The sequence below is a fragment of the Clostridium sp. Marseille-QA1073 genome (genome assembly GCF_054863625.1).
Window position 1 is genome coordinate 1 of sequence record NZ_JBSVQM010000016.1, and the last position, 57,671, is coordinate 57,671.

The window sequence follows — 57,671 nt, forward strand, 5'->3', positions numbered from 1 at the left end:
GGCAATAAGTCATCTGAAATAAAATTGCTAAATAAGAAAATTAAAATTTTTTATATAAATTTGTACAAAATTATTGACTAGAAAATAACTTAATGATAATATTAAAAAATACTTAGCCAGCTAAATAGTTAGGAGGAAATAAATGAATTTTCATGAATCTGATTCACTATATCATGTTTTTTACCAAGTGATAAGATTGCATTACTACCGTACTCATACGCAACTTGATAAAATAGGTCTTTATCCTGGGCAGCCACCTATGTTGCATGTTCTATATATAAAAGATGGGCAAAGCCAAAAAGAACTAGCTAGTAAGCTTGAAATAAAGCCTGCTACAATTACGGTAATGTTAAATAGAATGGAAAAGTCAAAGCTTGTAGAGAGGCACCAAGATCCTGAAGACCAACGGATATCAAGAGTATATCTCACTGAGTATGGTAGAGAAGTTTGCCAAGAGATGAATAAAATTGTAAAAAATATAGAATCGGAATGTTTTAGTAATTTTACAATGGAAGAGCAAGTTTTACTTCGTAGGTTATTGATGCAAATGCGTGATAATCTTTTAAAGGTATGTGACAAAAAGGTAGATATGTAATATTAAACTAAATAGAATTTTATTTCAGATGCCTAAAGTCAATAAGTTTTTTATTAAAGATATTTATTAACTTAATTTTACATGAAAAGTTTAATAGCTTTAACTGACTGGAGATGATTATTAATGATTAAGTTGTTTAAGTTTTTAAAACCATATGCAGCTTCTGTAGCTGCAATTTTAATACTTGTATTTTTTCAATCCCTTTCTGAACTATATTTACCAACTTTAATGTCAAATATAGTTGATACTGGGATAGTGAATGGAGATACAAACTATATTTTGAAAATTGGTGGATTTATGCTTCTTGTAGCGGCAGGAGGTACTATTTGTACAATTTTAGCTAGCTTTTTATCCTCAAAAGTTGCAACAGGATTTAGTAAAGATCTTCGTAAAAATGTTTTTTCAAGAGTTGAAAGTTATTCATTACAAGAATTCGATAAAATAGGAGCATCTTCTCTTATTACAAGAACTACAAATGATATTACACAAATTCAACAAGTATTAGTAATGATGCTTCGTATGATGATTAGTGCTCCAATGATGTGTATTGGTGGTATTATAATGGCAGTATCGAAAGATGCAAAGTTATCACTAATTATTATTGTTGTAATGCCTATACTTGCTATGGCTATAGGTATTATTGGGAAAAAAGGTATGCCATTATTTAAGATGATGCAATTAAAGATTGATAAATTAAACCTTGTATTACGTGAAAATCTTACAGGAATTAGAGTAATACGTGCATTTAATAGGATTGATCATGAAAAAAAGCGTTTTGATAAAGCAAATTTAGATCTTACTAATACAGCTATAAAGGTTAATAAAATAATGGCTGCATTAATGCCAATAATGATGGTAGTACTTAACTTTACAACAATTGCAGTTGTTTGGTTTGGAGGTATTCGTATTGACAATGGAAGTATGCAGGTTGGAGATCTAATGGCATTTATTCAATATGTAATGCAAATAATGTTCTCATTAATTATGGTTTCTATGATGTTTATATTAATTCCTCGTGCATCAGCTTCAGCGGTGAGAATTAATGAAGTGCTTGATACTGTTTCAGAAATAAATGACGGAAATAATACTAAAAGTTCTAATAAAAAAGGCTATATTGAGTTTAAAGATGTTACTTTTAATTATCCTGGTGCAGAGAAGCCAGCTTTAAGTAATATTTCTTTTAGTGCAAAGCCTGGTGAAACCACTGCAATTATAGGGGGAACTGGTTCTGGTAAATCTACACTTATAAGCCTTATACCACGTTTCTATGATGTTAGTAGTGGAAGTATTTTAGTTAATGGTATAGATATTAGAGAAATGACTCAAGAAGATCTTAGACTGAAGGTAGGTTTTGTACCTCAAAAGGCAGTCTTATTTAGTGGTACAATAGCTGATAATATAAGATATGGTAAGGATGATGCTTCTGATAAAGAAGTTAAGCATGCAGCAGAAATTGCTCAGGCTTCAGATTTTATTTTTAATATGAAAGATGGATTTGAATCAGTTATATCTCAAGGTGGAACTAATGTTTCAGGAGGGCAAAAACAACGTCTTTCAATAGCTCGTGCATTGGTGAGAAGACCAGAGATATATGTTTTTGATGATAGTTTTTCTGCTTTAGATTTTAAGACAGATGCAAAATTACGTGCAGCACTTAAAAACGAAACAGGGAAATCAACAGTGATTATAGTTGCACAAAGAGTAAGTACAGTTATGGATGCAGATAGAATTATAGTTTTAGATGATGGACAAATTGCAGGAATAGGAAATCATAAAGAACTTTTAAATAATTGTGATGTATATCGTGAAATTGTATCTTCACAGCTGTCAGAGGAGGAATTAGCATGAGCGAAAAAGGTATAGAGCGTAAACCAAACAATGGAGCAAAAGTAGGTCATGGTGGACCTCGTATGGGAATGGCTGTAGAAAAAGCAAAGGATTTTAAAGGGACACTAAAAAGATTAATAGGATATTTAGCACCTCATAAACTTCAAATTTGTGCAGTATTTTTAATGGCTATTCTAAGTACGGTTTTTAGTATTGTAACACCTAAAATAATGGGAAAAGCTACGACAACTCTATTTGAAGGTCTTATGGCTAAGTTTATGGCTATAAAGATGAATCAACCTGTGCCTAGTGTTGATTTTGATTATATAGGACGTATAATTCTTATTTTAATAGCATTTTATATAATTAGTGCAGCTTTTAACTATGTTCAGCAGTTAATTATGGCTGGTGTCGCACAGAAGACAGTTTATAATATGCGTAATGATATTAATAATAAACTTTCACATCTACCACTTAAATTTTTTGATTCTCATACCCATGGGGAAATATTGAGCCGTGTTACCAACGACGTTGATAATATTAGTAGTACACTACAACAGAGTATTACACAACTTATAACATCTATGCTTACACTTATAGGTATTATTGTTATGATGCTTACTATAAGTCCAGTATTGACACTTATTTGCATTATAACTTTGCCATTATATATATTTGTAACAAAAGTTGTGGCATCAAAATCACAAAAGCATTTTGCTCAGCAGCAAAAGTCACTTGGTGAGTTAAATGGTCATGTTGAGGAGATGTATACTGGTCATAAAATTATTAAGGCATTTGGACATGAAGAAAAGTCAATAAATGAATTTAATGAAATTAATGAAAAATTATATGATGCAGGTTGGAAAGCTCAATTTATTTCTGGTATTATCATGCCATTAATGACTTTCATTAGTAATCTAGGATATGTACTTATATGTGTTGTAGGTGGTATTTTTGTTACTAAGGAAAGAATTAAAATTGGTGATATACAAGCTTTTATTCAATATTCAAAACAATTTACTCAACCAATAGTTCAAACAGCAAATATAGCAAATATTCTTCAATCAACTGTTGCATCTGCTGAACGTGTTTTTGAACTTCTTGATGAAATTGAAGAAATTAAAGATAGTGAATACAACAATGTTATAGAATCTCCTAAAGGTGAAGTTAAATTTGAACACGTTAAGTTTGGATATAAAGAGGATGCTACTCTTATTGAAGACATGAATATTGATGTTAAGCAAGGTCAAACTATTGCTATTGTAGGTCCAACTGGTGCAGGAAAAACTACACTTGTTAACCTATTAATGCGTTTTTATGAGATAAACGATGGTAAAATTACCATAGATGGTGTTAATATTCAAGATTTAAATCGTGGAGATTTACGCAGCATGTTTGGAATGGTACTTCAAGATACATGGCTATATAATGGTACTATAAGAGAAAACATAGGCTATGGACGTAGTGGAGCTACTGATGAAGAGATTATTAAGGCGGCAAAGGCAGCTCATGCTGACCACTTTATTCGAACTCTTCCAGATGGATATGATACAATACTAAATGAAGAGGCTTCTAATATTTCTCAAGGACAAAAACAATTACTTACAATTGCTCGTGCCATACTTGCTGACCCTGCAATACTAATTTTAGATGAGGCAACAAGTAGTGTAGATACAAGAACAGAGTCTTATATACAAAAAGCAATGACAGAACTTATGAAGGGAAGAACAAGCTTTGTTATAGCACATAGATTATCAACGATCCGTGATGCAGACTTAATACTTGTTATGAACAATGGTAGTGTAATTGAAAAAGGTAATCATAATGAACTTTTATTAGAAGGTGGATTCTATGCAGATCTTTATAATAGCCAATTTACCAGTGGAAATTTAGAAGAACAAGCTATGTAAATAAAATATAAATTTAATATATATGAAACTTAATAAAAAAAGCTGTGAACAAAGATAAAATGTTCATAGCTTTTTTATAAAATTTTTAAACATATATATTTCGATATTATTTATAATTAAAATTTAGCTATCATTATAAGACATTCTATTTTTCCTCTTACTGTACCAAGACTTACTCCAATACAACTATTATTATTTGTTGCCATTTGAGATTCCAAATAGTAATCATTACTATTTTTTAAAATGCTATCTATTTCAAGTTCGCGGGCATTATTAAACATTACATCAATGCAATTTCTAGCATAAGTAGACATTTGAGAAATTAGTTCTTTATTATTAATATAATCAAGCATATTTTTAAATAAAGCTTCTGAATTAGTTTCATCCAGAGAATTTAATAATTGAAAATAATTTCCTAATGTTAGTGATCTATTTAAATTACCTTCTGTAAAGTCATAATCAAAAATAATACTTATATTACAAAATATATCTGATGGATCTACGCTTTTATATACCATTAAAGTATATAATTCTTTATCTTTTTCTTTAAAGATTAGTATACTATCTGGTTCTGAACCTACTACTATTTTTTTTAGCAATTCCTCTTCTTTTTTATTATTAACTTTCTTAAAGAATTGGTCTAATGTTATATCCTTTAGATTTTTATCACTTGTAGCATTAATAACTTTATTCACTTTTATAGATTTTATGTCTTTGGGTTTATTTGCTGTTGGTTTTACAACCGCTGCTTCGACATTAACTCCTAAAGATAAACAAAGAATCATAATTAGAGAAAACGACAATAGAATCTTTTTCATTTTCATTTTTATATCCCCCTCGTAGTGTATATTATAGCTATACTATAACATTGCATTAATACCATTCTCAATGGATGTATAGTATAATTATTGGAAAATAAATAAAATATTTTACATTTAAGTAGTTTTTTATTTTAATTTAAAAATATGTAAAATAATGTTGATGAACATATTTTTTTGGTGATAGGAAGAAAAATAGGTAGATAAACCTCACTTAAATTAACTTAGTAATAGTCATCAAATTTTTGACCTATATGTATCTTTAGAGATTAAACTATAAGAAAGTAAATTTTAAGAAAGGGTAAAAGCGTTAAAAACGTAGAGTGTAAACATGAGGGTAGATAGATTATTATCAATTTTATTAATAATTTCTAATAAGGGTATGGTTACAGGAAAGGAACTTGCAGAACATTTTGAAGTATCCATAAGAACTATATATAGAGATATAGAAAAAATAAGTGAAGCAGGTGTTCCAATAGCTTCTATTGGGGGAAAAAATGGTGGCTTTTATATAATGGAAAATTATAATTTAGATAATCTTTTTTTAAATAAAAAAGAAGTTCAACCATTAATGTCAATAATGAATAATTTAAAGCTTTTGTTTGGTAATAACGAGCAATTTAATAATATTATTTTAAAATTTGAAAATGTATATAAAAAAGAAATATTTGAGTATGATAAATTAAGTATAAATATGTCTCATTTTAGTATGGAGGATGAACTTAAAGAATATTTATTTTTAATTAATAAAGCAATTGAAGAGAGCAGATTATTAGAATTTTATTATATAAATAGAAGGATGGAGTATTATGAAAGAATAGCTGAACCTATTCAAATAAAGTTCGATCAAGGTTCATGGTATTTAATAGCTTTTTGTAGAATAAAAAATTCCCATAGAATGTTTAAATTAGTTAGAATAAGAAATCTTAAACTAGGTAGTAATTTCATAAAAAAAGATATTTCTAAAGAAGAAATAGAAAAAATATTTGATGAGGGATATAGTAATAAAAGTATTAAAGTCAAGTTAAAATTTACTTGTAAAATTGGAGAACAATTGAAAGAATATTTTTCTAAAGACAAAATTAAAATTTTAGAAGATGGAGAGTTCATTGTTGAAGATTTTTTCCCATATGAAGAAGGGCTAATAAAATTTATTTTAGGCTTTGGTAAAGAATGTGAAGTGATAGAGCCTAAATATCTAAAAGAGGAAACTAGAGAATATCTAAAAGAATTATTAGAGAAATATAATGACTGACATATAGGTGTCAGTCATTATATATATATTTATATATTTATTTATTTGATAAATTAAATGTAGTAAATGAAGATGTTATGACTGATGACAATATCATAACTTCAACTGGACAAGCATTTATGGAGTTTGCTTTCGAGATAGCTAAAAAGATGAACATTTATGATAATGAGGATGACATGTTAACTGCATATAGATGGTTGAAAAATATCAAATAAATAAAATTAACAATAATAATTTATTGCAATATTGTTTTAAAAACATTATATAAGAGAGCTATTCAATAGCTCTCTTAAAATCTTTATCAAAGACATGCTTTATAAATATGAGCGCATTTTTAGCTTAAATAAAAGATTTTGAACTATCTATATGTTTTTTATCAATATATTTGTAGGCACGCTCACCATCATCACCAACATAAAGAACTGGATCTAGTTCTTTATAATCTAAATATCCTTCTTCATTTAAAAGCTCTGACGAAACATATCTACCTTTAATCTGAGCTAATATATTAGTAATACCATAATAATAATCCTTTTCTATTACATCTGTTAATGTACACTCAATAGATATTGGACATTCTTCAATCATAGGTGCATTTATAATATCTGATTTTGTTGGGGTTAAGTTTACAAAACCAAATTTTTTGCAATTATGTCCTGAGGAATATCCACAGAAATCTATTTCTTTCATCAAGCTTCTATCTGGTATGTTTATAACAAAATCTTTAACTTTTTTTATTTGGTTTATAGCATATCCCTTAGTGCCAAAACCTAGACAAATCATATCTCTTAAAGTATAGGATGATGAAAGTGTGGTTACATTAGGAACGCCATTTTCATCATAAAAGCTTACGAAAAAAACAGGAAATCCATAATAGAGTTTTTTATAGTTTACTCTTTGCTTTTCCATATCATTATTCTCCTATTAAATAAATTAATATAATATTTTGAGATCATTAGGTAAGTTAGTTTATAGTTAATTATATAGTAATTCATTTAATATTCTGTGATAATTATCACGGTTAAAATAGAATAAGTATATTGCTTATAAATTTAATTATAAAGTTAAATACATTTCATATTGATTAATATTATCTTTTTTAAAGTTCATATGTTTTAAAAATCCTTGTAAAAGGTTGTTATTAGGAAATGCAACAGCAATTTTTGATATAGCCAATTCTTCACAAGCTTTCTTTAAAAGAAATGTGGCAATTCCCTTTCCTCTAAACTCACTTTTAATCCATAAAAAACTAAGTTTTCCATTGGAACTAATGCAAAGAGAGCCAATTAATTCATCACCATAGTATGAGCCGTAATAGAATGTATTGTCACATTTCTTCACATAGTCTATATCATTTTGCCAGTTAATATGAATGTCTTTTGTTTTATCTATGACTTTCTCGAATTCAGATAAATCAATTTTTCTAATATGAACATTTGTAATATCATATTTTTTTAACTTTGATGTATCATCAAGCGAATAGTAGGAAAGGTCATAAATTTTTTCATAACCAAGTTTTTTATAAAAATTAACAGCTATATCATTACCAACTATAACTTCAAGAAATAGTTGTTTACATTGATTTTTTATTCCTTCTTCTTTATGGAGTTCAAAAAGTTTATTACTAATTCCTTTACCTCTATACTCTGGATGAACGCCTAAGGTTCCGCATCTTATTGTTTTTATTCCTTCATATACTTTAATTCCTCCAAGTATAACACCAACAGCCTTGTTTTCATCAAGTGCTACAAATGAATGCTCTAAACAGTTTCCTTCTGGTCCTAAAAATCTAGTTATAAAGTCATCTTTAGACATATTAATTTTTATAATATAGTCAGAAAAACCAATTTGGAAAGCTTCATAGATTGAATTTATATCTACCTCTGAACATCTTTTATAAGTTACCATTTACCATAACCCCCTCTATATTTTTAAGTTTAAATTTTTATTTTTAAAATGAGATTTACAATAAATATGAAAAATAAAGCTATATTTTACATATTTTATTATCATTATAATAAAAAAACATAAAAACATCTATAATTAAATTATAATGTTTTTATGTTTTTAAGTTTTATTCAAATTTCATTAATTGTGCGAGTTCCACATCAAAGTTGATCATTTCATGTTTAGGATCTTTATTGAACTCTAATAATCCTATAGTCTTTTCTTCACGATCAATTGTTTTCCAAATTGAATCGTCAACAATTGCAAACATATCAACATATACACGACCATCACCAATAATAATATTTCCTTCATGTTTAACATTTAATTTTTTATCGTTGATCATTAAGTTTTCAACATTATTTTTTGCAAATAATATACCAGTATCACTTGTAACTGTTGGTAAAGATTTTAATGTTTCTGTATTATCATTTTTATCAACTTTTTTAAATATACCTCGCTTAATAAATGCCTCAGCAGTAGTTTTATTTAGCACCATTAATTTTTTATCATCTATCTCTGCTACTTTAATTTCATAAGATGTTTCTGATTTTAATTCTTCCTTATACTTTTCAATGGTATTTTCAATTTGTTGTTGACTTCCATATAACGCTACACCATTTGCCTTACTTAAAATTTTATCAGTTAGTGAGCAGCCTGTTAATAAAGACATTGAAAGTAATGATATAGATAATAATTTAATAAATCTTTTCATTTTTATTTCTCCTTACTATTAATTAGAATATTATTTAAACATAAAGTTTACCAAAAGATATATTTAACATGATAAACTTTGTTTATGATTTGATTTTAAGACAATGGGTGCATAGCTGCTATTTATTTTCCTTACAATAACATTACATCTATGTAATAAAAGATGTATATTCAAAAACGAATTATTGTTAAGAAATTGGGATAAACTTTATTATTAATTAAAAGTATAATATTTCAAATGAAAATCTAATAAATTAGTTGGTATTTTCTAAGTGTATTCTAATAAAAGATAATTAGAATATATAAAGAAGCAAGATTAGAATTGAGCATTAAGTTATATAAGAGAAATAATAAGTATAATTTATTTAATACTTTGAAATTTTATCTTATGTATATTTTTAATATAGATATGTTAAATAATTATATAGAAAAGCTTGGAATAGACTTGTACTAAATAATTATTCTTTGAAGGTACCATAATTGGTATAAGTAATTCAAATGGAACTAAAAAGAGGTGGCTATATGAGATCAGAGTTTATATATGAGAACAAATCTTATAAAATTTCAAAAAGCAATAATATGAATTATGGACTTACGGATAAAGAAGTAAAGGATAGAGTTAAAAAAGGTAAAGTAAATGTTATTCCTAAAACGCCATCCCGTACAATTGGACAGATAATTAGGGCAAATTTATTTACTAGTTTTAATGCTTTAAATGCAGTTTTAGCCATAATTGTTATTATAGCCGGATCACCTAAGAATGCTCTTTTTGCAGGCGTTATCATAACTAATACAATGATTGGTGTTATTCAAGAAGTTCGTGCTAAGGCTATAATAGAAAATCTTTCTCTTTTAAATATGACTAATGTTAAAGTTATGAGAGATGGAGTAGAAAAAGAAATTTCTATGGAAGATTTAGTTATTGATGATGTTATGGTTTTAAATCCAGGAGCAAAAATAGTAGCTGATGCAGAAATATTACATGGAAGTGAAATTGAAGTAGATGAGTCTTTACTTACTGGAGAATCAGATCCTGTATTAAAAAAGTCTTCTTCAAAAATTTTATCAGGAAGTTTTGTAGTAGCAGGGAATGGCTATGCTAAGGTGACAAGTGTTGGTGCTGATACATATTCAGCCAAACTTGCGGAAGAGGCAAAAAGATATAAGCTTATTAATTCGGAACTTCAAACAGCAGTAAATAAAATATTTAAAGTGATAATTTGGCTTGTAATTCCTATAGGAATATTACTTGTTGCTACACAGCTTCTGTTTGCTGATAGAAGTTGGCAAGATGCAGTTATAGGAGCAGCTTCAGGGATTATAGGTATGGTACCTGAAGGATTTGTACTTTTAACAAGTGCTACTTTTATAGTAGCAGTTATAAGACTTTCTAAATGGGATACCCTTGTGCAGGAGCTTCCAGCTACGGAAGTTTTAGCTAGAGTGGATGTGTTATGTCTTGATAAAACAGGAACTATAACAGAAGGAAAGTTAAGGGTAGTAGATGTAATAGCTTTAGAAAATAATGATATTAATGATATTGAAGAAATTCTTACAGGAATAGCTCATGGATCGCCTAGTATAAATCCAACACAACAGGCTATATTGGAAAAATATAATGATAAACCAGAATTAAAAATAAAAAACAAAATACCATTTTCTTCTGAAAAAAAATGGAGTGGGGTTGAATTTGAAGAAAAAGGAGCATGGGTTCTTGGCGCTCCAGAAATGATTTTAAAGGATGAATATGAAGAACTAAAATCAATGGTTGAAGAAGAAGCTATAAAAGGAAGAAGGGTACTTCTTTTAGCAAAGACCTCAGAGGATGAATTTAAAAATCAGACATTAAATAATGTAGAAAAAACAGCTCTAATTCTTATTGAAGATATTATAAGAGAAGAGGCAACTAAGAGTTTTCAATATTTTGAAAAAGAAGGTGTTGAACTAAAAATAATATCAGGAGATAACCCTGTAACGGTATCTGCTGTTGCAAAGAGAGCAGGTATTAAAAGTGCTGATAAATACGTAGATGCTAGAACTTTACCAGAAGATAGTGAACAATTAGCAGAAATTATTGAGAATAATACTATTTTTGGTAGAGTAACTCCTCATCAAAAGAAAACAATAGTAAAATCTCTTCAATCAAAGGGGCATATTGTAGCTATGACTGGTGATGGGGTAAATGATGTTTTAGCTTTAAAGGAAGCAGATTGTGGTATTGCAATGGCCAATGGTTCTGATGCTACAAAGGCAGTAGCGCAACTTGTCTTATTAAATTCAGATTTTAGTGCTCTTCCTAAAGTTGTAGTAGAAGGCAGAAAGCTTATAAATAACTTAGAGAGAGTATCAGAATTATTTTTATCGAAGACAGTATACTCTATGATACTTTCTCTTGTATTTGGATTGATATTACTACCTTTTCCATTCATGCCGATACAGTTAAGTTTAATAGGATCTATTGCTATAGGTATTCCATCTTTTTTTCTTGCTCTAGCACCTAATGAGGAACGTGTTAGTAGAGGGTTCCTAAAAAGGGTTCTTCAAGTATCAATACTTAATGGTATAGTAATAGGATTGAGTACGCTTGCAATATTTTTATTAGGCTACTTTAATAATCTAACGATAGAACAATGCAGAACATTGTCCATACTGGTATTAGGTGGAATTAGTTTAATTGTTTTATTAAAAGTAGCAAAACCATTAAATGCTTTTAAGGCTTTACTTGTAATGGTAATGGCTATATTGTTCTCAGCAGCATTTGTAATACCTCAAGCAAGAGAGTTATTTATGTTTTATAATTCAGATAAAATATATATTTTTATATCTATTTTGTTAATAATATTATCATTACCATTTACCTATATCATCACTAATATTACTAAAAAAATATTTAAATAGAACAATTAAAATAGCACTAGAAATTGCATTAAAAGTGCACTATTGTGCTATTTTAATTTAACTTATATTAGTAAGTACATACATAATAAATTTAAAGAATTTTTAGATGGTAAAAATAAGGGTTTAATTAAAAGTTTAAAAATGTAATAAAAGAATGGAGAGAAATGTTATGAGGGTTATGGAATTAGTTGTTATTTTATTAAATTTTCTAATCTTAGGTCGGGTTTTGATGTTCGAAAGAGGTGCTACTCGTAATAATGTAATTTTGTTAGGAATTTCTGCTGTGGTTACAGCTCTACAATTAATGATAGAAGGATATAGGTGGCAAATGATTCCTGCATACTTAGTGCTAATCATATTGTTACTACAAATTTTTATATTTCCCCGTAAATATACAGTGTCAGCTTCAAAGGGTACCCGTATATTTAAGGGATTACTTATAGGAATATACTTTATAGTTGCAGTTGGGCTGCCACTTATTATGCCAATGTTTTCATTTGCTAAACCTACAGGACCCTATGAATTAGGAACAAAAACATTTCATTTTATTGATTATAAACGACCTGAAAACTATACAGAAGATTCAAATGATCATCGAGAGTTGATGGTACAGATTTGGTATCCTGCAAAGGATGGAAGCAATGAGCCTTTAGCACCGTATATTAAAAATCCTAGGGAATTAGCTATTGGGTTATCTTATCCTGTATTCGCTTTGGATCATTTAGGACAACTTAAGACCAATTCTCATCAGGGTGCATTGATATCAAAAGAAGAGAAAGCATGGCCATTATTAATATTTTCTCATGGTATGAACCTGTATCGTAACCAAAACACCTTTCAGGTAGAAGAGTTAGCAAGTCATGGTTATATTGTTGCTACTATTGATCACACTTATGATGCAGCAACTACTGTGTTTCCTGATGGACGCGTTGCTCCTGTTAAAACTCAGTTAGAAGATGGATTATCTTTATTAGATGAACACATGCAATTATGGACTGAAGATGCAAAATTTGTTTTAGATAAATTAGAAGAATTAAATAAAGATACTTCAGATAATGGTTTTGGTGGACTTATTGATATGAACCGTATAGGTATGCTTGGTCATTCCTATGGAGGAGCGAATACCATGCATATGCTGCTTGAAGATCATAGAGTTAAGGCTGGCATTAATATGGATGGTGGTCTGTATGGAAAGTCAGTACCAGAAAAGGGCATTGGCAAACCATTCATGATAATGGATGCGCAGGAAAGTGAAGATTATATGAATGCTGCAAAAGAGCAGCCTAGCTTAAACAGTGATCTGTATAACAACCTATGGGGTGAATTAGCCAGACGAAGACAAGTTGCTATGACCGGTGGTGTATACTCTCTTACTATTCCTAATACAGATCATATGAGCTACACTGATCTTAATCAGTTTACATCAGTATTTAAAACGAAAGGTGAAGATTTAAAATATGTTCATCATGTGGTTAATGATGTAAGCCTTTCATTTTTTAATAAATATATTAAAGGTGATGGATCTGTGAAACTAGAGAAGATAGCAGAACGATATCCAGAAATAAAGTTTGTAAAACACTAATTTAAAAAGTAAATATTTTTATGCAATGCATATAAGCACTTTAAAACTAACGAATATATAAAAGGTTTTGATTATTACATCTGCTAGTTTTCTATAGAATCTTAAATAAAATATTTTTTATAACATCAATTAATTATTTATAAATGGGAAATATATAACTAATAAAATACAAAGAGGTGTAAGAAAATGTCTAAAAAAAGTAGCAAGAATAATGAACTTTTAAGCAATTCTAAGGCAAATTCTTCTCCAAAGATATATTATTTATTAGTTAAATTAGTTAATGATAAAAGAGAAGATTTAGCAGAGTTAGTTTTAAAAGTTGATTATTTATTAGAATATGCAAGTAGATGTATAAAACAAAAGGATTTTGCTGAAGCAAAAGAAGTGTTAGACAAAGCTAAAAATAGAATAAATACATTAAAGGATAAAGATGTAGACACGGAGTATTTAGATTATTTATATGAAGGTATAGTAAAAAAAATAAAAATATAATTCTTTATAAAAGTAACTTTAAAAGAATGCCATTAATTATTTCTGTATAAAGTTACTTTTATTTTTATTTGAATTCTAGTAAAAGTAAAGTATTAAGAATTTTATTCAACTACTTGATGAATTAGTTTATAATGTTTTGTATAATAATAAATTTGAGGTGAAATATTATGACTATAGATAGTATAGATGTAGCAAAAATTGCTTTGAAACTTGCCATATCTTCTAGGGAAGAAGAAAAAGCATTGGAAGCTGAGCTAAGACAAAAAGGAATTTTGACAGTAGCAGTAGACGTTGGTGGAAATATTAATAGTTCTATTCCTAAAATAATAGAAAGAGCATTAGTTGCTTCAAAAAGAAATGGAATAATAGAAGATTGTCATGTTCATGATGGTGCGGTAGTAGGTGCAACAAGAGAAGCAATTATGCAAGTTGCAGCAAAGGCAAATGGGCTTAATGTTGGTGGAAAAATTGGAATAGCAAGATACGGAGAACATTTAAGTGTATGTATATTTATGAGCATAGGGTTACTTCATTTAAATGAAGTTGTAATAGGAATAGGACACCGTTCAATTCCTAATATGTAAAAAAAATAATATTGACAACTTTAAGAAATAGACATAGAATATTAACAAGTCAATTTTTTGACTTATGTAGTAGAATAGTAGAATAGTAGTTTTGTAGTTTTAAAGTAGTATTTAGAAGGTTAACTAAAATTAAATATCATTATATGTAGTAGATTTTAATTAGGTAAAATGGTAGTTTTGTAGGAGATATTAAAATGAGTCTATGTTTTTTTGTTATATAACTCTCCTATAGGGGAGTTTTTTATTTTATAATTATAAATATTTTGGAGGATGGTAGTATGGTAGCAAAAAGATTAAAAAGCGTTTTTGCAGTGTTATTAACTGCGGCTATTTTAGGAGGATGTGCAAATTCTAATAAAACACATTCCAATGATAATAAAGAAATTAAAATCGGTATCTCACAATTAATTGAGCATCCAGGATTGGATGCTACAAGAGAGGGATTTATTGATGGTTTAAAATCAAAGGGCTTTGAAGAAGGTAAAAATATAACATTTGATTTTCAAAATGCCCAAGGAGATATTCCTACAACTCAAACTATAGCGCAAAAATTTGTATCTCAAAAAATGGATATGATAATGGCTATAGCAACACCTGCAGCTCAAGCAGCCTACAATACAACAAAAGATATACCAATTTTAGTAACGGCAGTTACAGATCCAGTAGAGGCTGGTCTCGTTAAGTCTATAAAAGAACCTGAAACAAATGTTACGGGTACCTCAGATTATGTTTCAATTGATAAACAGTTTGAACTTCTAAAGAAAATTTTACCGGAAGCTAAAAAAGTAGGTATTTTATATAATACCAGTGAAAAAAATTCAGAAATTCAGGTAAATAATGCTAAAAATGCAGCACCTCAATTCGGATTAGAAATTGTAACAGCAGGAATAACTAATGTTAATGATGTGCCACAAGCATTAAATTCTCTGGTTGGGAAAGTTGATGTTTTATACACTCCTACAGACAATATAGTAGCATCATCAATGCCATTAATTTCTAGTCAATGCTTCAAAAATAATATTCCAATAATAGGTGCAGAAAAAGCACATGTTGAGTCTGGTGCATTAGCAACTAATGGTATTGACTACTATAAACTTGGGTTTCAAACAGGACTTATGGCTGTTGATATAATCAACGGAAAAGATCCTAAAGACATTCCTATAGTGACCTTAGATGAAATGCAGTTAATAATTAATACTGATGCAGCTAAAAAGTTAAATATCACTATTCCTGATGATTTAAATGATAAAGCTGAGAAGGTTACAGGAGGTGTTAATTAGATGGGACTATTGATAAATATATTAGAGCAAGGATTAATATTTTCTATAATGGCTATCGGTGTCTATATAACTTATAGAATACTAGATTTTCCTGACCTTTCAGTAGAAGGAACCTTTCCATTAGGTGCATCCATTGCAGCAGTTTGTCTTATAAATGGTATAAATCCATTTATAGCATGTTTATTAGCTTTCATATCAGGAAGTATAGGAGGAATCATAACAGGATTACTTCATGTGAAACTAAAGATAACTAACCTTCTGTCAGGAATTCTTGTGATGATAGCATTATATTCAATAAATTTAAGGATAATGGGAAAATCCAATATTCCTCTATTTGGGAAAGATACTATTTTCACATCAGTTTCTAATCCTATAATCATAATCGCTATTTTTGCATTAGCTTCAAAGATTATATTAGATTTATTTTTGAAAACTAAGCTAGGCTTTATTCTTAAAGCTACAGGAGATAATGAGCAATTAGTAACTTCTCTAGGAGTTAATAAGGACATGATCAAGATAGTAGGACTTATGATTTCTAATGGACTAGTTGCATTATCTGGAGCTATAATGGCCCAATATCAGGGATTTGCAGATGTGGGTATGGGAACTGGTATTGTAGTAATGGGACTTGCTGCTGTTATAATTGGAGAATCTATACTTAAAAAAGTTAATATAGTAAAAGGAACTACTATGGCTATATTGGGCTCAGTAATATATAAGGCTATAATAGCTATTGCCTTAGAGCTAGGCTTTCAGCCTACGGATTTAAAACTTGTGACCGTAATTATAGTAGTTATAGCATTATCATTAAATAATAGAAATTTTAGTTTTAAAACTAGAAAAAAAGCAGCAACAGGAGGTGAGGTTCTTGTTACAGATAAATAATTTATATAAAGTTTTTAATAGTAATACAGTAAATGAAAAAGTTATATTTGATAAATTTGATCTTAATGTAGAAAAAGAAGAGTTCATAACTATAATAGGAAGTAATGGAGCAGGAAAATCTACTCTTATGAATATAATATCAGGAGCAATAGCACTAGATGATGGTACTATTGTTCTAGATGATAAAGATATATCTACTATGCCTGAATATAAACGTTCAAAAGTTATAGGAAGGGTATTTCAAAATCCATCGTCAGGGGTAGCGCCTAATATGACAATTTTAGAAAATATGTCTATGGCACAAAATAAAGGAAATACATTTAACTTAACTAACGGTATATCTAAAAAAAATATAGCCTTTTTTCAGGAAATATTATGTAAATTAGATTTAGGTCTTGAAAATAAAATAAATATTAAAGTTGGTTTATTATCTGGTGGACAACGACAAGCCCTTTCGTTACTTATGGCTGTAATGAGCAAGCCTCAAATATTGCTTTTAGATGAGCATACAGCGGCATTAGATCCTAAGACATCAGAAAGAATTAATGAGATTACTGATGAAATTATAAAAGAACATAAAATTACAACTTTAATGGTAACTCATAATTTGAATCATGCTATAAGTATGGGAAATAGATTAATAATGATGCATCAAGGGAATATAGTTTTAGATGTATGTAAAGATGAGAAAAAAGAATTAACAGTAAATAAATTACTTTCTCATTTTGACAATCTTCAAAGTGAAGAATCATTAAGTGACAGAGCTTTATTTGGTTAAGATGAAATAAGGAGTAGAAGATATATCTTCTACTCTTTATTTTAATATATAGTATTTTATAGTGAGCATTAAAACTAGTATTTTGTTAATATAGAGTTAAAGATTTTAAATTTGAATAAAATAATATATACGTTGAAAAACTTATTAAATATAGAAATATATAAGGATTTTATAAGTAAGAAGTTCTAATTTATTTGTTTATAGGGTTCCAATCCCTCAAATAAGCATATATACTTAATTACAAAGTAGCTAAAATTTAATTATAAATATAAATTTATAATTAGGCATCTTTATAATGTTTGATTAGTTAATTTTTTAGATGCTTAGCATAGAAACAATTTGAATACTACTTACATGAATTGGAAATAAATAAGTGATTTTATGATTGAGGAGAAAGTTATGGCGGTAAAAATTTTAACTGATAGCACAAGCTATATTGATAAAAATATTAAAGAAGAATTAGATATAAAAACTATATCTTTAAATGTCATATTTGAAAATGATAATTTTAAAGAATCTGATATAAGTAATGGAAATTTTTATAAAAAGATGGAGAAAGAAGGAATACCTACATCTTCTCAGCCTTCCATTGAAGAGTTATATGATGTTATGAAATATATTGTTGAGAATGGTAATAACATTCTGTGTATATTTTTATCTTCAGAAATGAGTGGGACATACTCAACAGCTCATATAGTAAAAAATATGATTTTAGAAGAATATAAAAATGCAAAAATAGAAATATTAGATTCCCGTTCTAATTGTATGCAACTTGGATTTGCGGCTATTTTAGCTGCAAGAGCAGCAAAGGAAGGGAAGGAATTAAAAGAAGTTAAGAAAATTGCTGAAGAAAACCTAAAGAGAAGTAGGTTTTTATTTATACCAGATAATCTTGAATATTTAAAAAAAGGTGGGAGAATTGGAGGAGCAAGTGCCTTAATCGGGAATTTACTTAAAATAATCCCTATTTTGACGGTTGAAGAAGGAAAAACAACAATATATACAAAAGTTAGAACCAAAAAGAAGGCTGTAACAACAATGTTGGAGAAAATGTTAGAAGATACTAATAAATATGGATTAGGGGAAGTAGTTATTCATCATATCAATTGCTTTAATGAGGCAATTGAATTAAGTAATAAGATAAAAGACATCTTTAGCTTAGAGGTTGAAATATGCGACATAGGACCAGTAATAGGAGTTCATGTTGGCCCAGGAGCAATTGGAATAGTTTATTATACAGAACAGGACATTAGATAATTAAGTAGCCGTAGAACTTACTCTACGGCTATATTTATGTAAAATAATAATTTTAATATATTACTTTCTTGTTAATTCATCCATCATTTCAAATGCAAATCTAGCATTGGGATAAGTAATAGATCCACCACCAATTACACCAATTTTTATTGCTTCAATAATCTCTTCTAAAGTTGCCTTCGCTTTAATGCTACCTTCTAAATGGTATAATATACATTCATTACAACGAGTTACTATAGAAATTGCTAAATCCATTAATTCTTTATTTTTCTTACTAATAGCACCATCAGAATAAGCTTTATCATCTAGTTCGCCAAATTCTTTAAAAAAAGAATTGACATCTATTAGTTTTTGATTATAGTAGGTGCGATGTTGTTTTAACTGTTCAGATTTCATTTTATTACCCCCTAAAATAATGAATCATTTACATGCAAAGTATAACATTAATTTCAATATTAAGCACTGTATAACGATATAAGTATTACAACATTGTAATGATAGTGAAATATAAATCAATGGTTTATATCATCATATGATTTTACAATAAGTAATATAAACATTTAGATGTGCGACTTTTAATTTAATATATGTATTCATAGAATTGTATTAATAAATTGTTTAAGTTTACATTAATATGAAATTGAGAATTGACTATTGACAATTGATTTCTTTTCACGTGACAGAGTCATTTTTATCAGAAAATTTATTAAAGAAATTAGTTTGATTAAAACTAATTTCCACCATAATTGTCAATTGTCCATTCTCAATTCTACATTGATTAAAGTTTACCTATATGTAGTTAATACAGTTTAAAAATTAAGGGGTTAAGTGGAGCAGGGAGGTAGACAAATATGAAAAAGTTTGGAGTACTCATAGTAGGGTTAGTAACATTAATAATAGGAATGATAGTATTTGCTAGAACTATGATTTATCCATTAAATAATAAGGACATAATTGAAAAGTACGGAAAGAAATACAACGTAGACCCAATATTAATTGCAGCAGTGATTCATTTTGAAACTAATTTTGAGCCAGTTGAATATGTAGAAGGAAAACCTTCAGGATTAATGAAGATTACAGATGAAGCTGGTATAAAAATTGCAAAGGAAATGGGAGAGAATTTATATAAAAGGGAACAAGTTGCTAAGAATGATACAAATATTAAGCTTGGAACATGGTATATATCTCAAAGTTATACAGACAAAAATTATGATGAAATGATGGCTAATTGGATTATAAGAAACGGTAAAGAAGACAAAGAGATGATTGATTATGCAAGAAAATATTATGGTGAAAGAATAGAGCAAAGAGTAAAGATGTATAAATTTTTATATCCAGAGTTAAGAAAGTAATATGTAAGCAATAAAGTAATTTCCTTCTTAGTTGTGTATTATTTTAAGTTGTGAATTGAAATATTTAAGGGTGTAGTTATATTAAGCTATACATTAATTTTTAAGTTATTTTATGTATATTAGTTTTCAGATATTATTATAAAATAGTTATTAATAACTAATCTTAAAAGTAGAAAAGTTTTATACTATAATTAAAATAAATCATAAAGAAAGGAATAATATTAATGAATTATAAAGTAATGATTGTTGAGGATGATAGCAATATTGCAAGGTTACTTGCTGAATATATAGAAAGATATGGTTATGAAGTAGTTGTAATAGAAGAGTTTGATGATATATTGGAAGTGTTTAAAAAGGAAAATCCTAGTTTAGTGCTTTTAGATGTAAATTTGCCTAAATTTGATGGATATTATTGGTGTACTAAAATAAGACAAATATCATTATGTCCCATAATATTTATATCTGCAAGAGATAGTGAAATGAATCAAGTTATGGCAATAGAAAGTGGTGCTGACGATTATATAACTAAGCCTTTTTATTATGAAGTAGTTCTTGCTAAGATAAAGAGCAATTTAAGAAGGGTTTATGGAGAGTATTCATCTCCAACTAATGAGAGGGTTGTAGAGCTTGAAGGATTAATCTTATATCCTGAGAGGTCTGAACTTCATTTCAACGATAAAAGTATAGTTTTAAGCAAAAAAGAAACAGAGCTTTTAGATACATTAATAAGGAAATATCCCAAAGTTGCAACTAGAGAAACACTTTTAGAAAAGTTATGGGATGATGAGAGCTTTGTTGATGATAATACTCTCAATGTAAATATAACTAGAGCTAGAAAAAGGCTTTTAGAGATAGGAATAGAAGATGGAATAGAAACATTAAGAGGTTCAGGATATAAAATAAATGTTACTTGGAGGAAATAATTAATGAGACTATTTTTGAGAGAGCATATGGGACTAATAATACTTTATTTAATGAACTTTATTGCTCTTTTAACTATATATTTTATTTTTGATGGGTTAAATAGTGTACCAAATTTAATGTATTTCATCTTTTTAAGTTCCTTTCTTTTAATATGTTATTTAATTCATAGATATTATAAAAACAAGTTGGTTTATAAAAATTTAGATAATAAATATAATAGATTTGAGGAAGTGTTGGGGGAATTTGGAGATTCTTCTTTAGGTAGAAGTATGAATAAACTTTGTGAAGAGCTTTATGGTTTTTATCAACAAGAGGTTCATATTCAACTAAAAAAACAAGAAGAACATCTTTCTTTTATAAATCAATGGGTACATCATATGAAAACGCCATTATCTGTAATAAAACTTTATATACAAGAAAATGATGGAGAAGAAATAGTTGAGAATATAAAAGGGGAAGTTGATAAACTTGAAAGAGGATTAAAACTTGCCCTTTATAATGCTAGATTAGATAATTTTGAGCATGATTTTAATATTAGTAATTTTTCTCTTAAAGAAGCTATTAATGAAGAAGTTATATTTCTTAAGAGATTATTTATAAAAAATGGTGTGTTTCCAAGGGTTAATGTAGAAGACAATCTTATTATTAATAGTGATAGAAAGTGGATATTATTTATAATGGAACAGCTTATAACTAATTCAATAAAATACTCTAAAAATAAAGGTAAATATATAGATATTAGAGGATTTAAAGATGAGAATAATATTATAGTTGAAGTAGAAGATAAAGGTATAGGTATAGCTAAAAAAGATATTAGACGGGTTTTTGAAGCTTTTTATACCGGTGAGATTGGAAGAAAATATGGAGAATCAACAGGGATGGGACTCTATTTAGTAAAAGAAGTTTGTGATAAGCTTGGTCATCAAATATATATTGAATCTAAAGAAAGTATAGGTACAAAAATTAAGCTTGTAATTAAAAATGTTTAGAGGTTATAATATGAATTTACTTGAATTGAAAGAAATATATAAAGTATATGGTGAAGGAATAATAGCTTTAAAAAATATAAATTTATCTATTGAGAAAGGTGATTTCTTAACTGTTATGGGGCCGTCTGGAAGTGGAAAAAGCACTCTGTTAAAAATTGCATCAACAGTTTTAGAACCTTCAGCTGGAAAAGTTAAGATTAATGGTAGTGATATTAAATTTAAAAAGGATGAAGAGCTAATTCTTAATAGAAGAAGAAATTTAGGCTTTGTTTTTCAAGATTTTAAATTATTAGAGGAATTAAATGTTGAAGATAATATAATATTGCCACTAGTATTAGAAGGGAAAAAACAAAAATTTATTAAAGAAAAGCTATTAAGATATTCAGAACTTTTAGGTATTGAAAAGATTTTGAAAAAAAACATTATAAATCTATCCGGCGGCGAGAAACAAAAAGCTGCTATAGCAAGAGCGCTTATAAATGATCCTATGATGATATTTATAGATGAAGGTACAGGAAAATTAGATTTTAATACTTCCCAAGGTATAATGAAATTATTTCAAAAAATAAATAAGGAACTGAAAACAACTATATTTATGGTTACTCATGATCCTTATGTGGCAAGTTTTAGCGAAAGGGTAGTATTTCTTAGAGATGGAGAAATCTATAATGAAATATACAGTGGGGATAGTAAAAAAGACTTCTATAAAAGTATTTTAGACGTTATATCTTTCCTTGGAGGAAAAACCTATGAAATTTGAAGAGATATTACTTAAAAATACTTTTAGAAATCTAAAAAAGTATATATATTATTTAGTAACTAGTACCCTATCAGTTTTTGCCTACTTTATATTTTCTGTTATATTAAATCATCCTAAAATATATGAAAAACAGTATCGAATAGTAAAAGATGAAATACTGAGCTTTAGAGAAGCATTGTTTATTATTTCTATATTTTTTGTGTTATATTCATTAAAGAATTTTATGCTTTTAAGAAAAAAAGAATTTGGAATATTTAAGACCATTGGGATGAATAAAAGAGCTTTTTATAAAATAATTTTTATTGAAAATATTATTATTGGCGGATTATCTATATTACTAGGAATGATTTTAGGTATAATTTTTTCAAAGTTCTTTCTTATAATATTTTCATCAATGCTAGAAGGTCCTGAAATGAATTTTTATTTTTCTATAAAGGTAATTAAGGAAGTAGTAATTAGATATGGGATACTGTTTATTATAGTTCCTTTTATTGCGTCAAGAAGGATAATAAAAGCTACACCTTATTCACTATTATTTCCTCATTATAACAATAAAGAAAAAACAAAACTTTATAAAATATTTAGTATTTTAATATTTCTATTTACATTATCAATAATTATATATATTAATAAATTTACTCAGAAAGATACATATATATTCTTTATAAAATTTATCTTGTTAATATTGATAAATTATATATTCTTAAAAAGTATTTTATTAATATGTTTAAATTTTATAAAAGATATAAAGATAATATATTTAAATAAGAATAATATGTTATTTTTATCTGGTATAACAAGAAAAATAAATAGTATGATTTCTTTAATAATCTTAAGCACGTTTTTATTAACTTTTTCATTTGTATTATTAAGCTTGGCTTATATAGAAATAAATATATTAAAAAAAGAATTGAATATAGCAGTACCTTACACATATAGTATAGTTTTAAAAGATAACACTAATTATGAGAATGTGCAAAAATCTATAGAAAATACATTTAATAATAAAATTTTAAATATGTTAAAGATGAATTTAAGCTTTTGATGACAAATGGAGAGAACAATATAATCTTTATAAAAACTAGTGATTATAATTCTCTTTTAATATCAAAAGATAAAAAACAACTTTCTTTAAAGAAAAATGAAATAGCTTTTATAAATAAGGGAATACAATCTATTGATAAAAATAATATAAAGGAATCTTATATTTATATAAATAATATAAAATTAAAATTACTGATATTATAAGAAGCAATATTGATTATAGTTTACCAAGTGGAGACATATATATTATATCTGAGGAACTATATAAAGAATTAGAAGAACAGTATAAAACTTCTTATTATATGGGATATGAAGTAGAAAATTGGGAACAATTAAGCAAAATTAATGAAGATATATATAATAATATTAAAAAATACTCATTAGATGATAATATAGATATCACATCTAGATTATCAAGATATATAACACAACGAAATTCCTCTAATATGGCAATATATTTTGGTGGATTTATATCAGTATTACTTTACTTTATGACATTAAGTTTAATACATTTCAAATTTTATAATGATACTCTTTTAGATAGAGATCGATATGAAGGGTTAATGAGCATAGGTCTAACAAAAAAAGAGTTAAAGAAATTAATAACAAAAGAAATGTATTTCATATTTTTTTTACCCTATACTATTAGTTTTATAAATACTAAAATTGTAATTGAACTATTTAGTGAGAGTTTTACTGCTGATATAAATATTTATTTAAATATGATTTTAATTATAATTTTTGTTATAAATTTAGCATATTTTCTAGTGTGGAAATATAAAAGCTTAGATGAGTTAATGTTCAATATCAATATGAACACTATTTCAAAAATAGATAATTAGTTTTAATTTTTACCACATCAGGGAACAGTAGTGAAGCCCTTTGGGGTTCCCCTAAGGTTCAGTATGCTTAGGAACAATACCTATTTATTTAACTAAAATAATGAAAATAGATAATATATCTAAATTATATTGTCAAAAAGTGATTGTACATCTATAGTAACGCTATTACGTAAATAAAGCCTTATAAAAGTAAAACTTTTATAAGGCTTTAACTATAAATTAAGCATTTAATTCTTTAGCAGTTTTATAAGGTACAAACAATCCAATAAGACCACCAATAATACTAGGTATTAGCCAACCAATGCCTACATCATAAAGTGGAATCATATGCGCAATTTCATATAGAGGAGAAAAAGTAAATCCTAAGCCCTCAATTACTTGAATAAAACTTATAACAAATGCACATATCATAGCTCCAATATAAACCTTAGGATTTGAATTAATATATTTATCTATAAATGATACTAATATTAAAATAATAGTTAGTGGATATATCATAAGGAGAAGAGGTTCAGTCACCTTAAGAATAACACTTAAACCTAAATTAGATACTATAAAACTAAATAAACAAACTAGACCTAAAATTTTCTTATAAGAAAATTTTGAAGACAATTCAGTAAAGTAATTTCCAAAAGCTGAAACAAGACCTACTGAAGTTGTTAAGCATGCAAAGGTTATAATTAATCCTAATAATAATATGCCGCTTGTGCCAAATAGGTGACTCATAACATTTGTAAGTATAGTTACACCATCTTTTGTTTGACCTAGAGAACTACTTGAAGCACCTAAATATGCCAATGAAAAATAAACAATTAATAAACTTAATGAGGCAATTATACCACTATAAATTGTATTTTTTGCAATTAGTTTTGGTTCTTTAATACCATGTTCTTTAATAGAATTTATAACAATTATAGCAACAATTAATGCACCAACAGCATCTAATGTTAGATATCCATCTAAAAATCCTTTTAAAAAAGGTGTATGAGCATACTCACCAATTGGAACTGAAAAACTGCCTATTGGTGAAATTATAGAAGTTATAGTTACAATACCTATCATAAATAGTAAAGCAGGTGTTAATATTTTACCGATACGATCTACTAATTTAGATGGATTTAATGCTAAAAAATAAGTAATTATAAAAAATGTAAAGGTAAATAAAATTCGTGCAATCCACTCACCTTGAAAACCTTGTGGTAGTAACGGTATTACACTCATCTCATAAGATACTGCACCTGTTCTTGGAACAACGCAAAATGGACCCATTGCCATATAAATAGTAATGATAAAAAACTTAGCGAATTTAGGATGAACACGGCTAGCTAGTTTATTAAAGTTGCCATCAGCCAGGGCCACAGCCATTATAGCTAGCAGTGAAAGGCCTACATCTGCTGCAATAAAGCCTAAGATTGCAATCCACGTATTAATACCAGCAGCTTGCCCTAATGCGGGCGGAAAAATCATATTTCCTGCACCAAAAAAAATAGCAAACAATAATAGTCCTATAGATAATATTTCGCTGAATTTTAATGAATCTTTCATAGATGACCTCCTTCATTATTTTGATGATAAAAGTATAATTTCTTTATTTTTTACATTAATAGATTATTTTTTAACATATTTTTAGAGAAATATTAAAAGTTAAAATTTGTGGAAGATTTTAAAATTTCTCTTAATTTGGGTATTAGATATTAAAATATGAATATTTGAATATTTATATTGAGGCTTGTAGCAGAAATTAAAGTTTGTTGTTTTAAGCAGTAAAATTAGTTATTTATAATTCCTTTCATTTTAATTTAAAATAGATGTAAAATCAATAATAATATTTTAGTATTGTTATGATTAATATGCAATTTAGACAAAATTTACTACAGTATATAAATTATCATCAACAATAAGAAAGTGTATAACCAAGCCAATGTAAATATTTTCTCAAATTTAAATATAATCAGTTAAGTATAAAAATTTTTTCATAAGAGTATATTCTCTAAGTATATCTTAAAATTTACCTTAAATACCATAAATTTATTATTAATTAAATGTAAATAAAAGGTTGCAATATAAAATTGTGATAGACTAATTAAGAAATTTAAAATTTCAAATTATATTGGAAAATACTACATAAAATCTTATATAGTATTTTTGTTGCATAGAGTTTTATATTAATTTAAACTAAATATGAATGAAGTTAAATTGTTAACTTTTCTTAACCTTTTCTTAACCTTTTAAGAAAAAATAGGGATATAATTTTCTTATATACTATTTGTCGATAGATGTTATGATTTAACATTTAAATGTATATATTAACTACGAAAAGATTACTAGAGGTGTATTATGAAGGGATATAGAAGAAGAAAAAGAAGAAAATTAAGAATTGTTAATCCAAAGAGATTTGTTATGTCGATAACCGTTGCTACTTTAGTTGTATTTGCTGTATCAATACCTGTAAAGAATTATGTATTTAAAAATGTTTTTGGTAAGAATACTGCATCGGCAAAAAGTAACGTTAATATAGATAAAAATAATGATAATAAAATTGAAGATTTTAAAGAAAGTGGAACCTCTGAAAAGAAAGATAAAGACACCTTAAATATAGACAAAGTTAATCAAGAAAAAAATAATAGAACTGATTCTTCTTTAAATAATAATAGTAGCGAAGTTAAAAAAGTAGAAATTGATAATAAAGAATTTTTTAAAAATGCTGTATTTATGGGAGATTCTATAACAGAAAGTTTAGGTTTTTATGAGTTTCTAGATGAGTCTCGTGTTATAGCTGCTAAAGGACATACTGTTATTCAGGCGCAGAAAGATGTGGACAAGGTAGCCAGTTTATTACCAGAAAATATATTTATACTTTTTGGAATGAATGATCTAGAGACAGGAATAGATGGTCAACAATTTGCAAAGAATTATGCAGATCTTATACATATGCTCAAGGAAAAATTACCTAAGGTAAATATTTATATTCATTCTATTCTTCCTATTAATGAAGAAGCACAAAAAGAGGATCCATTGCTTGCAAACACTCGTGTTGATGAATTTAATAACGCATTAATAAATATGGCACAAAAGGAAGAAGTGAATTATTTTAATATAGCACCCCTATTAAAAGAACATAAAGATTTATATGAGCCTGATGGAAAACACACTAAATATCACTTCTATGAGTTATGGCTTGATTATATAAAAAATAATGTAAAATAATTATTAGGTATTTTCAAAAAATAGGTAGTTACTATTTTTCTATATTTTATGTCATACTGCATTAATAGGACCTCTAGATAGAATTCTATCTAGAGAAATTAGTGATGCAATAATACGTAAGATATCTTGAAGATATTTAACTAATTATTTTAGATACTTAAAAATTTAATATAGAAAAAGGAGATTTAAAGCAGATGTTAAAACTATTTAAAAAAATCAACAAAAAATTTCTTATTACTATGGTTGTAGGTGCCGTTGCGCTAGGAACTTTAACTGGATGCTCTGGTAAAAAAGAAGAAGCTAAGAACCTTTCGGCAGTAGAAATAGGAGAAAAGATTAAACAAACTGTTAAACTGGATGAAATGAAAGAAGGAGATAATGACAAACTTCAAAAGCTATATGACATAAGTGCTGATGAGATTGAGAATTTTATTCTTTATGTAGCTCCTACAAATCTTAAAGCTGATGAAGTGGCAGTAATTAAAGTTAAGGATGCTAATAATGTGGAAAGTGTTAAAGGAAAATTATCAAAAAGAGTAGAAGAGCAAGGTAAAAGTTTTAAAGATTATCTTCCAGATGAATATTTCTTAATAGAAAAACATGTATTAAAAACTAAAGACAACTATGTTCTTTTAGCAATATCTAAAGATGCTGATAAAATAGAAAGTGCATTTGACGAAGCTCTTAAGTAACAATAGTTTGAGAGTTAGGCTGTTGCTTAGGAGGTGGACAAACTTTGGTATTTAGTAGTCTAATTTTTATTTTTTTATTTCTACCACTAACTATTTTTATTTATTATATATCTCCTAGAGCTCTTAGGAATTTAATATTACTTTTAGTAAGTCTTGTGTTTTATGCGTGGGGAGAGCCCCTGTACATATTAATAATGATATTTTCAACAGTATTTGATTACGTTAACGGTTTACTTATAGATAAGTATAGAGAACGTAAGGGGATTGCTAGAGCGGTATTTATAAACTCCATTGTAGTAAATTTAGGGATACTTTGTTTCTTTAAATACTATGGATTTGTAGTGGATAATATCAATAATATTTTTAACTTAAGTATAAATGCGGCAACTCTCCCACTTCCTGTGGGAATATCTTTTTATACATTTCAGACTATGTCCTATGCTATTGATGTATATTTAGACAAAGTACCTGTGCAAAAAAACATTATATCTTTTGGTGCGTATGTTACTATGTTCCCACAACTTGTTGCAGGCCCTATAGTAAAATATGGGGATGTTGCTAAGCAATTAGATGAAAGAAAAGAAACTTTAGATAAATTTGGTGAAGGAGCAGAATTATTTATAAGAGGACTTTCTAAAAAAGTACTTCTTGCAAATAATATAGGACTTCTTTGGACTACTGTAAAAGCAACTCCTATGGCAGAACTTACAGTAATTTCTGCATGGTTAGGGATAATTGCATTTACCTTCCAAATTTATTTTGACTTTAGTGGATATTCTGATATGGCATTAGGTCTTGGGAAAATGTTTGGTTTTGATCTTATGGAAAACTTCAATTATCCATATATATCAAAGAGTGTAACTGAGTTCTGGCGCAGGTGGCATATTTCATTAGGTTCATGGTTTAGAGAATATGTATATATTCCTCTTGGTGGAAACAGAACAGGACAACTAAAGCAGCTTAGAAACCTGTTTGTGGTATGGTTTTTAACAGGATTATGGCACGGAGCAAACTGGAACTTTATTTTATGGGGATTGTATTTTGGATTTTTTGTAACTATAGAGAAGTTATTCCTTTTAAAGTGGCTTAAGAATAAACCTAAATTTATAGGACATATTTATACTCTTATTATAGTTATTGTTGGATGGGTATTTTTTGAATTTGAAAGCCTATCTTTAGCGATGGGATTCATAGGAACTATGTTTGGTTTTGGTAAGTATTTATTAATGGACAGTAAAACATTATATTACATATCAACTAATATAGTATTGTTTATAGTATTAGCAATTTGCTCAACTCCACTTCCAAGAAAGGTTATTGTAAGTATAAGAGAAAGATTGAAGATGGTAGGTGCCATAGTTGTTCCACCTCTATATTTAATATTAATATTTCTTTCAACTGCTTATTTAGTAAATGAAACATATAATCCTTTCTTATACTTTAGATTTTAATAGTATTAATATACATATATATATATGTACCACTCATAAATTTAATCTATACACTCATAAAATTGTGTTAACAAATTGTTTTAGCTTATATTTATGTAATTGAGAATTGACGATTGACAATGGACAATTATGGATACTTCTCTCAAGAGAAGTTTTCAACTTATTCCTTTTAAAAGTGACGAAGTCACTTTTATTAAAAATCTATTAAAGAAATTAGTTTGATTAAAACTAATTTCAACAATAATTGTCAATTGTCCATTTTCAATTCTCCATTGATTAAAGTTGTGAATTGGAATATTTGATGATGTAGCTATATTAGGCTATATATTAATTCTTAAGGTAATTTATATATATGTTCACTTTGAAAGAGGTGTTTTTCTTGAATAGATATGACAAAATATATAAATATATTATGGCAATATTGCTTTTATTATTTATAGGTCTTATGGTGACTTTAAACATATTAACTCCTAGCAGGAAATTTTCAGATTCGGAAAATAGAAACTTAGAGCAACTACCAAAGTTTTCATTTAAAAATCTTATGGGTGGCAAGTTTACTTCAAATTATGAAAAGTATATTTCTGATCAATTTGCTTTAAGAGATTTTTGGATAGGAGTTAAATCTGATACGGATAGAGCTATAGGAAAAAAGGAAAATAATGATGTTTATTTAGGCAAAGATGGTTTCTTGATTCAAAAATTTAATAAACCAGAAGATAAGGATTTAAAGAATAAAGTAGAAACAATAAATTCTTTTGACAACTTAACACCTAACATTAATAAATATTTTATGCTAGTACCTACTGCCGTTAAGATATTAGAAGATAAGCTTCCTAACTATGTCTCCGATAGTGATGAGCTTATATATATTGATAAAGTTAAAAAATCTATAAATGATGATATAAATTTTGTTGATTTATATGATACTTTAAGTTCGAAAAAAGATGAGTACATATTTTATAAAACAGATCACCATTGGACAACAAAAGGTGCATATTATGCATATGAAGAACTAATTAAGAAGATGGGGATTACTCCAAAGGGAGAAGAATATTTTAATATACAAAAGGTTACAGATGAATTTTATGGATCATTATATTCAAAAGGTGGTTTTAGACATTTAAACCCTGACAGTATTGAATTATATTTACCAAAGGGTGATGAAAAATATAAAGTAGAGTATTTAGGGGAAGATAAAAGCTATGAATCACTTTATGAAATGAATAATATCAATAAAAAAGATAAGTATACAGTATTTTTTAATGGAAACCATCCATTAATTAAAATAACAAGTAATAAGGGTGAAGGAAGAAAGCTATTAGTGGTTAAAGATTCTTATGCAAATAGTTTTGTACCTTTTTTAACATCCCATTTTAGTGAGATTTATATGGTAGACTTTAGATATTACAGTGAGGGATTAAATACACTAATACAGGAAAATCAAATAAATGATATGTTAATACTCTACAATGCAAATACTTTCTTTGAAGATCCATCTATAAGGAATTTATCTGAATAGATTAAAAGTCATCTATCATAATTATGTTAGATGACTTTTTCTATATATTAAATTTAATTGTGTATTGGAGAGTCAGATTCATATAAGAATAGTCCTTCACCAACATCAAGTTTTGCTGAAAAAGGAACTGCACAAGTTATAAGGAATTGTCCAGGAATTTTTAATGTATATTTAGCTGCACCACAGATTCGAGCATAAGAATCTGTCATTTCAGATATATACCAGTCTTTTTGTTCAAAATTTTTTATAGTAAAATTTTCTTCATTGATATTATCATTATTAATATTTGAATTAACATCTAGAACTTTATACATCTTTTGAGTATATAATCCATATTCATCTATATTTTGTACAAAGGAATAGTGGATATTTATATCAATTTCATAAGGAAAAGATAGATTGGATTCATCAATATCTAAAATAGTATTGCCTTCATAGGTTTTACAAGACTCTTTGGCAATATATTTCTCAGAAGGTGCAGCTAAATTTGTTGACTTGTGAGCAAGCAGTTTCATCTCAAGTTTTTGAGCATTTACTTCCCTTTGACATTCTATACCAAATTTCAAGAGGAATCCTATATCAGTTAGATCTTTTATTAATTGAACTTCTAAATCTAGTTCACTAGAGTCAACTTCTGCACCAACATTACTCGCTTCAGTCATAAGGGATTCTATTTCTTTAATTACCTGTTTTTTATATCCATCTTCTATTTTTGAAAATAAATTTAATGTCCCAATAATACTAAAAATCATTAATGAACATAATATAATAGAAATCCTTGCTTTAATTCTTCTGGAAAACATTACATACACTCCTCATTTTGGGATATTTGTATTTATATATAAACATTAACACAAAATATACATAATACTAATATTATTTCCAAATATAATTTAAACGCTTTGAAAAGACAAAATCAGCTAATGGTGATATAATATTTTCGTGGTAAGTGAGGTGATAATATGAGCGAGATTGCAGGAAGTGGTTGCGAGGTTTTAATTCCTTTTAATGAAAGAAAGCCACTTGAAGAAATTGAGCGTAGTCTTATTAAAAAATATAGAAAAAATATATGGTCTAAATTTATTAAGGCAATAAAAGATTATAATTTAGTTGAAGAAGGGGATAAAATCGCCGTAGCTATATCTGGTGGTAAGGATAGCTTAGTTATGGCTAAGTTATTTCAAGAGCTTAAACGTCATGGACAGATGAATTTTGAGCTAGAGTTTATTGCTATGGACCCTGGTTATCATAAAAATATTAAAGAGCTACTAATTGATAATTGTAACTATTTAAATATTCCAGTTCATATTTTTGAATCTGGTATTTTTAAAATTGTAGATGATATTGCTAAGGATTATCCTTGTTACATGTGTGCAAGAATGCGTCGTGGCGCATTATATTCAAAAGCACAAGAATTAGGCTGTAATAAGCTTGCGTTAGGACATCACTTTAACGATGTTATAGAAACTACACTATTAAATGTCCTTTATGCAGGAAACTATAAAACTATGCTTCCTAAGTTAAAGGCTGCAAATTTTGAAGGATTAGAATTAATTCGTCCTCTTTATTATGTAGAGGAATGTTATATTCAAAAGTTTACTCAAAGTAGTGGTATATGGCCATTAAACTGCGCATGTATGGTTGCAGCTAAGAAGATTGGAAATAAACGTTTTGAAATTAAGGATCTAATTACAGAATTAAAGAAAAACTTTAATGACGTAGATAAATCCATATTTAGATCAGCACAAAATGTAAATATGAATGCTATTTTAGGATGGCAAAAAGATGGAGAAAAACATTCTTATTTAGATTTTTATGATGAAGAATAAGTCAGCTAATAAATAATAAAATCCTAGGAAAAAGCTTCCTAGGATTTATTTAAGATATATTATATTTAAAACAATATGTGTGCAACCAGTACTATAATTGGCAAAGTTACTATAGTTCTTTCAATAAAGATTATTATTAAATCTTTTATTGAAACAGGAATTTTAGAGCCTATTAGTAATCCACCTACTTCAGACATGTATATAAGTTGTGTTACTGAAGTACAAGCTATGACAAAACGAGTCAAATCACTTTTAATAGTACTTCCTATAACAGTAGGTAGAAACATATCTGCAAATCCTACAATTAAAGTTTGAGAGGCTTCTTTTGCTTCAGGCACTCTTAATAATTCAAGTAAAGGAATAAAAGGCATTCCTAAAAATTTAAATATAGGAGTGTATTCTGCAATTATTAATGCTAAAGTACCTATTGCCATAACTATAGGTATAACACCCATCCACATATCTAAAACATTTGTAATACCTTCTGTTAAGACTCCTGTTATACCATTATTTTTACTAGCTTTTTCAACAGCTTGTTTTAATCCCCATTGAAAAGGAGTAAAATTTTCAGGAATTTCTTCTTTAATATTTTGTTTATTATCTCCATAATAGGTATCTGGTTTTCTAGATAATGGTGGAATACGTGGTGTTATGATTGCCGCCACAATTCCTGCAAAGGTAACTGTTAAGTAAAATGGTACAAATAGATGACCAAGATTTACTTGAGAAATTACAACAAGACTAAAAGTGATAGATACAGCAGAGAAAGTTGTACCTATTACCGCTGCTTCACGAGTGGTATAAAATCCGTCTTCATACTGTTTACTAGTTAAAAGTACTCCAATGGTACCATCTCCAAGCCATGAAGCAATACAGTCTATTGAGGAACGTCCAGGCAATTTAAAAATAGGACGCATTACTTTAGTTAACAACGTACCGAAAAACTCTAGCAGTCCAAAATTTAAAAGTAATGGTAAAAACATGCCTGCAAATAAGAATACAGAAAATAAGATAGGTAATAAGCTATATAAAAGCAAGCCTCCAGTATTTTCTGACCAAATCATTTCAGGTCCTATTTTAAATGCAGTACAAACTGCAAAGATCATACCAGCAATTCTTGCAATTAGCCAAATAGGTGATATATTAAATAATGTATTTAAAAAGCTATTTTTTAAGATAAATTTAGGTTTAAATATCTTAGTTAAAATAGTTCCTGTTACAGTTACACATATAATGACAGTCATAACAAGTGGTAGTATTTCTACAAAATAATTAAGAACAAATTTAGATAATACAGCTACAGGTATAGTAATATCTCCATTGTATAAAATAGGTGTCATAAAAAATAGTACCCCTATTAATGATGGAATAATAAAACGTAACAAATCAGCTGAGGAATATTTCCTTTGATTTAAATTTTCCATTAATAAATTTCCTTTCTTATAAAATTAATAATTATACAAACAATATTTATAATAATACATTATTTTTAATTAGCCAACCCTTATTTTTAATTAATTTTAGATTATTACAAATAAAAGCATAAGACATAAATAAAATTTGCATAATCGTGAAAAATATTCATAATCATAGGCTTATTTAAAATTGGTACAAATAATATAATTTGATAGATTTTATAAAAAAGTTAATTTTCTTATTGACTTTTGCAATTATTCGAATTAAAATAATATTTAAAATATAAAGACTATGAAGAGAAGAGTAGATAAATTAATTGTTGTACAGAGAACTCCAGTAGGTGAGAGGGAGTGAATAAATTATTTATTGAAAAAAGACTCTGAGTTTCAGGTGGATTTTAACTTATTAGTTAAAAGTATACTTTGACAGGAGCTCCTGTTATAGAGCTAGAGTATAATCACAGAAATTGTGACGTACTTGAAGAGGTTAATATGGTGACATATTAACAAACTGGGGTGGTACCGCGAAGTTAATTACTCTCGTCCCCAAGACTATTGTCTTGGAGGTGAGAGTTTTATTTTTGACTTTTTTTAATTTTAATAAGACATCTAATATAAAAGATACTAGCATATTTACTAGTTACTTTAAGAAGATGTCTAACTTTTAAAAATGAAAGGTGGTATCATTAATGTTTAGAAACTATGAAAATATTGAAGATTTAAGAGAAATAATGAATGACGCAAATGAATTTGTGGTGGAAAGAGTTAAAAAATTAAATGAGTTAATAGAAAGAGGAATAAATCCATACCCATATAGTTTTAAAGAATGTGTTTATTCAAATTATATAATAGACAATTTTCATGATATAAAAGAAGAAGAAGTTTTTACGCTATCAGGAAGAATAATGCTTCTTAGAAGAATGGGAAATGTAACATTTTTAAACCTAAGAGATCAAGAAGGCGATATACAGGTATATCTAAATAAAGGTGCATTAGGTAATGAAAGGTATAATTTATTAAAGCTTATAGACACAGGAGATATTATTGGGGTAGAAGGTACAGTATTTAAGACTAAAACAGGGGAAATAACAATTAAAGCTAATGAGTTCACTATACTTTCTAAATCTATAAGACCATTACCTGAAAAATACCATGGAATTCAAGATATGGATTTAAGACAAAGACATCGTTCATTAGATATGATTATGAACTCAGAGGTCAAAGAAAGATTTATAAAGCGTTCAAGAGCTTTAAGTTATATAAGAGAGTTTATGAATAGCATGGGATTTTTTGAAATGGAAACTCCTATTCTCGATACTAAATATGGTGGAGGAGAAGCAAAGCCTTTTATCACCTATGTAAATGCACTAAATTCTGACGTTTATATGAATGTATCTCCTGAGCTTTATTTAAAAAGGCTTATGGTAGGTGGTGTAGATAGGGTTTACACTATAGGAAGATCCTTTAGAAATGAAGGAATTGACAGAACTCATTACCCTGAATTTACTCTTTTTGAATGTTATATGGCATATGCGGATTACACAGATATGATGAGACTTATGGAGAATTTATATGAGTATGTATTTACTAAAGTAAACGGAACAACAAAGAGTGTTTATGATGGTGTAGAAATTGATTTTAAAGCACCATGGAGAAGAGCTAGAATGTGTGATTTAGTAAAAGAAGATACAGGGATTGATGTAGAGTTTTTATCAAGAGAAGAAATTGTAAAAATAGTAGAGGAAAGAGAATTGTTAAGTGAGGAAGCTTTAGAAGGATTAGATATTAAAGACATGACAAAAGGTGATTTAATAATGACTATTTTTGATGAGTATTCAGCTTCAAAGCTAGTAGAACCTACTTTTGTAATAGATTTTCCTGTAGAAACTTCACCTCTTTGTAAAGTTCATAGAAAAAATTCTGAGCTAATAGAAAGGTTTGAACCTTATGCTTATGGGGTAGAGCTTGGAAATGCTTATTCAGAGCTAAATGATGCATTAAGGCAGAGAGTGCTGCTTCATGATCAAGCGGATAAATTAAGAGCAGGACTTGAAACTGCAAGTCCTATGGATGAAGAGTTTGCTGTGGCAATAGATGTAGGTATGCCACCAGCAGGAGGACTTGGAATAGGAATTGATAGAATGATAATGTTCTTAACAGGAGCAAATTCTATAAAAGATATTATTGCTTTTCCACTAGTAAAAAGATAAATTTACAATAAAAATGCTATCCTGAGTTTCAGGATAGTGTTTTTTATTTTATATTGAATTAATAGAATATTATTTGAATATTCTATATTTTATTGACAATTTTACAATGGTATCATATATTATAAACTATAGAGATTAAATTTTGGAGGGCTTATAGTTATGGAACCAGCTAATTGCTAATTAAATTTTTATTTAATTAATAAAGAAGTTTTAAAACACCTAAGTAATTAGGTTTATTTGTTATGCTTCTTAAAAATTAGTAATTAGAAGGTAGAAAACTTATAGAGCTGGATTAATCTTAATTTTTTGCTCATAATTTATGGGTTAGCTTTGCTTTACTTAATTTAAAATTAAGGATTTAAAAAAATTTAGGCTATAAGAGGAATTATCTTCTTATAGCCTTTTTTATTTGAAAGTAGGTGAAATCGTATGACTCCTTATTATAAAGTAGTGTATTCAAATCAATAAACAAGAGGAGTATAAAGTTTATGATTAATGCATTACTAACTAGGATAGGGTTTATTATTCTTATAAATTTTAATGAACCGTCCCTTAAAATAAATATTCCTCTTGAAGTTTTAAGGAGAGAGGAATATGGAGAAAGTATTATATTTAAATTGGGAAATTCATAATAATAATTTAGATAGTGAAGAAAGATATTGTCATAACTGTGGGAGAAAGGTTATATTTATAGATTCATTAAAAAGAAGACAAAATGCAAATGGAAAAAATATATTTCATTATGCCATATACAAATGTCCTAATAATCATACATGGAATAAAATGCTAAATACTTTTAAGGCAACTCCAGGATTAAATAATTTAGATTATGAAGTTTATAAAAGAGAATCTAAAATAGATATGATATTTATAGAAGACTTAATTGCTAAAGGGTTTAATTATGTTGAAATAACTATTGACGTTATTGATAAAAAAATAAGATTAGATAAATTGTTATCAAATCAAATTTTAGATTTAAGTCGTTCTAAGATAGAAGAAGGGATTAAAAAAGGATTCATTTTAATAAATGAAAAATTAGTTAAACCTAAAACTATAGTTAGAGAAAAAGAGACAATTTCTTTGCAACTAAATAAATTTAAATTAGCAGAATAAAAAATTAAAAACTCTATTGACCCTCCTATAATAGGAGGGTTTATTATTTATTTAGAGAGAAATTACAAATAACTAAGAGAATTTTTAATTAATTATAAAGTTGAATTTACTAGGAAATATATCTAGATGTACAAATTACAATAAAAACTTTATATTTAGAAAAATAATAGCTTAAGTTATAGTTTTCCTCTCATCCTCAATGTGCACAAGGAGGTAAATATATGATTAAAATAGGAGAATTCTCTAAGATAGGAAGAGTTTCTGTTAAAACTTTAAGACATTATGATGATATGGGACTTTTAAAGCCTGTAAAGATAGATGATTTTACGTCATATAGATACTATGATGTGGAACAGCTATCAACTTTAAATAAAATACTACTGTTAAAAAGTTCAGGATTTTCTTTAAAGGATATTAAAAAGCTTTTTAATGAAAATTTAACTAATGAAGAACTAATCAAAGAATTAAGAAAAAAAGAAAAAGAGATAAAAGAAGAAATTTCAAAGTCTAATGATACATTAAAAGAAATAAATTTTCTAGTTGAATACTTAAATAAGGAGGATTGTATAATGGATAATTATGATATAGTTATTAAAAAAGTAGAAGGATTTAAGGCAGCTTCTGTTAGAGATGTAGTAGAAAGCTATGGAGAACAGGGTAAATTGTGGAGTGAACTTAATCAACATGTATTTGCTAATAAAGGCAAGGTAAGCGGGCCATGCTTTAGCATATATCATGAATACGGATATAAAGAAAAGAATGTGGATACGGAAGTGGTAGAGCCTATAGAATTTGATATACCTGAAAGTGACAAAGTTAAAGTAAAATATTTCAAACCTGTAGAAAACATGGTTTGTTGTATTCATAAAGGTTCTTTTAAGATGATTGGCAAATCTTATGAATTTGCATTAAAGTGGATTGAAGCTAATGATTATGAAATAGCAGATAATATAAGAGAGGTATATCTTGTAGGAGCGGGCAATTCTAATAATGAAGATGATTATATGACAGAAATTCAAATACCTGTAATTAAAAAGAAATAGATTAAAAGCGTGGATAAAATTCCACGCTTTTAATTTATTATATGAACTATTTTATATAATTCAATCCTGATTAGTTATCAGGATTTTTTTATGTGACATTAATGTAACTTACTATTACAGTGAATATATATTAAAATATATTCAGATAAGAATTACAGTTAGTGATAATTATTGGTATAAATATTTCATAATAAATAGAGTTACACTAAAGTTGATATTAGATATTTTTAATAACTTAAGATGAAAAGGAGATGATTTAAATGAGTGTATATTTTCAATCTATTTTTACAGCATTTGCAACATTTTTAGTACTTGCTTTTGCACTGACTGTTCCTTTTCTTATTTATCAATATAGAAAATATAATTATATAAATAAATTTAGAGCATTAATATTATATTCTTTTTTATATTATTGTCTAGTGGCATTTTATCTAATAATTTTACCATTGCCACCTACTCGTGATACTTGTAGTTGGATACCAGCTGGTAGGCAGTTTTATCAATTAGTACCTTTTAATTTTATAAAAGATATTATAAAAGAAACATCAGTAGTATTATCAAATCCAGCAACGTACTTAAGAATTCTTAGGGAACCTGCGTTTTTACAAGCATTTTTTAATGCTATATTACTATTACCAATGGGTATATATTTAAGATATTATTTTAAAAGAAACTTAAAACAAACAGTAGTTATATGCTTTTTAATATCTTTATTTTTTGAAGTAACACAATTAACAGGAATATATGGAATATATAATTGTCCATATAGACTATTTGATGTTGATGATTTAATGTTAAATACTTTAGGTGGATATTTAGGATATTTAATAACACCTGTATTTTCATATTTAATGCCAAGACAAAAACTTTTAGATAAAGAAATAAATGAAGATATTATAAGAGTAGGATATATAAGAAGAGCATTAGCTCTTAGTGTAGATTGGTTTATACTTAATAGAGTGTTATATTATTTTGGAGATAAGCAAAATATACTTGCTAATGGGATAGTGGTATTTTTATATTTTATAATACTACCTTATGCAACTAATGGTAAAACATTAGGAAAATCTTTAGTTAGAATAAGAATAAAAGGTACAGAGGAAAAACTAAAATTTAAAGAAGTTTTAATAAGATATTCAATCTTATATTATGGTGTTTTTGGCTATATGAATTTTGCTACACAATCTTATTTAATAAATACAAATCCATATATACAAGCAGGATTTGTAATATTATTAATGCTAGCTTTACCTGTACTTGGAATACATTTAATTCTTCAAATGATAAGAAAAGATATACTATTTTATGAGAAAATAAGTAAAACTAAAAATGTAGTTATTTCAAAAGGTAAAAAGGTATCTCAATAATAACTTGATCTGTTTAAAATACTTATTGTAAGAATATAGTTAAAATATTTCCTATGAGAAGAGTATAGAAATTAAGTATATGCTTTTTTCATAGGAATATTAAATTTAAATTTTAAATAGCTAATAAATAATTATAATTATGAACTAAAAATTAAGTAGGTTTAATTACAATATTAAAAGATATCAATTGCTTTGACATGTAAATGATTTTGTAATTAGGATATCTGTAAGGATAACTATATTTACTTTTGTATTATAAATGTATATAATGAAGGTAATTTATTCTATATTTTAATTGGAGGTGTTAAAAGTGAAACATGGCATGAAAGAAGAACTACAAGAACGACTAAGTGATACCATAACTAAGTATAAACATGATCAATCTAATAAAGATAAAATCTTTATAAGTATTAAAGAAAGAATCAAGCTTACTGATTTAGTTAAAATATTTAATGGAGAAGTTGTTGTTGATACAATGTCAAAACGCACATTATATTTTTTATCGAAAGGTTTCTATAATGAGTTAGAAATTAACGAATTAAAACCAGAGCTATTTTTTACAGACTATGAAATCACAGAATTTGAGAGTGAATCACTAGATCTTGAACAAAAAGGTGAAAATTCTAATGTGATAATTTTAAATAATGTATTACCTACAGTTGAAGATAAGCAATATATTTGTTCAAGCATAACCTATAAAGAATTAGTATCAATTTTTAATAGAAATTTAATAAATTATGATTCTAGAATTCAGAGAGAAAGTAGAAAAAAATTGATTAGAGATACCATTCAAGAAAGACCTAAGTTATATCAGAAATCAATAAATGAAATGTCAAAGAAAATGAAAATAGGAAAGTATATTCCTACTGCTATTTCATTTGCAATATTATCAAATGGAGAAGAAAAGTGGAGTTATGATAAGGAAAAGCTTCAATTTATCATTGAAGTAGATTCAAAAAGCATTATAAGTATAATTGATGGTCTACATAGGGTATCTTCAATACTCACTAGTTTAAGTGAAGTAGAAAATGAAGAAGAAAAAGAAAAATTAGAAAATCAAATAATGCAAGTTAATATTTTTATACATGAAATACGGGAGTCAGCAGAGTATATATATCAAGAGGCACAAAAAAATACCATTAGTAAGGTTAAACAAAAAGCATTAAATACAAGTGATGTTACAAATAAAATAATTAGAGAGATAAATTCTTTTGAATCAGAAAGTGTAAATAAGTTATTTAATAAAATAGGTATGGAGTATTCTGATTTAAAAATGGGAAAATATATGATTTACGCTGACATGATAAGTTGTATTGAATATAATTTTAATAAATATGATTACAAAAATAATCCTAAAATGCAAAGAAAAATTAGAAATTTTATAATAGACTTATTCAATGAAATAATAAGTGAATATGACTATATTTTTAAGAATATTGAGAATCACAAAGGAATAAATGCTTTAGCTTATTCTCATACATTATATGGATTAATTGCATTAGGGGCTCAATTATTTGGATTAAATAGATGGGAGGAGGAACTGGAATATATTTTGGAAAATAAAATTAATTTTGATTTAAATGAAGAGGTTTGGAGCAAGTTAAATATCACTAAGGAAAAATTAAGAGGAAAACAAAGAACAGATTTATATGAGTATTTTAAAGGTTTAGTAGGTGATTTTATTGAGAAATAACATAAATTATACTGAATTAGGAATAGAGCTAAATGATTTGAAGAAAAGTTTCTTGCACTATATTGAGCATAAATATGTATATAATACTTATATTAAATATAGAAGTTTTATTTTTAAAGTAGCATGGTATGAGCAAAATTTTTCTCATAAAGATTTATCTGAATTTACATTTCAGGAAGTAGTCGATATGTTAAAGTTTTTTAATGCAGACACAGAAACATCACTAAACACTCAATTAAGTATAGTAAGAAAATATATGGAAGTTGCAGTTATTCAAGGATATATAAGCAACAACTTAGATATATTAAGTAGCTTAACTAAAGAAACCCTAAGTAATTTTATAAACTCTAAAGCTAAAGAAGAGCGATATTTAACTAAAAAAGAATTATTGTCCGCTGTTAAAGAGTTAAAGAATCCACAAGATAAAATAATTTTCTTATTGATTTTCGATGGCATCATGGGTAAAGCATATAAAGATTTAATAAATTTAAAAGTAGAAGATTATTGTTCTGAAAATCATTCTATTAAAGTTAATGATAAATGGTACAAATTATCAAGGGAGACAGAATATGCATTAAAGTATGCATTGGAGCAAGATGTTTATTTTATGTATTACAAAGAAAATGATAGATATAGCCAATATAAATTAAATACTAATGATCCTTACATTATTAGATCAAAAAAAAGTAAAGTTGATAAACCAATAAGCACAGTAGGCATTAGAAGAAGGATTGATACCTGTAGAGAGTATATGAATAAAGAATATATTCATGGTAAAACTGTATGGTTATCTGGTATAGCACATCGATTAATTGAATTGGAAAGTGAAAATCAATTAGAGCTGGTTCATGGACAGATAAAAGAATATTGTAGTAAGGAAAATATCAATACAAATATAATTGATATGATAGATATAATCAAAATTATTAAAGAAAAACATAAACAGGAAAATGAATTAGCATAGCTTATTGCCTTTAGCGTAAGCTATATAATATTTTTAGGCCATTCTTTTTATTATAAGGTAAATTGTTACTAAAGAATTTCAAATTAAATAATATTAAGGTATATTTACATGTTTCTATATTAAGATAAAATAGTTAATAAATTATATAGGTATAATTTTAATAGTATTTGCTCTTCAAGATAAAGAAGAGCAAACTATTAATAAAATAAAAGTATTAAATAAAAAAATATACAATATATATGATGATGATTTATATTCATATTTATAGCAGATATATTCGAGGGATAAAAATTAATTTATAATGGATGAAAAATGGGAGGATTACTACATGGGAACTAATGGAGAAAAGAGGGTATTTTATACTGAGAGAGAAAGAGAATTATATTATAATATGTGTGACAAACAAATATTAAATAAATTAAACAATAATTTAATGAAAAGTATAAAAAATAAAGATGAATCATCATCTATTGCTTTGCTTAGCCAAATGTTTGTAGAAGATATATCTAAGGAAGAGTTTGAAGTTTTCAAAGTGAAAGTTATAAAAAACAATGCTATTGCTATATTTATGAAAGCTTATGAAAAGATGGGCGATTGGGGATTTTTATATAATATATATGCAGTAACTTACTACATAAAGCATGGAAAGTTTTAATCAGCATAAATATATTGAAAATAATATATTTTAATTTAAACAATAAATATTAAATAAATAATATTATAGATTAAAGTTGAAATAATATTGAAATTTATTAGCTATATTATAGAAAAATGATTGAATTTTAAATATATTCAAATTTAATTATAAAATAAATAGAAAATACTATCACATGCCTAATGTGATTAGATATATTTTATATAAATAGATAGTTAGATATAAAGTACAATTTAATTAATAAATAAATGTTACTAAATTTAATTAGAATTGGGTAATTTAGGGGGATAAAGAAATGGGTTTATATGTTAAGAATTTTTATGGGAGCATAAATGGAAAAAATATATACGATTTTACAAGAAATCTAGATTATAATCTAAAGCAAAAAGAGCGAATTGATTATATAAACAATATAGTAGAAGAAGAATCAGGGAATAAATATTTTGAAGAATTGTTCACACAAACTTTTCATGAAAAGATAAATAAGGATGCAGCTGTTTGGGTAAAAGAAGAAAAGAGATATATGCGATGGGAAAGTTTTATATCATGGTGTGAAAAAAGAAATATAAATTTCATTAAGTATTTAGGTATGAAAGAAGAGTTAGGATCCTATACAGGTCAGAATATTTCTCATATAAATTTAGTTTTAACTGAAAAGGACAATATTTATTCTGAAACCAATATAGCTAAAGAATTAGAAAAATTAGCAGATTATATATTAAATGCTCCAGATGGGGAAAAAATAAGCAAAAAAACAAAATATAATTTTTACACAAATGAAGAGTTATTTAAAAAGGAAGTTAAAGAAAAGAAAATAGGAGACTTATCTGGTGATAATAATAATGAAGATGAAATTATAGATTTCTTAATTAAAAAATGTAAAAATTTTAAAAAGGAAATAAAGCAAGTGATAACCTATGATGATTTAGAAGATGAAAGCTTAGCATGTCTTCAGGACTACGAAAATGCTATTTTCAAATTAAAAGATGCAATCTCCAATTTGAAAAAAATTAATAAGGATGTTATAAAGCAAAGAAAATTAGGTAGTCATATAATTAAAATGAAGGAAGATCAAATATTATGCAAAGACTTTATTAAGGGGACCATCTATTTTAAACAGCCCTTGCCAGATAGTAATAAAATAGATTGGGACAAGTTTGATTTTTCGGATAAGAAGCATGTCTTAGCATTACTTTCAATGTCATTTAAAGGGGGCTTCAGCGAAGATTTATATTGTTTATTATATGATATGGAAAATTTAATTAATAGTTGTAATTTTACAAGTAGTGAAAAGATAATAATTATGTTATTAAGAAAAAATATAACTCAACAACATATGGGAGAAATTCTAAAAGTATCTCAGCCTACAATTAACTATATGATAAACAAAATCGTTAATAAGATAATAAATGCCTACAGAATATTATATGAATCATGGTTTTATAATAATATAGAAAAATCAAGAGTAAAAAAGTGTAATAAATGTGGAATAAGTAAGCTAGTTAATGAAAACTATTTTAGAAAGAGGGCAGATAAAAAAGGTGACGGTTATTATAATTGCTGTAGAAAATGTGAAAAAAATAAAAAAGTGACGAAAAGCACTTATAAAAAAGCATCTTTAAAGTAATATATAGTGTAAGGATATAAATATTAAATAAATTATAAAAATAATAAACTTGCAAGGTTATTTATGTTTATCTAAGAAGAAAGATGAATTTATACTTTTATAACTTACTAGTTAAAATATAGAATAAATATTAAATAAATTATATAAAACGGAGGAATGATATTATGACAAAAGGATTTATTATCGATGTACCAGAAATATTAATAGAAACTAAGGACAATACAACACATATAGTAACAGCTAAAAAAGGTGAAGTTAAATTAGGTGGAGAAAGTATAGAAATCAATGGAGGCTGGAGCTCATATGCTTTAGCTGAAATAGATACGAAAAAAACTTTAGAAGTAAACATATCTGATGCTCAGTGGGCTCTAGATACTATGGGATTATCTACAGGAGGTACTATTAATAAAAAAGTAGATGAAGAGTATATATTTGGTGTTGCTCATGAAATTATAGGTGGAAAGATTGAATTAACAGGAAACGTTAATAAGGAATCAATTAAAGTATCAGGAATGAAATCAGTATCATCAGATGTAGAAGTAGAAAAGTTAAAAACAAATGAATTTAAAGTAGTTACTGCAGGTAGTAAAACTGAGCTAGTATTTGCAGAAGATATGAATGAGAAAACGGTATATCCATCTTATTCTATTAAAACAGAGAAAGAAGTTGAAGTACTATCAGTAAGTACTAAAGATTTCCCGCAATCAGGAAAGGTTATCTTAAAATTCCCTATTTATTCTGAAGCTAATAAAGAACAAGCAGAGATAATAGGCCATGGTCAATTTGTTATATATAAAGCAAAAATTAAACCAAACTTTGGATTTACAGGCGCTTATAAAACTGCTTCTGAATTTGCATTAGATTTAAAAGGACTTGATCCTAGAAGAAGTGACAAAGAAATGTTCAAATTCTCAGTTATTCCTGCTTAAAATTTAATTTAAGTAAGGATTTATTATAAACCAATAAAAATATAGACTCTATTTAGACTTTCAGGTATGTAAACCTAGCAATAGCTATGGTTTGCATGCTTGAAAATTTATAAAATATAACAAAATAATTCATATAGAATTAAATAATAATATCAATATATTTTAGGATATAGATTTTATTTATAATGGAAGTGATAAAATGAATAACTATGCTTTGGATATAAATGGTAATAGCTCGCATTGTGTAAAATTGCCTAAAGAAACAAAACTATTTGGGGATTCTTTTACCAAAGAATTTTGGTTATATTATAGAAATCGAAATATTAGGCAAATAATACTAGGAGATTTTGAGGAATCTTTAACATCAAATACTAATATAGAAATATATAGTGACAACACAATAAGATTGTATTGGAATTTAGGAGAAATAGATAAAAAATTTAATATTGTTGAGCAAAATAAATGGATTCATATTTCATGGGTAAGAGATAAAGAAAATAACAGACATATATTTTATAAAAATGGTGAAAAGATTTTTGAAACTGATACAGCAGGAAGTGATTTAAAATGTGAAGGAATACAATGGTTGGGTAGGGATGGAAGAAATTCCATGATTTTAAATGGCATAATTGATGAATTAAGAATTTGGGATAAAGCGTTAACTCAAGAAGAGATTAAGTATAACATGAATAAAATCGTATCTCCTAGTTCAAAAAATCTAATTGCTTATTATAGATTTGATAGAGATAAAGGTAATACAATAATAGATTTAACTAGAAATGAAAATAATGGATATATTGATTCTATTAATTTAACTAATAGTACCCCTGATATAAATTATTATAAGATTTTATTAAAACAAAATGATAATTATTACACTATAAAATCAGAATTTTATAGAAATGGACAATATCAACCTTTACTATTAGAAGATGGTGTAACTCCAAATGGCAATGAGTTTATAAATAAAGGATTTGATAATTTGAATTTACTAACTACTAAATATGATAAAAATAGTGAAGTTGCTGTTAGTAAAAGCATTATGGGAGAAGGCAAATATTTTGAAGTAGAATTTAGCAATGATTTTAAAAGAGTAAATAGTGTATATTGGAAGAAGTGAAGATGATAAATGAAATATTTTTATAAGAAATATACAGTTAAAAAAGTAACAACGTATCAAGCATTAAGAGTAGATATTGTTGATAAAGGAGTTCCACGAAACAATAGTTTTCCCTATGGTGGATACTCTAGTTATAAAATAGATAATGATAAAGGTATTTTTGTTTTACAAGGTAGTAAAGTTTACGGTAGAGAAAATGGAAAAATGGCAATTTTTTATGAAATAGTAAATAATGATTTAGTAAAATTCGACGCATGGTATTCTGGAGGAGCAGGTATTTATTACAAAAGACCACTAGAACAGTTTAAATTACAATCAAATACTATTGAGACGTCTGGAGAATATATTACCACAACAGTTGCTGAAGATGGTAAGTATCCCAATAATGCAACTCACAATGATGGATATTGGTATATAAGACAAAAACCTGTAATTACCAAATTTTTAATAAGAGATAAAAATAATGATTTATATACATATGATGGTATAAGTATAGTATTATCTTCATCACAAACATTAGATGATAATAACTTTATAGCCAATGGATTTGATGATGTAACAATAATAACAGAAGAACAATGGGATTCTGCCTTTTCAGATAAGACAGGGCTAAAATTATTAATGTGGACAGATGATATGGACAAGGATGAAATTACTATAATGTATGAATTTAAAAATTTATATAGACCTATTGATGTGTTAAAAAAAATTAATGATGGCAAATTTGATATTCTAATGAAAGAAATAGAATAGGAAAATATAAATAACTAATAATTGATTCCAACATGAGCTAAAGCTAATATAAAAAAAGGAGATATCTATGGATAACTATAATGATAAAAATTATATAAAGATTAATAAAAGAGTTTTATATATACATCCAATAAAAATGAAGTATATAAAAGACAATTTTTATAACATATATTTATGCGTTAATAAGTTTGGACTTATGAGATTATTAGAGTTTTCAGATGGAAGTGAAATATTAAATAAATTTTTAAATGCAGTTTTTGATGGAGATAAAGAAGTAATAGATTATGTCTTAGACGAGATGACAACTTATGAATTTAACGAATTATTGATAAAGGTAAAAGAAATAAATGAATTAAAGGATGAAAATGATCTAAAAAAGAATTAAAGGATAGTAGAGAAAGTGCGCCCGAACTAACTATCCGCAGATGTTATGCTTTATTGGGTGTACATTGTGGAATATCAGAAAGAGAGCTAGATGAATGTTCTTATGTATTTTTTAATGATTGTATTAATGAATTAATCATTAAGTTAGAATATGATTGCATTATAAATATATTAGGAAATTCATTTGCTGATGATACAGCAATCAAATATGTTAATGAAAGAAACCCATTTAATACTATACATACTAAGACACAAAATAATAAATTAACTATGGATGACATTAAAAAAAGTGGATTGCTGCAAGAATAGTAAAGAATTAATAAAATATTATTAAAGGAGTTGATGGTAATGTCAGTACCAATTAGTAAGCTTAAACAAAAGGAAATAAGAGAAATAGTAAGTTTTATTGATGATGATGGAAATAATCAAGAAATAATCATAAAGAATATAAGTAAAGATCAAAAAGAAGAATTTAAGGATTTTTTAAAAGAAAAGGTAAATTTAGATAGTACAGAATTACTGATTAGAGGCAATGAAATAGTAAGATTTTTCTATACTAAATTAACTGATTTAGATATAGAGTCAGAAGATGATATTATGGATATTTTAAACTCTCCTAATTATATATTAACTAAAGTATCATCAGTTATAGGAGAGATAATCACAGAGCTGGTTTATGAGATAACTCTAGAAAAAAAACTAGAAATGAACAACATGTTGATATTATTAGAACAACAAGAATGTTATAACCAAATAGAAGAAATATTAAATAAAACAAATGACAATGATGAAGATAATAATTAATAAATAATATATTAATTAAAAACTAATTTAGAAGATATATGAGATAGAGTCATATGTCTTTATTCTTTAGAAAGGAGAACAATAAATGGCATATGATTTAGGCATAAAAATTAATCTTATAGATAGTGATATTGTTAAAATAGAAAATACTATTAAAAAAAGAATGAATGAAATTTCAAATAAATATAAAATAAAACTATCTATTGAAAATAAAAGTATAAATGATATAGAAAAACAATTAGAAAAAGTTAAAACTGCTTTAGAAAAAACAACTATTAATTTGGATGGAAGTTTAAATATTGATTCAATAGCACAGTTTTTTAGTGAAATAGATATTGGGATTAGTGAATTAGAAACAAAGAGAGTTAACTTAATAGATAGCACACAAGTGGCACTAATAAGAGAAGTAAGGGAAGGTTTATTAGAAACCTCAAATAACATGGCATCATTAAAAGGCAATATAGAGCAAGTCAGCCTACTGATGAATTCTACCAAAACAACAGTTAAAGATATTGAAAAGGCAATTAAAAACGCGTCAGAATCTGTAGATGTAAGCATGATTGATGCTCTTAAGAATAATATTTCTTCATTAGGAGAAGAAATAAGCTCTGTAGGAACTGGAAGGTTAGTAGAGGAATTAATGGACTCCAAAATTGATAATGCAAGTGTGAGTATTCTTGGAGCTTTTGGCGTAACTGCCACTACAGCATCACTTTCAGTCAAGGCTTTGAGCTCAGTATTGAGTGCAGGCTTAGGAACAGCTATTTCTTTAGCCATGGTTGGTATTACAAAATTAATTAATAAAAATAAAGAATTAAGAGAATCAGTTGAAAATACCATAAAAACAACTAGAGAAAATATTTCAGATAATATAAACAATATACAAATGTTGAGCGATATTAAAGATGAGTATGGAACCTTATATCGAAAGAATAATAGAAGCTTTGAAGAGGAAGAACGATATTTAGAATTAACTAATAAGATAGCACAAATAAGCCCAGAATTAGTTAGTGGATATGATGCACAAGGAAATGCTATTTTAAATTTAAAAGGTAATGTAGATGGCCTAATAGAATCTTTAAAAGAAAAAAATAGAATAGAAAACTTAAAGGTTGTAGCAGATTGGGACAATATAGTAAAGGTAAATAAAGATAAGAAAAAAGAATTAGAAGATGGAAAAGAGTATAAAGAGGCTTTATCAGAACGTGAAGAAACAATTAGGAGAATAGAAGATTTAAAAAGATGGAAAAAAGATCCCACAAAAAAAGGTTCTATTCAAGTTTATGATAAAGGTCTTCTTGAGCAAGAACAAAATCTAGCTAAATTTAATGCCATAATTGAAGTTACAGAATCGCAAATAAAAGCATTAGAATCAGAAACTTCGCAATTAAATATATCTGTTTTACAAAGTGCAAAGGGATTTGACGAATTAACAAGCTCACAAAAAAATCTAGCAGGTACATTAGCCGAGAAGAATACTGATTTTAATCCAGTAGAAGCTGATAAGATTATAAATAAACTTAAATTGGCAAGTAATGAATTTGAGCAACTTGATAATTTAAAAATGAATAAAAGTAAAATGAGTGTTAGAGACTTTAAAAAAGAAGTTGATAGCCTGATTGAAAAAATACATGAAGTAACAGAGATACCTATAGATACTATAAAAGATAATTATATAGGTTATAGCAATATAAATGGAGCAAAAGATACTGTACAATATACAAAAGAACTAATAGAAAACTACGAAAATGTAGGAAAAGAAGTTAGACAAATAGATTCAATTTTAAATGAACATGCTGAAACTAATCAATGGAACAAAGAAGCTCTAATTGAATTAGCAAAAGAATATCCTTATTTATTAGATTTACTAGGAAATGAAGAAGCATTAGAAAGAGCATTAATTAAAACAAAAAATGATAGAATCAATAAGGCAAAAGAAGTATACAATAAGGATTTAAGTAATGCAGAAGACTATTTGAAAAAGTTAACGTCAGGATATGATAAAGATGCTACAAATTTTAAAACAGCACAAGAAGCGAAGCTCTACTATGCTAATGAAGTTAGACAAAGGTTAGACGAAAGAAATGCAGGGTTTAAATCATCAAAGGACTCCATTCTAAAAGAGTCAATGGAAATTAATAAAAAGTTAAAAACTATCAAGGATAAAAAGTTAAAAACTACCAAGGATAAAAAAGAAATAAAGAAATTAGAAGAAAGAGATGAAGAATTAAAAGAAAAATATAAGTTTGTAGAAAAAGATCAGGTTGCAACTAATAGCTTATATAGTTCTTCATTGGGAAGTATAGATTCGGCCATAGATGATTATTATCCATTAAAAAATATGAAGTTTAGTTTTGATTTTGATCCGCAACCTAGCACTAGAACTTTAGAAAGTCCAAAGAAAAATATTGAGCCTAGAAAAGAAATTTTTCAAACCAATTTCCCAGAATTAGATAAATATAAAATAAAAATAGATAGAGTAAATGAAGAATTAGAAAAACAAGAAAAAGTAATTGATAAATTAAATAAACAGCGTAATAAATATAGTGAAAATAACGATAGTGACAATGAGCTTAAAACTATTCAGCAATTAACTAAAGAATATGATAAATTAATCAAGGTTCTAAAGTCAGAACAGAAGGGTTTAGCAAATACTAAAGAATCAATTAAAAAAGAATTTCTTAATTTAACTAAAATAGATATAAGTAAATATAGTAAAGCACAATTAGATGTTATTTATGCTGAAAAATATGGTGGACTTAGGAATCATAAAGATGAAGAATCTAAAAAAGCCTTTGAAGAAAATGAGAAAAAATTTAAATTATTAGTTGAGGCATGGTTTACTAATAATAGTGCTATAGAGAAAATAGAGAATGAACTATATGAAACCGAGAGCAAAAGATTAAAGAATATAGAGGAGTATTGGGAATCAATACTTAAAACACGAGATAAAAATTTAGAAAAAAGTAAAAATGCTTTAGAAGATGCAAGGGCAAATTTAGAAGCAATTGAGTCAATTTACAATGATAGAACAGGTTACGATAAAAAAATAGAAGCAATAGATGAGATTATAAATGCTACACAGGTATACAAAGTTAAACTAATTGAAGAAAATGCTTATTTACAAGCTCAATTGCTTACTCTTAAAGAAGGTTCAAAGATATGGGAAGACTTTAATAACAGAATAAGAGAAAATGAGAAAGAAATTTTAAATAGTTCTAAGAGTTTAGCTGAACATTTTGATAAAAGGAAAGAAATAGAAGTAAGTAAGCTAAATGCTGTTAAAGATATTGAAGAAAAAATTATTAATTTATTAAAAGAAAAATATAAAGTAGTACAAGAAAAAGAAGAAGATAGGCACAGAACAGCCTTAGATAACATTGAAGAAGAAAGAAAAGCTTTTAATGAATATATCGATGAAAAAATAAAAGCATTAGATAAAGAAGAAAAAAAAGAAAATTACAATAAAGAATTAAATAAAAAACTAGAAGAAAAAACAAAGCTTCAAAAGCAACTAGATGCGTTAATGCTAGATAGCTCTCTTGAAAGCAAAGCAAAGCAAGAGGAGTTACTTGAACAATTAAGAAATAAACAAGAGGAAATAGAAGAATTTCAAAATAAGTATGCTCTTGACTTAAAAAAGGAAAACTTACAAGAACAAAAAGAAGCTCATAATAAAGCTTTGGATGATAAGAAGAAAAAAGAAGATGAAAGCTTTGAAAATTATAAAAAGGCCCTAGAAAGACAATTAGAATATGATAAATTGTATGATGAGGCAAGAAGAATCTTAGTTAATGGATTTTATACAGATGCTATTGGTAATGTAGTTGATTTATCAGAAGCACTATTAGAATATGAAGATAGATTTGGAGAAGGATTGTCCGCTGTAGGGACAAAGATAAAAACAGAGATAATAGAAAAGCTATTAGAAGTAAAGGATTTATTAGATAATGGTTTTGATGGTACTATTTTAAGCGGTAATAATTATATAGGACCAATTGATAGTAATAATAAGTCAATAACTGGATATGGTGAAAATAATTTTAATAATAAAGATAAAAAACAAAGTATAACTATATTTGGAAATAGTATAGACTTAGCAAATGCACAAATATTAGCTAGTAAACATGGAGTTAATGCTGAATTTGAAAATGTCGCTAATACTAGTAAAATGCCAAATGCAAATGATATCGTCTTAGGACAAGCAGCTAATAATTATAGTAATTCAACTGGAGCTATTAAGCTAACAGGTAAAAATAGAGATGAAACTAAAAGCATGTTAGAAGCACACTTTATTAAAAATGTAAAAGGATCTTATGCAGATGGTGGAATTGCTAATTTTGCTGGACTAGCAATGATGCATGGAACAGAAGATAGACCAGAACTTGTACTAAACAATAGTCAAGCTTCTAGTCTTTTTAATTTTGTAAAAAATATAGATAGTGGTGTAACTATTAGGCATAATGCTATAAATCCAATGAAATCAATTCCATATGGAGAGCAAATAACTAATAATTCTACTATTAAAATAGATAAACTCATAGAGATCAACGGGAATGTTGATGAAAAAGTTTTACCACAAATTGAACAAGGAACTTTAAATTCTTTAAATATGCTAAAAAGAGAATTAAATAAGTCAGGAGTATTTAGTAGAAGATAGGATTTTAGAGTTCTATTTACGCAAAGATATTTGTACTATAGTAATTTAATTGTTACAACATTTATTGAAGTTTTTATTAAAGTGAGGTGAGATTAATAGATGTTTTTAAGTCAATCATTTATGTATAATGGCATAAATTCAGAACTTATGGGTGTAGCAATAGCACGTACTGAGAATGGCATGATAGAGATGCCTTTTGGGCATAGAAGAGAAATTGTTGAAGAAAAGTTAGATAAAAAAGAAACTCCTTATTTTTATGGTTTTTCAAATGAATGTTTAATGCTATCTATTACTTTATGTAAATTAGATGGGAGCAATTGGACATATGAGGATAGAAGAAAAATAGTAGAATGGTTTTATCAAGAGGAATATAAGCCTTTTATCAGCTTAGATAATCCAGAAGTTATTTATTATTGTACAGCAGTTGGAGAGCCTAAAAGATACGACAATGGCTTTGAGGAAGGATATGTTACTTTAAATTTAAAGTGCAATTCTCCTTATGCTTATTCACCTATGTATATTAATACTTATGATTATAAAATAAGCAAAACCAATATTTTAGAAATAGATAATACAACTAATGTAAAGAAATATTATTATCCCGAGATAGAAATAGAAATGATAGATGGTACCGAGATAAGTATTATTAATTTAACTAATAAAGGTGAAGTATTTAAATTTACTAATTTAAAGAAAGGTGAAATCATTTATATAAACAATGATATGCAAGAAATAGAAAGTAGCTTAAAAGATACCTGGAGATTGAGTAATTTTAATAAAAACTGGCTCAAATTAGTTAAAGGTGTCAATAGATTAAAAATTAATGGAAATGCAAAGGTGGCTATTAGATGCTGTTACCCTATTTCAATATAGAAAGAACGGTGAAGTGTTATGGGGATTATTTATGTTAATGGAGATAAAGTAGAAAAGGACGATATCTTCCATTTAGTCTATATAGATAAAGATAAAAAAAATGCTTATGATGATTTGGAGATGATACTTTGTAAGCCTGATGGAACAGAGGTTTGTGTTTTAAAAGAAGCTTTTGATATAGGGTTTACATTGAACTTTAAAGGTATAGATGAACTACAATTTACTATGCCCTATTATATAACAAAACAACATAAGAGGGTAAAAAATAAGCATTGGGAGTTAATTAAAGATGATTATTTAATTAAAGTAAACAATAAGAAAATCTTTGTTATTAATGAGATAAAAAAGAGTAACAATGAAGCTATTAAGGATAAATATATTCATGCTTATAGTAGAGAATACAAATTAAGTAAAAGAAAATTAGGAATTTTAAGAGGTACTAGACAGTTATATAAAGATATAAAAGATGGCACTATAACCAAAATGCAATATAGTTTTGACAATATTAAATGGAACAACTATACTGAGCCTTTTACAACAGAAGAAGGTAAAAATATTCATATGAGAATATACGACAACTATAATACTATTGTGGCGCAATATGTGTGGAATAGTAAAGATGTTATTTCTAAAACTGAGGGTATTTTAGTTACTTATGAAATGATTGATCAAATCAATTTTAAAATAAAAGTTACTATGAAGATAATAGCGGAAACTGGAGAAGGTATATTAAATATACTTGAAGATGAAACCTCCTGGAGAGTAGGTTTCATTGATAAAAAAGTCAGAGAAGATTTTAGCTTAGGTCAAGATCATAGAAAATATAGAACTTTTGATGTTGTTGATAGATCATGGATTGATGTTATTTATGATGATATACAAAAAACCTTTGAGTGCGTAGTTATATTTGATACTATAAAAAAACTAATTAATGTTTATCACATTGATACTATAACTAAAAATAGAGGGTTATTTATATCAGAAAAAAATTATCTTAAAAGTATTGAAGAAAATCTAAATGATGATGAAGTAGTTACTAGAATGATGATTTATGGAAAAGATAATTTAAACATAGCTAGAGTTAATCCAACAGGACAGCTATATATAGAAGATTATAGTTATTATATGAATACCAAGTATATGCCTCAAAGCTTAATAGATAATATAAAAAAATATGATAACAAGGTAGAAACAAATACACCTACTTTTTTAAATTTACTTAAGGACTTAGAAAAGTTAAGAAATGAAGAAATTGAGCTGCAAAATCAACTAGTAGACTTAACTGTTGAGCTAAATATAGCACAGGATAATATAGATATTGAAATACACAAAAATCAAAAGAATAGTGATAAGCCTATAGTTGTTACAGGTACAGGTAGCAATGGAATTAATGTTAGAGATGAGCTAAGAGTAAATGTTTCAGATGTTGATAAAGCTAAAGATTTAACTTCACTAAATACTATTAGAGATGAAATTAAAAATAAAATTAGACTTATTGAAGAAAAGATAGATAATAATAAAAAATATATTGAAAAAAAGATAGATGAAATTGGTAAGATTAAGATAGCACTAGATAAAAAGAACAATTTTACAAAAAACGAGCTAGAGTTATTAGATCATTTTATAAAACAAGATACTTGGAATAATGCCAATTATATAGATGAGTTTGAATTATTATCTGCTGGAAAGGCAGCCTTAGAAAAACTGAGCAAACCTACATTGACCTTTAGTATTAATGTGGTGGATTTTTTAAATATTGTTCAGTGCCAAAGAGCTTGGGATAAGATTCAATTAGGTGATATTATAACTATTAGTTATAAGGAATTTGACATAGATTTAGAAGCAAGATTGGTTAAGATAGTGCACAATATTGATAAAAATATGCTAGATTTAACTATTAGCAATCTTGAAGAGCTAGATGATCCTGCTAAGTTTTTAAGTGATTTAATTAAAGATAGTGCAGGAGCTAACAATACTTTAAATATCTTTAAGCATGAATGGGATTTAAGTATAGGAAACCAAGATTTAATTAGTAAAATAATAAATTCTAGTTTGGACTCAGCTAAAAACGCAGTATTAAGTGGAAGACTTCAAAATATTTCCATAACAGAAAGAGGTATTAGTCTAAAACATATGGATAATGAAGATAGGCAAATTCGTATGTTAAACAATATTATTGCACTTACAAAGGACAATTGGAAAAGCTGCTCTACAGCAATTACTGCTGACGGGGTAGTAGCAGAGCAATTATATGGTAAAGTGGTTGGGTCAAATAAGCTTATTATAACCAATATGAACAGTAGTGGAGAAAGCTCTTTTCTTGTAGATGAAAATCATATGAAAGCTATTAATATGGATTTATCTCTTGAAAATAAAAACTCTACTAACCGTATATATATGAACCCAGAAATAGGATTTAAAATACAACGTAGAAAAGGTTCTGGTTGGGAAGACTTAATGTATACAGACATGGAAGGTAATATATATGCTAAAAGCTTTAATATAATAAACACCAATACTAGACTTGATGACACAGGGCTTCAAATTGATAATGGTGCTATATGGATACGAAACTCTAATGGACAAATAGTCTTTAATGCCAATCAAAATGGTGAAGTTGATGCCAGTGG

Annotated in this window: 49 protein-coding genes and 1 other annotated feature (1 of these 50 running past the window's edge); of the genes, 41 read left to right on the forward strand and 8 right to left on the reverse strand. The window is 27.0% G+C overall.

What is annotated here, in order from left to right; genetic code table 11:
* The first annotated feature begins 187 nt into the window (after positions 1 to 187).
* The 3 genes from ACY1IQ_RS14040 (at position 188) to ACY1IQ_RS14050 (ending at position 4,332) form a co-directional block, all read left to right on the forward strand.
* The gene (locus ACY1IQ_RS14040) at positions 188 to 595 is read left to right on the forward strand and encodes a MarR family winged helix-turn-helix transcriptional regulator (protein WP_461614532.1); all 408 of its coding nucleotides are present in this window, start codon (positions 188 to 190) and stop codon (positions 593 to 595) included.
* 123 nt (positions 596 to 718) lie between these two features.
* A complete protein-coding gene (locus ACY1IQ_RS14045; RefSeq protein WP_461614533.1) occupies positions 719 to 2,443 on the forward strand; it encodes an ABC transporter ATP-binding protein in 1,725 nt (574 codons plus the stop codon).
* Positions 2,440 to 4,332: an ABC transporter ATP-binding protein gene (locus ACY1IQ_RS14050; RefSeq protein ID WP_461614534.1), complete on the forward strand. Its 1,893-nt coding sequence runs from the start codon at positions 2,440 to 2,442 to the stop codon at positions 4,330 to 4,332. The genes ACY1IQ_RS14045 and ACY1IQ_RS14050 overlap by 4 nt, the downstream gene beginning before the upstream one ends.
* A gap of 116 nt (positions 4,333 to 4,448) precedes the next feature.
* On the opposite strand, the gene ACY1IQ_RS14055 is transcribed toward ACY1IQ_RS14050, so the two are convergent.
* The gene (locus ACY1IQ_RS14055) at positions 4,449 to 5,156 is read right to left on the reverse strand and encodes a hypothetical protein (RefSeq protein ID WP_461614535.1); all 708 of its coding nucleotides are present in this window, start codon (positions 5,154 to 5,156) and stop codon (positions 4,449 to 4,451) included.
* Between the two features lie 325 nt (positions 5,157 to 5,481).
* Here ACY1IQ_RS14055 and ACY1IQ_RS14060 point away from each other — a divergent pair, with 325 nt between their 5' ends.
* Complete coding sequence (locus tag ACY1IQ_RS14060) at positions 5,482 to 6,405, forward strand: helix-turn-helix transcriptional regulator (protein WP_461614536.1); 924 nt, start codon at positions 5,482 to 5,484, stop codon at positions 6,403 to 6,405.
* 339 nt (positions 6,406 to 6,744) lie between these two features.
* Here the strand turns inward: ACY1IQ_RS14060 and ACY1IQ_RS14065 are convergent, their stop codons facing one another.
* From ACY1IQ_RS14065 to ACY1IQ_RS14075, 3 genes are all read right to left on the reverse strand, one after another.
* Positions 6,745 to 7,314: a flavin reductase family protein gene (locus ACY1IQ_RS14065; RefSeq protein ID WP_461614537.1), complete on the reverse strand. Its 570-nt coding sequence runs from the start codon at positions 7,312 to 7,314 to the stop codon at positions 6,745 to 6,747.
* A 147-nt stretch (positions 7,315 to 7,461) separates the two neighbouring features.
* On the reverse strand, positions 7,462 to 8,313 hold the full coding sequence (locus ACY1IQ_RS14070; RefSeq protein ID WP_461614538.1) for a GNAT family N-acetyltransferase: 852 nt from the start codon (positions 8,311 to 8,313) through the stop codon (positions 7,462 to 7,464).
* Between the two features lie 166 nt (positions 8,314 to 8,479).
* The gene (locus ACY1IQ_RS14075; protein ID WP_461614539.1) at positions 8,480 to 9,067 is read right to left on the reverse strand and encodes a lipoprotein BA_5634 family protein; all 588 of its coding nucleotides are present in this window, start codon (positions 9,065 to 9,067) and stop codon (positions 8,480 to 8,482) included.
* Between the two features lie 521 nt (positions 9,068 to 9,588).
* On the opposite strand from ACY1IQ_RS14075, the gene ACY1IQ_RS14080 reads away from it, so the two are divergent.
* The 8 genes from ACY1IQ_RS14080 to ACY1IQ_RS14115 all read left to right on the forward strand — a co-directional run bounded on the left by ACY1IQ_RS14080 (position 9,589) and on the right by ACY1IQ_RS14115 (position 18,822).
* Entirely contained in the window at positions 9,589 to 11,964 is a 2,376-nt protein-coding gene (locus ACY1IQ_RS14080) for a cation-translocating P-type ATPase (RefSeq protein WP_461614540.1), read from the forward strand.
* Positions 11,965 to 12,133: 169 nt separating this feature from the next.
* Positions 12,134 to 13,546, forward strand: a complete 1,413-nt coding sequence (locus ACY1IQ_RS14085; RefSeq protein WP_461614541.1) for an alpha/beta hydrolase family protein — start codon at positions 12,134 to 12,136, stop codon at positions 13,544 to 13,546.
* Positions 13,547 to 13,732: 186 nt separating this feature from the next.
* A complete protein-coding gene (locus tag ACY1IQ_RS14090) occupies positions 13,733 to 14,038 on the forward strand; it encodes a hypothetical protein (RefSeq protein WP_461614542.1) in 306 nt (101 codons plus the stop codon).
* A gap of 167 nt (positions 14,039 to 14,205) precedes the next feature.
* Positions 14,206 to 14,622, forward strand: a complete 417-nt coding sequence (locus ACY1IQ_RS14095; protein ID WP_461614543.1) for a HutP family protein — start codon at positions 14,206 to 14,208, stop codon at positions 14,620 to 14,622.
* Positions 14,623 to 14,900: 278 nt separating this feature from the next.
* On the forward strand, positions 14,901 to 15,902 hold the full coding sequence (locus ACY1IQ_RS14100) for an ABC transporter substrate-binding protein (RefSeq protein ID WP_461614544.1): 1,002 nt from the start codon (positions 14,901 to 14,903) through the stop codon (positions 15,900 to 15,902).
* Entirely contained in the window at positions 15,903 to 16,787 is an 885-nt protein-coding gene (locus ACY1IQ_RS14105; RefSeq protein WP_461614545.1) for an ABC transporter permease, read from the forward strand.
* A complete protein-coding gene (locus ACY1IQ_RS14110) occupies positions 16,771 to 17,565 on the forward strand; it encodes an ABC transporter ATP-binding protein (RefSeq protein WP_461614546.1) in 795 nt (264 codons plus the stop codon). The genes ACY1IQ_RS14105 and ACY1IQ_RS14110 overlap by 17 nt, the downstream gene beginning before the upstream one ends.
* Before the next feature lie 399 nt (positions 17,566 to 17,964).
* Positions 17,965 to 18,822, forward strand: a complete 858-nt coding sequence (locus tag ACY1IQ_RS14115) for a DegV family protein (RefSeq protein ID WP_461614547.1) — start codon at positions 17,965 to 17,967, stop codon at positions 18,820 to 18,822.
* A gap of 60 nt (positions 18,823 to 18,882) precedes the next feature.
* Here the strand turns inward: ACY1IQ_RS14115 and ACY1IQ_RS14120 are convergent, their stop codons facing one another.
* Complete coding sequence (locus ACY1IQ_RS14120) at positions 18,883 to 19,218, reverse strand: carboxymuconolactone decarboxylase family protein (protein ID WP_461614548.1); 336 nt, start codon at positions 19,216 to 19,218, stop codon at positions 18,883 to 18,885.
* A gap of 455 nt (positions 19,219 to 19,673) precedes the next feature.
* Here ACY1IQ_RS14120 and ACY1IQ_RS14125 point away from each other — a divergent pair, with 455 nt between their 5' ends.
* The 7 genes from ACY1IQ_RS14125 (at position 19,674) to ACY1IQ_RS14155 (ending at position 24,733) form a co-directional block, all read left to right on the forward strand.
* On the forward strand, positions 19,674 to 20,174 hold the full coding sequence (locus ACY1IQ_RS14125) for a transglycosylase SLT domain-containing protein (RefSeq protein WP_461614549.1): 501 nt from the start codon (positions 19,674 to 19,676) through the stop codon (positions 20,172 to 20,174).
* A 224-nt stretch (positions 20,175 to 20,398) separates the two neighbouring features.
* On the forward strand, positions 20,399 to 21,097 hold the full coding sequence (locus tag ACY1IQ_RS14130) for a response regulator (protein WP_461614550.1): 699 nt from the start codon (positions 20,399 to 20,401) through the stop codon (positions 21,095 to 21,097).
* A 3-nt stretch (positions 21,098 to 21,100) separates the two neighbouring features.
* Positions 21,101 to 22,087 (forward strand): sensor histidine kinase, encoded by a 987-nt coding sequence (locus ACY1IQ_RS14135; RefSeq protein WP_461614551.1) that lies wholly within the window; start codon positions 21,101 to 21,103, stop codon positions 22,085 to 22,087.
* Positions 22,088 to 22,097: 10 nt separating this feature from the next.
* Positions 22,098 to 22,847, forward strand: a complete 750-nt coding sequence (locus ACY1IQ_RS14140) for an ABC transporter ATP-binding protein (RefSeq protein ID WP_461614552.1) — start codon at positions 22,098 to 22,100, stop codon at positions 22,845 to 22,847.
* On the forward strand, positions 22,837 to 23,892 hold the full coding sequence (locus tag ACY1IQ_RS14145) for an FtsX-like permease family protein (RefSeq protein ID WP_461614553.1): 1,056 nt from the start codon (positions 22,837 to 22,839) through the stop codon (positions 23,890 to 23,892). The genes ACY1IQ_RS14140 and ACY1IQ_RS14145 overlap by 11 nt, the downstream gene beginning before the upstream one ends.
* Positions 23,892 to 24,095, forward strand: a complete 204-nt coding sequence (locus ACY1IQ_RS14150; RefSeq protein WP_461614554.1) for a hypothetical protein — start codon at positions 23,892 to 23,894, stop codon at positions 24,093 to 24,095. The genes ACY1IQ_RS14145 and ACY1IQ_RS14150 overlap by 1 nt, the downstream gene beginning before the upstream one ends.
* 98 nt (positions 24,096 to 24,193) lie before the next feature.
* The gene (locus tag ACY1IQ_RS14155; RefSeq protein ID WP_461614555.1) at positions 24,194 to 24,733 is read left to right on the forward strand and encodes a hypothetical protein; all 540 of its coding nucleotides are present in this window, start codon (positions 24,194 to 24,196) and stop codon (positions 24,731 to 24,733) included.
* A 219-nt stretch (positions 24,734 to 24,952) separates the two neighbouring features.
* On the opposite strand, the gene brnQ is transcribed toward ACY1IQ_RS14155, so the two are convergent.
* A complete protein-coding gene (gene brnQ / locus ACY1IQ_RS14160; protein ID WP_461614556.1) occupies positions 24,953 to 26,278 on the reverse strand; it encodes a branched-chain amino acid transport system II carrier protein in 1,326 nt (441 codons plus the stop codon).
* 792 nt (positions 26,279 to 27,070) lie between these two features.
* Between brnQ and ACY1IQ_RS14165 the strand changes: the two genes are divergently transcribed.
* The 4 genes from ACY1IQ_RS14165 to ACY1IQ_RS14180 all read left to right on the forward strand — a co-directional run bounded on the left by ACY1IQ_RS14165 (position 27,071) and on the right by ACY1IQ_RS14180 (position 31,602).
* The gene (locus tag ACY1IQ_RS14165) at positions 27,071 to 27,940 is read left to right on the forward strand and encodes a GDSL-type esterase/lipase family protein (protein ID WP_461614557.1); all 870 of its coding nucleotides are present in this window, start codon (positions 27,071 to 27,073) and stop codon (positions 27,938 to 27,940) included.
* A gap of 194 nt (positions 27,941 to 28,134) precedes the next feature.
* Positions 28,135 to 28,632, forward strand: a complete 498-nt coding sequence (locus ACY1IQ_RS14170; protein WP_461614558.1) for a DUF4358 domain-containing protein — start codon at positions 28,135 to 28,137, stop codon at positions 28,630 to 28,632.
* 44 nt (positions 28,633 to 28,676) lie between these two features.
* On the forward strand, positions 28,677 to 30,083 hold the full coding sequence (locus ACY1IQ_RS14175; RefSeq protein WP_461614559.1) for an MBOAT family O-acyltransferase: 1,407 nt from the start codon (positions 28,677 to 28,679) through the stop codon (positions 30,081 to 30,083).
* Positions 30,084 to 30,462: 379 nt separating this feature from the next.
* The gene (locus tag ACY1IQ_RS14180; RefSeq protein ID WP_461614560.1) at positions 30,463 to 31,602 is read left to right on the forward strand and encodes a DHHW family protein; all 1,140 of its coding nucleotides are present in this window, start codon (positions 30,463 to 30,465) and stop codon (positions 31,600 to 31,602) included.
* 53 nt (positions 31,603 to 31,655) lie between these two features.
* On the opposite strand, the gene ACY1IQ_RS14185 is transcribed toward ACY1IQ_RS14180, so the two are convergent.
* The gene (locus ACY1IQ_RS14185) at positions 31,656 to 32,405 is read right to left on the reverse strand and encodes a hypothetical protein (RefSeq protein ID WP_461614561.1); all 750 of its coding nucleotides are present in this window, start codon (positions 32,403 to 32,405) and stop codon (positions 31,656 to 31,658) included.
* A gap of 159 nt (positions 32,406 to 32,564) precedes the next feature.
* On the opposite strand from ACY1IQ_RS14185, the gene ACY1IQ_RS14190 reads away from it, so the two are divergent.
* Positions 32,565 to 33,431 carry a tRNA 2-thiocytidine biosynthesis TtcA family protein gene (locus ACY1IQ_RS14190; protein ID WP_461614562.1) on the forward strand — a complete coding sequence of 289 codons (867 nt, stop codon included), beginning with the start codon at positions 32,565 to 32,567 and terminating at the stop codon, positions 33,429 to 33,431.
* A 65-nt stretch (positions 33,432 to 33,496) separates the two neighbouring features.
* Here ACY1IQ_RS14190 and ACY1IQ_RS14195 read toward each other — a convergent pair whose 3' ends face one another.
* Entirely contained in the window at positions 33,497 to 34,855 is a 1,359-nt protein-coding gene (locus tag ACY1IQ_RS14195) for a YjiH family protein (RefSeq protein ID WP_461614563.1), read from the reverse strand.
* Between the two features lie 274 nt (positions 34,856 to 35,129).
* Positions 35,130 to 35,397 (forward strand) — a binding site (T-box leader).
* 138 nt (positions 35,398 to 35,535) lie between these two features.
* Here ACY1IQ_RS14195 and lysS point away from each other — a divergent pair.
* The 17 genes from lysS to ACY1IQ_RS14280 all read left to right on the forward strand — a co-directional run.
* A complete protein-coding gene (lysS, locus tag ACY1IQ_RS14200) occupies positions 35,536 to 37,056 on the forward strand; it encodes a lysine--tRNA ligase (RefSeq protein WP_461614564.1) in 1,521 nt (506 codons plus the stop codon).
* 594 nt (positions 37,057 to 37,650) lie between these two features.
* Positions 37,651 to 38,169 carry a S4 domain-containing protein gene (locus tag ACY1IQ_RS14205; RefSeq protein WP_461614565.1) on the forward strand — a complete coding sequence of 173 codons (519 nt, stop codon included), beginning with the start codon at positions 37,651 to 37,653 and terminating at the stop codon, positions 38,167 to 38,169.
* A gap of 221 nt (positions 38,170 to 38,390) precedes the next feature.
* Positions 38,391 to 39,212 carry a MerR family transcriptional regulator gene (locus ACY1IQ_RS14210; protein ID WP_461614566.1) on the forward strand — a complete coding sequence of 274 codons (822 nt, stop codon included), beginning with the start codon at positions 38,391 to 38,393 and terminating at the stop codon, positions 39,210 to 39,212.
* A gap of 260 nt (positions 39,213 to 39,472) precedes the next feature.
* Entirely contained in the window at positions 39,473 to 40,579 is a 1,107-nt protein-coding gene (locus ACY1IQ_RS14215) for a VanZ family protein (RefSeq protein ID WP_461614567.1), read from the forward strand.
* Positions 40,580 to 40,889: 310 nt separating this feature from the next.
* Entirely contained in the window at positions 40,890 to 42,272 is a 1,383-nt protein-coding gene (locus tag ACY1IQ_RS14220) for a hypothetical protein (RefSeq protein ID WP_461614568.1), read from the forward strand.
* Positions 42,262 to 43,236 (forward strand): phage lytic cycle repressor MrpR family protein, encoded by a 975-nt coding sequence (locus ACY1IQ_RS14225; protein ID WP_461614569.1) that lies wholly within the window; start codon positions 42,262 to 42,264, stop codon positions 43,234 to 43,236. The genes ACY1IQ_RS14220 and ACY1IQ_RS14225 overlap by 11 nt, the downstream gene beginning before the upstream one ends.
* A gap of 328 nt (positions 43,237 to 43,564) precedes the next feature.
* A complete protein-coding gene (locus ACY1IQ_RS14230) occupies positions 43,565 to 43,891 on the forward strand; it encodes a hypothetical protein (RefSeq protein ID WP_461614570.1) in 327 nt (108 codons plus the stop codon).
* A 295-nt stretch (positions 43,892 to 44,186) separates the two neighbouring features.
* Positions 44,187 to 45,518, forward strand: coding sequence for a hypothetical protein (locus ACY1IQ_RS14235; protein WP_461614571.1), 1,332 nt, complete (start codon positions 44,187 to 44,189; stop codon positions 45,516 to 45,518).
* A 164-nt stretch (positions 45,519 to 45,682) separates the two neighbouring features.
* The gene (locus ACY1IQ_RS14240) at positions 45,683 to 46,447 is read left to right on the forward strand and encodes a hypothetical protein (RefSeq protein ID WP_461614572.1); all 765 of its coding nucleotides are present in this window, start codon (positions 45,683 to 45,685) and stop codon (positions 46,445 to 46,447) included.
* A gap of 199 nt (positions 46,448 to 46,646) precedes the next feature.
* Positions 46,647 to 47,567 (forward strand): LamG domain-containing protein, encoded by a 921-nt coding sequence (locus tag ACY1IQ_RS14245; protein WP_461614573.1) that lies wholly within the window; start codon positions 46,647 to 46,649, stop codon positions 47,565 to 47,567.
* A 9-nt stretch (positions 47,568 to 47,576) separates the two neighbouring features.
* The gene (locus tag ACY1IQ_RS14250) at positions 47,577 to 48,320 is read left to right on the forward strand and encodes a hypothetical protein (protein ID WP_461614574.1); all 744 of its coding nucleotides are present in this window, start codon (positions 47,577 to 47,579) and stop codon (positions 48,318 to 48,320) included.
* Between the two features lie 67 nt (positions 48,321 to 48,387).
* Positions 48,388 to 48,705 carry a hypothetical protein gene (locus tag ACY1IQ_RS14255; protein WP_461614575.1) on the forward strand — a complete coding sequence of 106 codons (318 nt, stop codon included), beginning with the start codon at positions 48,388 to 48,390 and terminating at the stop codon, positions 48,703 to 48,705.
* Positions 48,706 to 48,758: 53 nt separating this feature from the next.
* A complete protein-coding gene (locus ACY1IQ_RS14260) occupies positions 48,759 to 49,013 on the forward strand; it encodes a hypothetical protein (protein ID WP_461614576.1) in 255 nt (84 codons plus the stop codon).
* A 39-nt stretch (positions 49,014 to 49,052) separates the two neighbouring features.
* On the forward strand, positions 49,053 to 49,508 hold the full coding sequence (locus ACY1IQ_RS14265) for a hypothetical protein (RefSeq protein WP_461614577.1): 456 nt from the start codon (positions 49,053 to 49,055) through the stop codon (positions 49,506 to 49,508).
* Between the two features lie 85 nt (positions 49,509 to 49,593).
* Complete coding sequence (locus ACY1IQ_RS14270; RefSeq protein ID WP_461614578.1) at positions 49,594 to 54,168, forward strand: hypothetical protein; 4,575 nt, start codon at positions 49,594 to 49,596, stop codon at positions 54,166 to 54,168.
* Positions 54,169 to 54,267: 99 nt separating this feature from the next.
* Entirely contained in the window at positions 54,268 to 55,041 is a 774-nt protein-coding gene (locus tag ACY1IQ_RS14275; RefSeq protein ID WP_461614579.1) for a phage tail domain-containing protein, read from the forward strand.
* A gap of 18 nt (positions 55,042 to 55,059) precedes the next feature.
* A protein-coding gene (locus ACY1IQ_RS14280) for a phage tail protein (protein WP_461614580.1) crosses the window boundary here: on the forward strand, positions 55,060 to 57,671 show its 5' portion. It continues 745 nt past the right edge of the window; 2,612 of the gene's 3,357 nt are visible here — the first part of the coding sequence; it begins with the start codon at positions 55,060 to 55,062; its stop codon lies beyond the right edge, outside the window.

Excerpts from the sequence above, each read along its gene's own strand:
- ACY1IQ_RS14275 (WP_461614579.1), top strand. The coding sequence starts at position 54,268 with ATGTTTTTAAGTCAATCATTTATGTATAATGGCATAAATTCAGAACTT.
- ACY1IQ_RS14230 (WP_461614570.1), top strand. The coding sequence starts at position 43,565 with ATGGGAACTAATGGAGAAAAGAGGGTATTTTATACTGAGAGAGAAAGA.
- ACY1IQ_RS14055 (WP_461614535.1), bottom strand. The coding sequence starts at position 5,156 with ATGAAAATGAAAAAGATTCTATTGTCGTTTTCTCTAATTATGATTCTT.
- ACY1IQ_RS14265 (WP_461614577.1), top strand. The coding sequence starts at position 49,053 with ATGTCAGTACCAATTAGTAAGCTTAAACAAAAGGAAATAAGAGAAATA.
- ACY1IQ_RS14170 (WP_461614558.1), top strand. The coding sequence starts at position 28,135 with ATGTTAAAACTATTTAAAAAAATCAACAAAAAATTTCTTATTACTATG.
- ACY1IQ_RS14125 (WP_461614549.1), top strand. The coding sequence starts at position 19,674 with ATGAAAAAGTTTGGAGTACTCATAGTAGGGTTAGTAACATTAATAATA.
- ACY1IQ_RS14250 (WP_461614574.1), top strand. The coding sequence starts at position 47,577 with ATGAAATATTTTTATAAGAAATATACAGTTAAAAAAGTAACAACGTAT.
- ACY1IQ_RS14105 (WP_461614545.1), top strand. The coding sequence starts at position 15,903 with ATGGGACTATTGATAAATATATTAGAGCAAGGATTAATATTTTCTATA.
- ACY1IQ_RS14050 (WP_461614534.1), top strand. The coding sequence starts at position 2,440 with ATGAGCGAAAAAGGTATAGAGCGTAAACCAAACAATGGAGCAAAAGTA.
- ACY1IQ_RS14135 (WP_461614551.1), top strand. The coding sequence starts at position 21,101 with ATGAGACTATTTTTGAGAGAGCATATGGGACTAATAATACTTTATTTA.
- ACY1IQ_RS14215 (WP_461614567.1), top strand. The coding sequence starts at position 39,473 with ATGAGTGTATATTTTCAATCTATTTTTACAGCATTTGCAACATTTTTA.
- ACY1IQ_RS14240 (WP_461614572.1), top strand. The coding sequence starts at position 45,683 with ATGACAAAAGGATTTATTATCGATGTACCAGAAATATTAATAGAAACT.
- ACY1IQ_RS14190 (WP_461614562.1), top strand. The coding sequence starts at position 32,565 with ATGAGCGAGATTGCAGGAAGTGGTTGCGAGGTTTTAATTCCTTTTAAT.
- ACY1IQ_RS14095 (WP_461614543.1), top strand. The coding sequence starts at position 14,206 with ATGACTATAGATAGTATAGATGTAGCAAAAATTGCTTTGAAACTTGCC.
- ACY1IQ_RS14080 (WP_461614540.1), top strand. The coding sequence starts at position 9,589 with ATGAGATCAGAGTTTATATATGAGAACAAATCTTATAAAATTTCAAAA.
- ACY1IQ_RS14165 (WP_461614557.1), top strand. The coding sequence starts at position 27,071 with ATGAAGGGATATAGAAGAAGAAAAAGAAGAAAATTAAGAATTGTTAAT.
- ACY1IQ_RS14270 (WP_461614578.1), top strand. The coding sequence starts at position 49,594 with ATGGCATATGATTTAGGCATAAAAATTAATCTTATAGATAGTGATATT.
- ACY1IQ_RS14185 (WP_461614561.1), bottom strand. The coding sequence starts at position 32,405 with ATGTTTTCCAGAAGAATTAAAGCAAGGATTTCTATTATATTATGTTCA.
- ACY1IQ_RS14150 (WP_461614554.1), top strand. The coding sequence starts at position 23,892 with ATGACAAATGGAGAGAACAATATAATCTTTATAAAAACTAGTGATTAT.
- brnQ (WP_461614556.1), bottom strand. The coding sequence starts at position 26,278 with ATGAAAGATTCATTAAAATTCAGCGAAATATTATCTATAGGACTATTA.
- ACY1IQ_RS14060 (WP_461614536.1), top strand. The coding sequence starts at position 5,482 with ATGAGGGTAGATAGATTATTATCAATTTTATTAATAATTTCTAATAAG.
- ACY1IQ_RS14255 (WP_461614575.1), top strand. The coding sequence starts at position 48,388 with ATGGATAACTATAATGATAAAAATTATATAAAGATTAATAAAAGAGTT.
- ACY1IQ_RS14205 (WP_461614565.1), top strand. The coding sequence starts at position 37,651 with ATGGAGAAAGTATTATATTTAAATTGGGAAATTCATAATAATAATTTA.
- ACY1IQ_RS14085 (WP_461614541.1), top strand. The coding sequence starts at position 12,134 with ATGAGGGTTATGGAATTAGTTGTTATTTTATTAAATTTTCTAATCTTA.
- ACY1IQ_RS14100 (WP_461614544.1), top strand. The coding sequence starts at position 14,901 with ATGGTAGCAAAAAGATTAAAAAGCGTTTTTGCAGTGTTATTAACTGCG.
- ACY1IQ_RS14130 (WP_461614550.1), top strand. The coding sequence starts at position 20,399 with ATGAATTATAAAGTAATGATTGTTGAGGATGATAGCAATATTGCAAGG.
- ACY1IQ_RS14195 (WP_461614563.1), bottom strand. The coding sequence starts at position 34,855 with ATGGAAAATTTAAATCAAAGGAAATATTCCTCAGCTGATTTGTTACGT.
- lysS (WP_461614564.1), top strand. The coding sequence starts at position 35,536 with ATGTTTAGAAACTATGAAAATATTGAAGATTTAAGAGAAATAATGAAT.
- ACY1IQ_RS14065 (WP_461614537.1), bottom strand. The coding sequence starts at position 7,314 with ATGGAAAAGCAAAGAGTAAACTATAAAAAACTCTATTATGGATTTCCT.
- ACY1IQ_RS14070 (WP_461614538.1), bottom strand. The coding sequence starts at position 8,313 with ATGGTAACTTATAAAAGATGTTCAGAGGTAGATATAAATTCAATCTAT.
- ACY1IQ_RS14245 (WP_461614573.1), top strand. The coding sequence starts at position 46,647 with ATGAATAACTATGCTTTGGATATAAATGGTAATAGCTCGCATTGTGTA.
- ACY1IQ_RS14075 (WP_461614539.1), bottom strand. The coding sequence starts at position 9,067 with ATGAAAAGATTTATTAAATTATTATCTATATCATTACTTTCAATGTCT.
- ACY1IQ_RS14210 (WP_461614566.1), top strand. The coding sequence starts at position 38,391 with ATGATTAAAATAGGAGAATTCTCTAAGATAGGAAGAGTTTCTGTTAAA.
- ACY1IQ_RS14045 (WP_461614533.1), top strand. The coding sequence starts at position 719 with ATGATTAAGTTGTTTAAGTTTTTAAAACCATATGCAGCTTCTGTAGCT.
- ACY1IQ_RS14090 (WP_461614542.1), top strand. The coding sequence starts at position 13,733 with ATGTCTAAAAAAAGTAGCAAGAATAATGAACTTTTAAGCAATTCTAAG.
- ACY1IQ_RS14120 (WP_461614548.1), bottom strand. The coding sequence starts at position 19,218 with ATGAAATCTGAACAGTTAAAACAACATCGCACCTACTATAATCAAAAA.
- ACY1IQ_RS14140 (WP_461614552.1), top strand. The coding sequence starts at position 22,098 with ATGAATTTACTTGAATTGAAAGAAATATATAAAGTATATGGTGAAGGA.
- ACY1IQ_RS14235 (WP_461614571.1), top strand. The coding sequence starts at position 44,187 with ATGGGTTTATATGTTAAGAATTTTTATGGGAGCATAAATGGAAAAAAT.
- ACY1IQ_RS14115 (WP_461614547.1), top strand. The coding sequence starts at position 17,965 with ATGGCGGTAAAAATTTTAACTGATAGCACAAGCTATATTGATAAAAAT.
- ACY1IQ_RS14155 (WP_461614555.1), top strand. The coding sequence starts at position 24,194 with ATGGGATATGAAGTAGAAAATTGGGAACAATTAAGCAAAATTAATGAA.
- ACY1IQ_RS14145 (WP_461614553.1), top strand. The coding sequence starts at position 22,837 with ATGAAATTTGAAGAGATATTACTTAAAAATACTTTTAGAAATCTAAAA.